The organism is Sphaerisporangium corydalis (assembly GCF_025506355.1).
Lineage (GTDB): Bacteria > Actinomycetota > Actinomycetes > Streptosporangiales > Streptosporangiaceae > Sphaerisporangium > Sphaerisporangium corydalis.
This window is the reverse complement of the sequence record NZ_JANZYP010000064.1, coordinates 1-57,671: the sequence shown is the minus strand read 5'-3', so window position 1 is coordinate 57,671 and position 57,671 is coordinate 1. Positions and strand designations below refer to the sequence as shown.

43 protein-coding genes and 3 tRNA genes are annotated in these 57,671 nt (G+C 73.0%); 30 read left to right on the top strand and 16 right to left on the bottom strand.

Annotated features, from left to right (window positions below; genetic code table 11):
- Positions 1 to 66: 66 nt before the first annotated feature.
- The 4 genes from NYZ98_RS32870 (at position 67) to NYZ98_RS32855 (ending at position 6,970) form a co-directional block, all read left to right on the top strand.
- Positions 67 to 1,458, top strand: a complete 1,392-nt coding sequence (locus NYZ98_RS32870) for a GH12 family glycosyl hydrolase domain-containing protein (RefSeq protein WP_262847497.1) — start codon at positions 67 to 69, stop codon at positions 1,456 to 1,458.
- 418 nt (positions 1,459 to 1,876) lie between these two features.
- Positions 1,877 to 2,869, top strand: coding sequence for an endonuclease domain-containing protein (locus NYZ98_RS32865; RefSeq protein WP_262847495.1), 993 nt, complete (start codon positions 1,877 to 1,879; stop codon positions 2,867 to 2,869).
- Entirely contained in the window at positions 2,862 to 3,527 is a 666-nt protein-coding gene (locus tag NYZ98_RS32860; RefSeq protein WP_262847493.1) for a hypothetical protein, read from the top strand. Before NYZ98_RS32865 ends, NYZ98_RS32860 begins: the two co-directional genes overlap by 8 nt.
- A complete protein-coding gene (locus tag NYZ98_RS32855) occupies positions 3,524 to 6,970 on the top strand; it encodes a helicase HerA domain-containing protein (RefSeq protein WP_262847491.1) in 3,447 nt (1,148 codons plus the stop codon). The genes NYZ98_RS32860 and NYZ98_RS32855 overlap by 4 nt, the downstream gene beginning before the upstream one ends.
- Positions 6,971 to 7,021: 51 nt before the next feature.
- On the opposite strand, the gene NYZ98_RS32850 is transcribed toward NYZ98_RS32855, so the two are convergent.
- Positions 7,022 to 7,636 (bottom strand): TetR/AcrR family transcriptional regulator, encoded by a 615-nt coding sequence (locus NYZ98_RS32850; protein ID WP_262847490.1) that lies wholly within the window; start codon positions 7,634 to 7,636, stop codon positions 7,022 to 7,024.
- 49 nt (positions 7,637 to 7,685) lie between these two features.
- Between NYZ98_RS32850 and NYZ98_RS32845 the strand changes: the two genes are divergently transcribed.
- From NYZ98_RS32845 to NYZ98_RS32830, 4 genes are all read left to right on the top strand, one after another.
- Positions 7,686 to 9,194: an MFS transporter gene (locus NYZ98_RS32845; protein WP_262847489.1), complete on the top strand. Its 1,509-nt coding sequence runs from the start codon at positions 7,686 to 7,688 to the stop codon at positions 9,192 to 9,194.
- 165 nt (positions 9,195 to 9,359) lie between these two features.
- Positions 9,360 to 10,403 carry a hypothetical protein gene (locus tag NYZ98_RS32840; RefSeq protein ID WP_262847488.1) on the top strand — a complete coding sequence of 348 codons (1,044 nt, stop codon included), beginning with the start codon at positions 9,360 to 9,362 and terminating at the stop codon, positions 10,401 to 10,403.
- 162 nt (positions 10,404 to 10,565) lie between these two features.
- Complete coding sequence (locus tag NYZ98_RS32835) at positions 10,566 to 13,658, top strand: discoidin domain-containing protein (protein ID WP_262847487.1); 3,093 nt, start codon at positions 10,566 to 10,568, stop codon at positions 13,656 to 13,658.
- Between the two features lie 157 nt (positions 13,659 to 13,815).
- Entirely contained in the window at positions 13,816 to 13,983 is a 168-nt protein-coding gene (locus NYZ98_RS32830) for a hypothetical protein (RefSeq protein ID WP_262847486.1), read from the top strand.
- A 25-nt stretch (positions 13,984 to 14,008) separates the two neighbouring features.
- On the opposite strand, the gene NYZ98_RS32825 is transcribed toward NYZ98_RS32830, so the two are convergent.
- Both NYZ98_RS32825 and NYZ98_RS32820 read right to left on the bottom strand, forming a co-directional pair.
- On the bottom strand, positions 14,009 to 14,914 hold the full coding sequence (locus NYZ98_RS32825; protein ID WP_262847485.1) for a MurR/RpiR family transcriptional regulator: 906 nt from the start codon (positions 14,912 to 14,914) through the stop codon (positions 14,009 to 14,011).
- A 151-nt stretch (positions 14,915 to 15,065) separates the two neighbouring features.
- Positions 15,066 to 16,718 carry a glycoside hydrolase family 3 protein gene (locus tag NYZ98_RS32820; RefSeq protein ID WP_262847484.1) on the bottom strand — a complete coding sequence of 551 codons (1,653 nt, stop codon included), beginning with the start codon at positions 16,716 to 16,718 and terminating at the stop codon, positions 15,066 to 15,068.
- A gap of 251 nt (positions 16,719 to 16,969) precedes the next feature.
- On the opposite strand from NYZ98_RS32820, the gene NYZ98_RS32815 reads away from it, so the two are divergent.
- Positions 16,970 to 18,571, top strand: a complete 1,602-nt coding sequence (locus NYZ98_RS32815) for a glycoside hydrolase family 10 protein (protein ID WP_262847483.1) — start codon at positions 16,970 to 16,972, stop codon at positions 18,569 to 18,571.
- A 136-nt stretch (positions 18,572 to 18,707) separates the two neighbouring features.
- On the opposite strand, the gene NYZ98_RS32810 is transcribed toward NYZ98_RS32815, so the two are convergent.
- Positions 18,708 to 19,742, bottom strand: a complete 1,035-nt coding sequence (locus NYZ98_RS32810) for an N-acetylglucosamine kinase (protein WP_262847482.1) — start codon at positions 19,740 to 19,742, stop codon at positions 18,708 to 18,710.
- Positions 19,743 to 19,983: 241 nt separating this feature from the next.
- On the opposite strand from NYZ98_RS32810, the gene NYZ98_RS32805 reads away from it, so the two are divergent.
- Positions 19,984 to 20,607 carry a hypothetical protein gene (locus NYZ98_RS32805; protein ID WP_262847481.1) on the top strand — a complete coding sequence of 208 codons (624 nt, stop codon included), beginning with the start codon at positions 19,984 to 19,986 and terminating at the stop codon, positions 20,605 to 20,607.
- Between the two features lie 99 nt (positions 20,608 to 20,706).
- Here the strand turns inward: NYZ98_RS32805 and NYZ98_RS32800 are convergent, their stop codons facing one another.
- The gene (locus NYZ98_RS32800) at positions 20,707 to 21,540 is read right to left on the bottom strand and encodes an NAD-dependent epimerase/dehydratase family protein (RefSeq protein ID WP_262847480.1); all 834 of its coding nucleotides are present in this window, start codon (positions 21,538 to 21,540) and stop codon (positions 20,707 to 20,709) included.
- A 161-nt stretch (positions 21,541 to 21,701) separates the two neighbouring features.
- On the opposite strand from NYZ98_RS32800, the gene NYZ98_RS32795 reads away from it, so the two are divergent.
- The 8 genes from NYZ98_RS32795 (at position 21,702) to ptsP (ending at position 28,551) form a co-directional block, all read left to right on the top strand.
- Positions 21,702 to 22,463, top strand: coding sequence for a DeoR/GlpR family DNA-binding transcription regulator (locus NYZ98_RS32795; RefSeq protein WP_262847479.1), 762 nt, complete (start codon positions 21,702 to 21,704; stop codon positions 22,461 to 22,463).
- Positions 22,460 to 23,401, top strand: a complete 942-nt coding sequence (gene pfkB / locus NYZ98_RS32790; RefSeq protein WP_262847478.1) for a 1-phosphofructokinase — start codon at positions 22,460 to 22,462, stop codon at positions 23,399 to 23,401. The genes NYZ98_RS32795 and pfkB overlap by 4 nt, the downstream gene beginning before the upstream one ends.
- 60 nt (positions 23,402 to 23,461) lie before the next feature.
- A complete protein-coding gene (gene mtlA / locus NYZ98_RS32785; protein ID WP_262847477.1) occupies positions 23,462 to 24,649 on the top strand; it encodes a PTS mannitol transporter subunit IICB in 1,188 nt (395 codons plus the stop codon).
- A gap of 6 nt (positions 24,650 to 24,655) precedes the next feature.
- Entirely contained in the window at positions 24,656 to 24,964 is a 309-nt protein-coding gene (locus tag NYZ98_RS32780) for a PTS lactose transporter subunit IIB (RefSeq protein WP_262847476.1), read from the top strand.
- On the top strand, positions 24,957 to 25,457 hold the full coding sequence (locus NYZ98_RS32775; protein ID WP_262847475.1) for a PTS sugar transporter subunit IIA: 501 nt from the start codon (positions 24,957 to 24,959) through the stop codon (positions 25,455 to 25,457). Before NYZ98_RS32780 ends, NYZ98_RS32775 begins: the two co-directional genes overlap by 8 nt.
- Positions 25,454 to 26,494: a zinc-dependent dehydrogenase gene (locus NYZ98_RS32770; RefSeq protein WP_262847474.1), complete on the top strand. Its 1,041-nt coding sequence runs from the start codon at positions 25,454 to 25,456 to the stop codon at positions 26,492 to 26,494. Before NYZ98_RS32775 ends, NYZ98_RS32770 begins: the two co-directional genes overlap by 4 nt.
- A gap of 12 nt (positions 26,495 to 26,506) precedes the next feature.
- The gene (locus tag NYZ98_RS32765; protein ID WP_262847473.1) at positions 26,507 to 26,788 is read left to right on the top strand and encodes an HPr family phosphocarrier protein; all 282 of its coding nucleotides are present in this window, start codon (positions 26,507 to 26,509) and stop codon (positions 26,786 to 26,788) included.
- A 116-nt stretch (positions 26,789 to 26,904) separates the two neighbouring features.
- A complete protein-coding gene (gene ptsP, locus NYZ98_RS32760) occupies positions 26,905 to 28,551 on the top strand; it encodes a phosphoenolpyruvate--protein phosphotransferase (RefSeq protein ID WP_262847472.1) in 1,647 nt (548 codons plus the stop codon).
- Between the two features lie 163 nt (positions 28,552 to 28,714).
- Here the strand turns inward: ptsP and NYZ98_RS32755 are convergent, their stop codons facing one another.
- On the bottom strand, positions 28,715 to 29,275 hold the full coding sequence (locus NYZ98_RS32755; RefSeq protein ID WP_262847471.1) for a hypothetical protein: 561 nt from the start codon (positions 29,273 to 29,275) through the stop codon (positions 28,715 to 28,717).
- Positions 29,276 to 29,474: 199 nt separating this feature from the next.
- Here NYZ98_RS32755 and NYZ98_RS32750 point away from each other — a divergent pair, with 199 nt between their 5' ends.
- From NYZ98_RS32750 to NYZ98_RS32740, 3 genes are all read left to right on the top strand, one after another.
- Positions 29,475 to 30,890, top strand: a complete 1,416-nt coding sequence (locus tag NYZ98_RS32750; RefSeq protein ID WP_262847470.1) for an L-fucose/L-arabinose isomerase family protein — start codon at positions 29,475 to 29,477, stop codon at positions 30,888 to 30,890.
- Positions 30,891 to 30,968: 78 nt separating this feature from the next.
- Positions 30,969 to 32,627, top strand: a complete 1,659-nt coding sequence (locus NYZ98_RS32745) for an FAD-dependent oxidoreductase (protein WP_262847469.1) — start codon at positions 30,969 to 30,971, stop codon at positions 32,625 to 32,627.
- The gene (locus NYZ98_RS32740) at positions 32,624 to 34,084 is read left to right on the top strand and encodes an ATP-binding protein (RefSeq protein ID WP_262847468.1); all 1,461 of its coding nucleotides are present in this window, start codon (positions 32,624 to 32,626) and stop codon (positions 34,082 to 34,084) included. The genes NYZ98_RS32745 and NYZ98_RS32740 overlap by 4 nt, the downstream gene beginning before the upstream one ends.
- Positions 34,085 to 34,184: 100 nt before the next feature.
- On the opposite strand, the gene NYZ98_RS32735 is transcribed toward NYZ98_RS32740, so the two are convergent.
- Positions 34,185 to 34,793, bottom strand: coding sequence for a TetR/AcrR family transcriptional regulator (locus tag NYZ98_RS32735; RefSeq protein WP_262847467.1), 609 nt, complete (start codon positions 34,791 to 34,793; stop codon positions 34,185 to 34,187).
- Between the two features lie 133 nt (positions 34,794 to 34,926).
- Here NYZ98_RS32735 and NYZ98_RS32730 point away from each other — a divergent pair, with 133 nt between their 5' ends.
- Entirely contained in the window at positions 34,927 to 35,904 is a 978-nt protein-coding gene (locus NYZ98_RS32730) for an NADP-dependent oxidoreductase (protein ID WP_262847466.1), read from the top strand.
- A gap of 85 nt (positions 35,905 to 35,989) precedes the next feature.
- Here the strand turns inward: NYZ98_RS32730 and NYZ98_RS32725 are convergent, their stop codons facing one another.
- On the bottom strand, positions 35,990 to 36,541 hold the full coding sequence (locus NYZ98_RS32725) for a hypothetical protein (protein WP_262847465.1): 552 nt from the start codon (positions 36,539 to 36,541) through the stop codon (positions 35,990 to 35,992).
- 265 nt (positions 36,542 to 36,806) lie between these two features.
- Here NYZ98_RS32725 and NYZ98_RS32720 point away from each other — a divergent pair, with 265 nt between their 5' ends.
- On the top strand, positions 36,807 to 38,888 hold the full coding sequence (locus NYZ98_RS32720; protein WP_316249624.1) for a family 20 glycosylhydrolase: 2,082 nt from the start codon (positions 36,807 to 36,809) through the stop codon (positions 38,886 to 38,888).
- Positions 38,889 to 38,934: 46 nt separating this feature from the next.
- Here NYZ98_RS32720 and NYZ98_RS32710 read toward each other — a convergent pair whose 3' ends face one another.
- Both NYZ98_RS32710 and NYZ98_RS32705 read right to left on the bottom strand, forming a co-directional pair.
- Positions 38,935 to 40,158: a YeiH family protein gene (locus NYZ98_RS32710; protein WP_262847464.1), complete on the bottom strand. Its 1,224-nt coding sequence runs from the start codon at positions 40,156 to 40,158 to the stop codon at positions 38,935 to 38,937.
- Positions 40,158 to 40,289, bottom strand: a complete 132-nt coding sequence (locus NYZ98_RS32705; protein WP_262847463.1) for a hypothetical protein — start codon at positions 40,287 to 40,289, stop codon at positions 40,158 to 40,160. The genes NYZ98_RS32710 and NYZ98_RS32705 overlap by 1 nt, the downstream gene beginning before the upstream one ends.
- A gap of 360 nt (positions 40,290 to 40,649) precedes the next feature.
- Here NYZ98_RS32705 and NYZ98_RS32700 point away from each other — a divergent pair, with 360 nt between their 5' ends.
- On the top strand, positions 40,650 to 41,546 hold the full coding sequence (locus NYZ98_RS32700; protein ID WP_262847462.1) for a LysR family transcriptional regulator: 897 nt from the start codon (positions 40,650 to 40,652) through the stop codon (positions 41,544 to 41,546).
- A gap of 45 nt (positions 41,547 to 41,591) precedes the next feature.
- On the opposite strand, the gene NYZ98_RS32695 is transcribed toward NYZ98_RS32700, so the two are convergent.
- Positions 41,592 to 42,908: a M1 family metallopeptidase gene (locus tag NYZ98_RS32695; protein ID WP_262847461.1), complete on the bottom strand. Its 1,317-nt coding sequence runs from the start codon at positions 42,906 to 42,908 to the stop codon at positions 41,592 to 41,594.
- Between the two features lie 20 nt (positions 42,909 to 42,928).
- Complete coding sequence (locus NYZ98_RS32690) at positions 42,929 to 47,071, bottom strand: Pls/PosA family non-ribosomal peptide synthetase (protein ID WP_262847460.1); 4,143 nt, start codon at positions 47,069 to 47,071, stop codon at positions 42,929 to 42,931.
- A gap of 330 nt (positions 47,072 to 47,401) precedes the next feature.
- Here NYZ98_RS32690 and NYZ98_RS32685 point away from each other — a divergent pair, with 330 nt between their 5' ends.
- The 3 genes from NYZ98_RS32685 to NYZ98_RS32675 all read left to right on the top strand — a co-directional run bounded on the left by NYZ98_RS32685 (position 47,402) and on the right by NYZ98_RS32675 (position 52,046).
- Positions 47,402 to 47,956, top strand: a complete 555-nt coding sequence (locus tag NYZ98_RS32685) for a TetR/AcrR family transcriptional regulator (RefSeq protein ID WP_262847459.1) — start codon at positions 47,402 to 47,404, stop codon at positions 47,954 to 47,956.
- 71 nt (positions 47,957 to 48,027) lie between these two features.
- Entirely contained in the window at positions 48,028 to 51,399 is a 3,372-nt protein-coding gene (locus NYZ98_RS32680) for a glycosyl hydrolase family 95 catalytic domain-containing protein (RefSeq protein ID WP_262847458.1), read from the top strand.
- A 335-nt stretch (positions 51,400 to 51,734) separates the two neighbouring features.
- Entirely contained in the window at positions 51,735 to 52,046 is a 312-nt protein-coding gene (locus NYZ98_RS32675; protein WP_262847457.1) for a hypothetical protein, read from the top strand.
- A gap of 178 nt (positions 52,047 to 52,224) precedes the next feature.
- Here the strand turns inward: NYZ98_RS32675 and NYZ98_RS32670 are convergent.
- The 3 genes from NYZ98_RS32670 to NYZ98_RS32660 all read right to left on the bottom strand — a co-directional run bounded on the left by NYZ98_RS32670 (position 52,225) and on the right by NYZ98_RS32660 (position 52,516).
- Positions 52,225 to 52,296: transfer RNA gene (locus tag NYZ98_RS32670), tRNA-Val, on the bottom strand.
- A 45-nt stretch (positions 52,297 to 52,341) separates the two neighbouring features.
- A tRNA-Cys gene (locus NYZ98_RS32665) sits at positions 52,342 to 52,412 on the bottom strand.
- Between the two features lie 32 nt (positions 52,413 to 52,444).
- Positions 52,445 to 52,516: transfer RNA gene (locus tag NYZ98_RS32660), tRNA-Gly, on the bottom strand.
- A gap of 286 nt (positions 52,517 to 52,802) precedes the next feature.
- Here NYZ98_RS32660 and NYZ98_RS32655 point away from each other — a divergent pair.
- Both NYZ98_RS32655 and hutH read left to right on the top strand, forming a co-directional pair.
- On the top strand, positions 52,803 to 53,537 hold the full coding sequence (locus tag NYZ98_RS32655; RefSeq protein ID WP_262847456.1) for an ArsR/SmtB family transcription factor: 735 nt from the start codon (positions 52,803 to 52,805) through the stop codon (positions 53,535 to 53,537).
- 4 nt (positions 53,538 to 53,541) lie between these two features.
- Complete coding sequence (hutH, locus tag NYZ98_RS32650) at positions 53,542 to 55,089, top strand: histidine ammonia-lyase (RefSeq protein ID WP_262847455.1); 1,548 nt, start codon at positions 53,542 to 53,544, stop codon at positions 55,087 to 55,089.
- Between the two features lie 56 nt (positions 55,090 to 55,145).
- Here hutH and NYZ98_RS32645 read toward each other — a convergent pair whose 3' ends face one another.
- A complete protein-coding gene (locus NYZ98_RS32645) occupies positions 55,146 to 56,618 on the bottom strand; it encodes an NAD(P)-binding domain-containing protein (protein ID WP_262847454.1) in 1,473 nt (490 codons plus the stop codon).
- Between the two features lie 75 nt (positions 56,619 to 56,693).
- Between NYZ98_RS32645 and NYZ98_RS32640 the strand changes: the two genes are divergently transcribed.
- Positions 56,694 to 57,629, top strand: a complete 936-nt coding sequence (locus NYZ98_RS32640) for a LysR family transcriptional regulator (RefSeq protein ID WP_262847453.1) — start codon at positions 56,694 to 56,696, stop codon at positions 57,627 to 57,629.
- Positions 57,630 to 57,671 lie beyond the last annotated feature (42 nt).

Below are 57,671 nucleotides of genomic sequence, written 5' to 3'. Positions count from 1 at the left end.
AAGGGCCCGGCCTAGTGTCACGAGCAAATGGGAGCGCTCCCACCACCTTCATTCCCCGGAGTCAAGATGAAACGCCGAGCACTGCGAGCCCTGACGGCCGTGTTGGCCGCCGCCGGCTCCCTCCTCATGACGGTGGTGGTCACCGGCCCGGCCCGCGCGGACACGCTGATCTGCGAGAAGTACGGCGCCACCACGATCGCGGGCGGCAAGTACGCGGTACAGAACAACAACTGGGGCGACGACACCCAGCAGTGCATCAACGTCACCTCCACCGGGTTCACCGTCACCCAGGCCAGCCACAACAAGCCGCAGAACGGCGCCCCCGGCTCCTACCCCTCGGTCTTCGCCGGCTGCCACTACGCGAACTGCACCGCCGGGAGCGGCCTGCCCCTGCGCGTCACCGACAGCCGGTTCTCCGGCATCCAGACCAGCGTCAGCATGACCTACCCCTCCTCCGCCGGGGTGTACGACGCGTCGTACGACATCTGGTTCGACCCGACGTCGCGCACCGACGGGCAGAACACCGGCGCCGAGCTGATGATCTGGCTCAACCACACCGGGTCGGTCCAGCCGGTCGGGTCGCGCGTCGCCACCGTCTCCCTCGCGGGCGGCACCTGGGACGTCTGGTACGGCAACAGCGGCTGGAACGTCGTGTCGTACGTCCGCACCTCGTCGGCCACCTCGATCAGCTTCCCGGTGAGCACGTTCTACAACGACATGCTGAGCCGGGGGTACGCGCAGAGCTCGTGGTACATGACCAGCGTGCAGGTGGGGTTCGAGCCGTGGGTCGGCGGCACCGGCCTGGCCGTGAACAGCTTCTCGTACAGCATCGGCGGCAGCGGCGGCGGGGACGTCACCCCGCCGAGCGCGCCCGCCAACCTGACCGCCTCCAACGTCACCTCCAGCGGTGTCGGCCTGGCGTGGAGCGCGTCCAGCGACGCCGTCGGGGTGACCGGTTACGACGTCTACCGGGGGTCCACCGTCGTGGGCACGACGTCCGGGACGACATACAACGTCACCGGCCTGGCCGCCTCCACGTCGTACACCTTCTCGGTCCGGGCGCGTGACGCCGCCGGCAACGCCTCCTCGGCGTCCAACTCCGTCACGGTCACCACGTCCTCGGGCGGGGGCGGCGGCGGAGGGGCCTGCCGGGTCGCCTACGTCAAGAACGAGTGGCAGGGCGGTTTCACCGCCAACGTGACCGTCTCCAACACCGGAAGCAGCGCGGTGAACGGCTGGACGCTCGCCTTCGCCTTCCCCGGCGACCAGCGGGTGACGAGCTTCTGGAACGCCGCCGTCACGCAGAGTGGCACCGCCGTGACCGCCAAGAACGTCGCGCACAACGGATCCATCCCGGCCGGAGGCAACACCACGTTCGGATTCCAGGGCACCTGGGCGAACAGTGACGCCTCTCCGACCGCGTACACGCTGAACGGTTCCGCCTGCACGCTGGGCTGATCCCTCACCGGCTCCGTCCGGCCCGGCCGGGCACGGTTCGCCGTGCCCGGCCTTCGCGTTAATGGGCGGGATCCGAATCCGGCTCGAAGTGCGGGCGGAATGGTGTTACGGTCGGTCACGGCTTTCCGATAATGGCGGGACCTGCTCCGGGCCCGAATGAATCGCCGGGTTCCGCAGGTAAACCGAATACCCCTTTGAAACGTCCGGCCACGCTCCCATCTGCGTACTCGGGAAAAGCAGGGGAAATTCGCGGGTCTTGGGAAAAGTGATGCGCATGAGGGCTTCTTCCGTATAACCTCGGCACGCTGACGGGGTCGGAAAAGCCAGAGGGAAAAGCGTGCCGCGTTCTTGGGTGGACCTGCCGATAGGCCGTCTCGTACGGCTTTCCGGAGCGAATGCCGACGCCACGGCATTGTCCGTGGCACCGCCTCCGCCGGGCGCGCCGGCGATTCTCACGTACTTCGCCGAGCCCGCGCGCTCGGTGGCGGAAATGGTGTCCACGGTCCTGGCCGAGCTGGAAAGGGCCGCGATCGAGTTGTTCCCCGCCTGGCTGCCGGGCGCGGAGAACATCGCCGGTCCCGGCGGCGCGGGCGCGGACGCCGTGCGCTTCCTCGCCCTGCGCCTGGCGTCCTCCACCCACCACTTCGGCCCGTTCCTGGCCCACCTCGCCGAACGCGCACTCACCGGCGCCCCCACCGGCCCTTCCGGCAGGCCCGCTCCGTCCGCCAGGGCCGTCCGGTTCGCGGCCGAGGTGCGGGCGGCGGGTCTCGCCCGCGTGCTCGCCGCCGGTTTCGGCCGCCCCCACACCGCGCTCCTGGTCCACGTCCCCGAAGGCCTTTCCCCCGCAGGGGAGGAGATCCTCGTCGCCGCATGCGAGTGGCTGGCCGAACGGGCCGACCTCGGCGTCTGGCTCACCGGCGCGGGCCTGTCCCACGTCGACCGCGTGGAGACGGTGACCCTGAGCCCCGCCGGCCACCTCACCCCCGACCCGGTACGGGGAGCACGCCCGCCTTCGACCGGCGCCATCCGCTACCCGGCGGTCGCGGGCATACCCCACCCGGCGAGCAAGGTCGAGAAAGCCCTGGAAGCCGCCCTGGCCACCTGCCACTGGGCCCACGGCCGAGCCTGGAATCAGACTTATCAGTCACATCCCCTTATAAACCCTATCCGGGTAGATCTCCTATGGCGCCAGGAACGCTGCGTCATAGAAATCGACGGCCCGGAACACCGCCATCAGCACCGACACGCGGCCGATCGCGAGCGGGACCTCCGGCTCGCGAAGGACGGATATGCGGTGCTGCGCATTACCAATGCCGAAGTTCTCACGGATATACGAGGCGTGGTCGGGCGGCTCGAGAGGTTCGTCCGCAGCCGTAGCGCCGACACACTGGAAGGATCACGACATGCCTGACGAGAAGCTGTCACTCCCCCAAATGGCGGCCTTGCTGGTGCTCATGCGCGAGGTGGGAGAGGTCTCGAATACCCAGCTCAAAGAGCGCTATGGCCTCACCTTGACGGGTAAGCCCCGCACTAAACTGAACGACGCGAAGCTGGTGGAAAGCTGGAAGCAGGGGCAGACATTCGTCCACCGGCTCACCGATGACGGTTGGGCGAGGCTGGGCCGGGAAATCGGCCACGGCGTCGAAAGGCCCGCGGGATCGGCGGGGTCCGCGCTGGTCGCGGTGCTGGGCGGCCTTCATGTCTTCATGGAGCGCACCGGCAACAAGCTCGCCGACATCTTCGCCCCCGTGGAGACCGCCGCGTCGCTCGACGACCAGCCATCGCCGGTGGCGCCCGTGTCGTCCGCCGATCCCGAAGTCGAGGCGCGCATCCGTGCCGCCTACGCGCGGCTGGGCCGGCCCGGTTCCTATGTCGGTCTGGCCGAGCTCCGGGCGGCCCTCCAGGACCTGCCGAGGACGGAGGTGGACGCCGCGCTCAGGGCGATGAACCGCCTGCCGGACGTGAACCTCGTTCCCGAGTCCAACCAGAAGGCTCTGAAGCGGGAAGACCGCGAGGCGGCGGTGACCATCGGGGACCAGGACAAGCACGTCCTGTGGATCGGAGCATGATGAGGGACGACGAGCGGCGGGCACTTCGGGCGCTCAGGTTCAACTACGTCGAGGGTCCTGGCGACGTGTGGCGTCCCTCGCGGTTCCACGTGGACGGTCTGCACCGCCGGACGACGCAGACGCTCCTCGACGGGCTGGAGGAGGCCAACCACAGCGTGGAGTCGAGCCCCGTCGGGGTGATCCTCCAGGGCCAGCGGGGGAGCGGGAAGACCCACCTTCTGGGGTGGCTGAGGGAGAAGGCACAGGCGGACGGCGGCTACTTCTTCCTGATCGGCCTGTTCGACGCGAGAGAGTTCTGGGAGAGCGTCGTCATCTCGATCCTGGACAGCCTGGCGCGGGAGATCGACGGGGAGAGCCAGCTCAGGGCGTTCATCAGGCGCCTGTCGTCGCTGGTGGGGGTGTCGTTCGCCGAACGCCAGGGGCTCATCGGCAGGGCGCCGCTGACCAGGCCGGTCCTGAACGACTTCGTGGACGGGCTGCGCCGGTTCGACTCCCGGGTGGGCGCCGACGCCCAGGACACGCTTCGCGCCCTGGTGCTGCGCGCCTCGGAGGATCTGCGCGCGCAGGACGTGGGAAGCAGTTTTCTGTCCTCGCAGCCTGAGGGGGAGCCGGGCGAGCGCGCTCCGTGGGGGATGCGCGGGGGCCGCAAGTCGCCCCAGGAGATCGTCCGGGACATCTCCCGGCTCCTGGCGTTCACCGGCCCCTCCGTCTTCGCCGTGGACCAGATCGACCCCCTTCTCGTCCAGGCGTCCATCGTCACCAAGGACGTCGCCGAGCAGGACTGGCGCCAGACGGTGGCGGTCGAGCAGATCGTGGGCGGCCTGATGTCGCTCAGGGAGTACACGCACCGCACGCTCACCGTGGTCTCGTGCCTTCCCCTGACCTGGGTCCTCATTCAGCAGGCCGGGACCGACACGATCAAGGACCGGTTCCGGGCGGCGAATCCGCTCATGGCGATCCCCGACGCCAGGCTCGGCCGTGACCTGGTCGAGAAGCGGTTCGCGGCGCGGTTCCGGGATGTGCGCTTCCGGCCGCCGTACCCCACGTGGCCGGTCAAGGCATCGGCGTTCGAGGAGGCCCCCGACTTCACCGCACGCCAGCTCCTGATCAAGATCGAGGCCCATGTCCAGGCCTGCCTGGCGAACGACGAGGTCAGGGAAATGGAGCGTCTGCCCGATCCGATCGTGATCGACCCGCACCGCGTGCCGCTCCCGGTCGACCTGACCCCGATCGACACGCGCTTCGAGGAGTTGCGGCTCAAGGCGGAGGTCTCCGCGGCCCTCGACTTCCCCGGCGAGGACGCGCTCGTCCCGCCCCTCCTGTCGGCGGGTCTCACCGCCTGGATCGCCGCGAAGGGCGACGCCGGGCGGGAGTACAGCCAGGACGCCCCGCCCAGCTCGAAGCCGTCCCTGCACGCGCGCCTTCGCCGCAGCCTGGACGAGGCCACCGAGCACGAGGAGCACTGGTCGTTCCGGGCCATCGCCGCCGACCACCCGATCGCCGCGCTCAGCCGGCTGCGCACCGCGTGCTTGGCCTCCGGACTGGACGCCGATGGGCCTCCCCGGCGGTTGTTCGTGCTGCGGAACGAGGACTGGTCTCGGGGGCCGGCCACCCAGGAGGCCCTCGCGGCGTTCGAGAGGGCGGGCGGGCGCACGCTTCGCCTGGAGTCCGAGGACCTGACCACCCTCGCCGCGCTTCGCGGGTTGCTGGAGGAGAATCCCCTGAACCTGGGGTCGTGGCTGGCCGAGCGGAATCCGGTCGGCACGGTCAAGGTCCTGCGGGAGGCCCTTGAGGAGGGCGGAGACGTCCCTGGCGGCGGGGGAGGCGATTCCAGCGGGCCGCCGGACCAGACGTGGAGCGTTCCCGGTATGCGCACCGACCCCGGCGCGGGGCCGGGGGACGCCACGAAGACCGGCGGTGCGTCCGGACGGCGACGCGGGCTCTCCGCGACGGCCACCCTCACCGGCCTGGGGCCGGGCACGGGTGCGCTGCCAGGCACGGGTCCGACCCAGGGCACGGGTGCGCTGCCGAGCGCAGGTCCGGCCCCGAGCGCAGGTCAGAGCCCGAGTTCGGGTCCGACCCCGATCACGGGTGCGTTACCGATCACGGGCCCGGCTCCGATCGCGGGTTCGGCTCCGGTCACCGGTCCGGCGCCGGCCGTGGGTTCAGGGCCGGGCGCGGGCCCGTCGCCGGCCAGGGGTCCGGCGCCGGTCGTCCCCATCGGTGAGACGGTCGCGGCCGGCGCACGGGTCACCGTGGCCCTGGAGGCCCTTCGCAAGCACACCGCGATCTTCGCAGGATCGGGCTCGGGCAAGACCGTGCTCATCCGCCGCCTGGTCGAGGAGTGCGCGCTGCAAGGGGTCTCGTCCATCGTGCTCGACCCCAACAACGACCTCGCCCGGCTCGGCGACCGATGGCCGGAGGCGCCGGCGCAGTGGGGTGCCGGCGACGCCCGGAAGGCGGGCGACTACCTGGCGAACACCGACGTCGTCGTCTGGACGCCGTTACGCGACGCCGGGCGCCCCCTGAGCTTCCAGCCGCTGCCCGATTTCAGCGGTGTCGTCGACGACCCCGACGAGTTCCGCGAGGCGGTGGACTCGGCCGTCGCGTCGCTCGCACCACGGGCCAAACTCGTCGGCAACACGAACAAGGTCCACCAGGGGCTGGCCGTGCTCAGGGAGACCCTGCAGTTCTACGGACGCCGGGGCACGACCAGTCTCCAAGGCCTGATCGAGGTGCTGGCGGAGCTGCCGGACGGGGTGAGCGAGCTGCTCAACGCGGAGCGGCTCGCGGCGGACATCGCGCAGAATCTCACCGCGGCCAAGGTGATCGATCCGCTGTTCGGTGGGGCCGGCCTGCCGATGGATCCGGGCGTGCTGCTGACCCCGCCCGAGGGGAAGCGGGCGCGGGTGTCGGTGATCAGCCTCGTCGGCCTGCCCTCCGACCATCAGCGGCAGAGTTTCGTCAACCAGCTGCAGATGGCGCTCTTCGCCTGGATCAAGAAGAACCCGGCCGGTGACCGGCCGCTCGGGGGCCTGTTCGTGATGGACGAGGCGCAGACGTTCGCACCGTCGGGAGCGATGACCGCGTGCACGCACAGCACGCTGGCGCTCGCGTCCCAGGCCCGGAAGTACGGGCTCGGCCTGGTGTTCGCGACGCAGGCACCGAGAGGGCTGCACAATCGCATTCCGGGCAACTCCGCGACGCAGTTCTTCGGCCTGCTGAACAGCCCGACGCAGATCGACGCCGCGAGGGAGATGGCCCAGGCCAAGGGCAGCCGCATCACCGACATCGGCCACCTGAGCACGGGGCAGTTCTACGCGGCGGTCGAGGGGGCGCGGTTCGAGAAGATGCAGGCGCCGCTGTGCCTGAGCCATCACCCCAAGAGCCCGCTGACGACCGAGGAGGTCATCGGGAGGGCCAGGGGAGGGGTGGAGGGCTAGCGGAGGAGAGGTGGGTTGGGGGAGGGGTGGCGGTCGGGTCGGGGGTGGATGTCAGGGGTGGGGGGTGAGGCCGTGGCGGAGGGCGGTGAAGAGGTGTTCCAGGCGGGCGCGGTGGTCGGGTACCGCGGTGGCCGGGGGTTCGCCGGCGATGAGGCGGCGTGCGGTCTCCACCAGCACGGTGGCGTAGCCGGCGATGAAGAAGGCGGCGAGCAGCGGACCGTCGCCCTCGAACGCTGGGTCGCGTTCCAGTTCCTCGGCGAGGGTCCGCTGGAGGTCGGAGGCGATCTCCCTGGCGCGGGCGACCAGGGCGGGTGACGCCGCGACGGTACGGAAGAAGGGGATGGACCGGTCGTCGACGCCGGAGAGCGGGTGGCGGGCGTCGACGAGACCGAGGGTCACCTCGCGCAGGGACGCCGACACGTCGACGCCCGGAGCGCGGTCGCGCACCGCCGAGCGCAGGAGGTCGACGGCGTCGACCGCGCGGTCCAGGAGAAGGTCCTCCTTGCGCGGGAAGTGCTTGAAGACCGTCACGCTGGAGACCCCGGCCTCCCGCGCGACCTCGGCGACCGTGACCGTGTCGAACCCGTGTTCGAGGAACAGTCGGGTCGCGACCTCCGAGATCCGCGCACGCGTCAGCGGCCCGCCCCGCTCTCCGGTCCTGGGCATCCGGCCCCACTCCCTTGTGTGAATAAACTTAGTGACATAACTTAGTGGCATGTCCTCCGAACAGACCACTGACATTGTCATGGGACCGGGCCCCGCCGGGCCGTCCTCACCCCGATCGTTGCGGGAGGCGTGGGTGGCCCTGGCCGGGCTGTCCGCGGTGTTCCTGTTCGAGATGCTCGACAACTCGATCCTGAACGTCGCGCTGCCCACGATCGGCCGCGAACTGCACGCCTCGACGACCGCGCTGCAGTGGGTGACGGGCGCGTACGCGGTCGTGTTCGGCGGGTCGATGCTGGCGTTCGGCGCGGTCGCCGACCGGTTCGGCCGGCGACGGATCATGCTCATCGGGCTGGTCCTGCTCGGCGTGGCGAGCCTGGCGACCGCTTTCGTCCTCACCGCAGCGCAACTGATCGCCGTCCGGGCGGCGATGGGGGTCGCCGCCGCGATGACGACTCCGGGATCGATGGCGCTGGCCTTCCGGCTGTTCGACGAGGACAACCTGCGCGTCCGTGCGGCGACCCTCATCTCGACCGTCGGCCTGGTCGGGCTCGCGATCGGCCCGACGGCGGGCGGCCTCGTGCTCGCGGTCGCGCCGTGGCAGGTCCTGCTGCTGGTGAACGTGCCGATCGCCGTGCTCGCGATCATCGGCGTGCGGTTCGGCGTCGCCGCGGACGCCCCGGCCGGGCTGCACCGCGATCCGGTGGACGTCGCGGGTGCGGTGACCGCGACCGCGACGATCGTGCTCGCGCTCGTCGCGCCGACGCTGTTCGTGAACGAGGGCGCCGGTTCGTGGGTCCCGTGGGCGGCCACGGCGGCGGCCGTCGTGGGGGCGATCCTCTTCGTCCTGCGCGAGCGCCGGGCGCGCCACCCACTCCTCGCCCTCGGCCTCGTCGCGCACCCTCTGGTCTCCAGCGGCCTGGCGTTCAAGGCCGCGGCCGGGCTGGCGACCGCGGGCCTCGGCTACATGGTGACGCTGCAACTGCAGCTCGACTGGGGGTGGCCGCCCGCGCTCGCCGCCATCGGGATGCTGCCGCAGGTCGTCGTCCTGGTCGCGGGCGGCGCGTTCGTCGGCCCGTTCGTGCGACGCGCCGGTCTGGACCGGGCCGCGTGGCTCAGCGCCGCGGTGGTCGTGCTCGGGCTCGCGGTCTACGCCCTGCTGGGCGGGTTCGGGTACGTGTGGGTCGCGATCGCCCTGGTGCTCGTGGCGGCAGGGATGCGCGTGGTCGGCGTCGTCGCCGGGGTCAACGTGCTCCGCGGCCTGCCGGAGAACCGGACCACGATCGGCGCGGCGCTCACCGACACCGCCACCGAGGTCACCTCCGGCGCCGGCATCGCCGTCACCGGCACCATCCTCGCGGCGCTGTTCACCGGCGACATCGCCACATCGGGCTGGAGCGCGCGGCAGACGGCGGAGTTCCGCGCGTCGGTCACGATCGCGGGCCTCGTGCTCACGGTCGTGGCCGCGGCGCTCGTCGGCTGGGGGATCGCCCGTTCGCGGCGCGCCGCGAACGGCCAGGCGACCACCTCCGGCGACGACGCGATGCCCGATGGGGTCTGACGCCCGGCCGGCGATGCCCATTCGGTCATTACGTAGACGGATATATCGGTCCTGCGGCAGACTGTCGGGGTTGATCATCGGTTGGGTGGGGCCGCGGGCTGGTGTCGTGGTGACGCGTTCCCGCTCCTGACGTACGACGGGGGCACCCGCATGGGCCCGAGCCTCATGACCGCGACGGATCCTGGGCCGTTCCAGCTCCGGCACGACACCCGCGGCCTTCCGCAGGCGGTCGAGACGCTGGCCAAGGCGCTGCCCGCCCGCGACCTGAAGAACGTGCTCGCGCAGGCGAACCGCTCGTCGGTCCACAAGGGGAGCACGACGGCGTTCGGCTCGATGTCGCCCAAGCCGGCCGACTGGTACTGCTTCGACACCGGTGACAACGACACCACCGACTGGTACCCGCAGGGGATGGCCGCCAGCTCCGAGGCGGGGCGCACGGACGTCAAGGCGCTCGCCGTCACCTGGTACTGGAAGCCCGCGGGGACCGCGACCGAGCGGGGGATCCGGATCTCGTTCCTGGACCTGGCGACCGGGAAGTACCGGCACGTCCTGCTCGTCGAGCCCAAGGGCACCTCCTACAGCGCGATCAACATCCACGCGGGCGGCGTCGCGTGGTACGGCGACCTGATCTACGTCGTCGACACCGCGCACGGGATGCGGGTGTTCGACACCCGGCACATCTACGAGGTCAAGGGCGACGACGACAAGATCGGGCTGAAGGGCGGGAAGTACCACGCGTTCGGGTACCGGTACGTGATGCCGCAGGTGGACGGGTGGACGGCCGCCGGTGCCGCGCGGTACTCCTTCGCGGCGATCGACCGGAGCACCAGCCCGCACCTGTTCGTCTCGGGCGAGTACGTCGACCCCGCCGACGAGCCCGGCAAGACGGGGCGGGTGGCCCGCTGGGCGCTGGACCCGGACGACACGCTGGTCTCCGGCGCCGGCGGGCTGGCGGCGGCGGTGGACGCGTTCACGCTCCCGGCCGCCAAGATCCAGGGCGCGCTGTCGTACAAAGGGCGCTGGTACCTCAGCCAGGCGGCGTCGTCCACCAAGAACGGCTCGCTGCTCGTCGTCCCGGCCGGGAAGCCGGCCGAGGTCAGGAAGATGCCGATCGGCCCGGAGGACCTCACCTGCTGGGGCGAGAAGAACCAGCTCTGGAGCGTCACCGAGTTCAAGGGCCGCCGCGTCATGTACGCCGTCCCCGTCTGACACCCCGCTCCCACCTCCGGATCACCACCTCCCCGCGACCTTTCACGCCGGTCGTGTGGTGTGGCGTGGATTGTCGCCGAGCCTTGACTGATCTTCTTGGTGCGGTCAAAATCCACTCATAGTTAGGGAGGCTCCTTAACTAAACGCCCCCCGGAGATACCGATGGTCACTTTTGACAGGCGTACCTGGGTAAGAGCGCGGCTGGTCGCCGCGTTCGTGCTGCTGACGACCGCAGGGGGCGGGATCCCCGCGCTGGCGGCGTCCTCGTCCTCCCCCGCAGGCGGAGGCGTCGCGGTGGCGGCCGTCGCCCCCTCGGCCCTCGACGGATACAAGATCCAGTCCTCGTCCAAGGTCACCGACTCCGCCGCCGCCATCTCCACTCCGGGCTACGCGGCGTCCGGCTGGTACCCGGTGGGACCGCGTTCCACGGTCATGGCCGGCCTGCTCAAGAACGGGAAGTACCCCGACCCGTTCTACTCGACCAACATGCGGGACGTCCCCGCCGCCGACTTCACCGTGCCCTGGTGGTACCGATCGGACTTCACCCTGGGCGGCGAGACCGGTCTGAAGACCTTCCTCGACGTCACCGGCGTCATCTCCAGCGCGGACGTGTGGGTGAACGGGACGCAGGTCGCGACCAGCGTCCAGGTGGCCGGGGCTTACCCCCGCCACGAGCTGGACGTCACCGCGCTCGTGCGCCCCGGCGTCAACTCGGTCGCGTTCAAGGTGAACCCGAACGACCCGAGCAAGCACCTGACCACCGGCTGGATCGACTGGGTGCAGAATCCACCCGACCGAAATATGGGCATATTCCGGGATATCTTCGTCCGGCGCAGCGGGGCCGTGGCCCTGCGCGACGCCCACGTGGTGACCAGCCTGACCTCGGCGCTCGACCGCGCCGACCTCACGGTCAAGGTCAACGCCAGGAACGACACCGGCGCCGCCGTCCACGCCACCGTCTCAGGGACCGTCGGCTCGGCCGCCCTCACGCAGGAGGTCGACCTCGCGGCGAACCAGACCAAGACGCTGACGTTCACTCAGTCCATCACCAACCCCCAGGTGTGGTGGCCGTACGGCATGGGCGGGCAGCCGCTCTACGACCTCGACCTGACCGCGACCGTCGCGGGCGCGGCCAGTGACACCGCGCACTCCCGCTTCGGGATCCGCGGTGTCACCTCCTCGCTGGACGGCAGCGGCCACCGGCTGTACAAGGTCAACGGCCGGTCGCTGCTCATCCGGGGCGGCGGGTGGTCGCCGGACCTGTTCCTGCGCTGGGACCCCACCTACGCGCAGGACAAGCTCCGCTACGTCCGCGACCTCGGCCTGAACACCATCCGGCTGGAAGGTCACCTGGAGACCGACGAGCTCTTCGACCTGACCGACCAGATGGGCATCCTGGTCATGGCCGGGTGGGAGTGCTGCGACAAGTGGGAGGGCCAGACCAACGGCGGCGAGCCGGGGGACACCTGGTCCGCCGCCGACTACGTGATCGCCAAGGACTCGATGGCGGCGGAGGCCGCGCGGCTGCGCGACCACCCGAGCGTCTTCACCTTCCTCATCGGCAGCGACTTCGCGCCCAACGCGCAGCAGGAGACCGGCTACCTGGCCGCGCTCAACGCCGCCGACTGGAAGACCCCGATCGTCGCCGCGGCCTCGGCCAACTCCTCGCCCACGCTCGGCTCCTCCGGGATGAAGATGACCGGGCCCTACGACTGGGTGCCGCCGAACTACTGGTTCACCAAGCAGGAGGGCGGCGCGTACGGCTTCAACTCCGAGACCAGCGCCGGCCCGGACGTCCCCACCATCGACTCGCTGAAGCGCATGATGTCCGCCGCGGAGCTGAACACGCTGTGGCAGACCGCGACCGCGACGCAGTACCACCGCTCGCCGTCCGGCACGTTCAACAACCTCAAGCTCTTCAACAACGCGCTCATCGGCAGGTACGGCACCTCCACCAGCCTGGACGACTACGTGCGGAAGGCGCAGCTCCAGCAGTACGAGAACATCAGGGCACAGTTCGAGGCCTACCGCCGCAACTTCAGCGACACCTCCAACCCCTCGACCGGCGTCATCTACTGGATGCTGAACAGCGGGTGGAGCTCGCTGCACTGGCAGCTCTTCGACACCTACCTCGACCAGGGCGGGTCCTACTACGGCGCCCGTGAGGCCGGCAAGCCGCTGCACGTCCAGTACTCCTACGACACCAGAAGCGTCGTGGTGGTCAACCAGAACCACGCGGCGGCCACCGGGCTGACCGTGCGGACCGACGTGTACAACCTGGACGGGACCAGCAAGTACACCAACACCGCGACGGTCACCGCGCCCGGCGACGGCGGCAAGGTCACGGCCGTCACCATTCCCGCGATCAGCGGCCTGTCCACCGCCTACCTGGTCCGGCTCACGCTCAGCGGCGCGGGCGGCGAGGTCGACCGGAACGTGTACTGGCTGTCCACCAAGGCCGACGTGATCGACTGGGCGAACAACGACTGGTACTACGTGCCGACCACCGCCTACGCCGACCTGACCGGGCTGGCGGGCATGGCGCAGGCCCCGCTGAGCGCCACGGCGTCCTCGTCGGCCTCAGGCGGCACCACCACGACGACCGTGACGCTCAGGAACACCGGGACCGGCAAGATCCCCGCGTTCTACGTCGACGCCCACGTGGTCGACGCGGCGGGCAGGCCCGTGCTGCCGGTCCAGTGGACCGACAACGCGACAAGCCTGTGGCCCGGGGAGTCCCGGACGCTGACGGCGACCTACCGCACCACCGGCCTCGGCGGGTCCGCGCCGTCGGTCCGCGTCACCGGCTGGAACGTCGCCACCCAGACGGTGCCCGCCGGCGGCACCGGCGGGCCCGGCGAGACGCTGCTCTCGCAGGGCGGGCCCGCCACGGCCTCCTCCACCGAGAGCTCGTCGTACGGCGCGGCGAACGCCTTCGACGGCGACACCACCGCGACCCGGTGGGCGTCGGCGGAGGGCCACGACCCCGAATGGCTGCGCGTCGACCTCGGCGGCACGCGGTCGATCACCCGCGTCAAGCTGTCGTGGGAGGCGGCGTACGGCAGGTCGTACCAGGTCCAGGTCTCACCCGACGGCGCCGCCTGGACGAACGTGTACACGACGACGACCGGCGACGGCGCCACCGACGACCTGACCGGTCTGTCCGGATCGGGGCGCTACGTGCGCGTCAACGGCACCGCCCGTGGCACGGCCTACGGCTACTCCCTGTACGAGATGCAGGTGTACGGCTCGTGACCCCGCCCATCTGACCGGTCCCGCCACCGGCCGTGGCGGCCCCCCAGGGTCGTCCGGGGGGCCACCCCCGGGCGACCCTGAGTGCGGACCCTGACTCGTCCCTGAACTCGGCCTCCACCTGTATCGCCGCGCCTCCCGGCCGCCTAGCGTTCAAGCCATGGGACGCATTCTTCTTCTCGTCGTAGCGGTCATCGTCGGCTTCTTCCTCATCGGCACCGTGCTGAGCCTGGTCGCCGGCCTCGTCAAGTGGGCACTGATCATCGGGGTTGTCGTCCTCGGTGTCGCGGCACTCTCCAAGATCCTCGGCTCGCGGGACGCCGGATGACCTGAGCCCGCGGGACCCGGATGATCTACGAGGGGCGCCGGGCGCGGGGGCGGGACTCCGAGACGAAGTCGGCGAGGGCGTCGCGGGTGGCGCGCAGGGCCTCGTTGGACACCTCGGAGGTCCGCTGGGCCACGCCGACGAACACGTAGTCCACGATCAGGAGCTGGCTGATCCGGCTGGCCAGCGCCCCCGGGCGGAAGGCGGTCTCCCGGCCCGCGGAGATCAGCACATGGCCGGACACCTCGGCGAGCGCCGAGCGGGGGTTGTTGGTGATCGCAACGGTCGTCGCCCCCGCCTTGGCCGCCCTGCGCATCGGCTCAAGGACGTCGGGGGTCTCGCCCGTGCAGCTCACGCCGACCGCGACGTCACCGGGGCGGAGCAGGACGGCGCTCGTGAGCGCCAGGTGCGCGTCGGTGAACGCGTGCGCCGACAGGCCGATGCGCAGGAGCTTCTGGGACATGTCCGCCGCCACGAGGCCGGACGCGGAGACGCCGTACACGTCGATCCGGCGGGCGGCGGTGATGGCGTCGACCACCTCGCCGAGACGCTCGGGGGAGAGCTGCGCCGCGGTGTCCTCTATGGCCTCGGCCTCGGCCCGGGTGACCTTGGCGATCACGTCAGAGAGCGGGTCGTCGGGCGCCAGGTCGCCGGGGACCAGCCGGTCGGGCCCCTGACGGGTCGCGGCGGCGGCGGCCAGCGCCAGCCTGAGCTGGGCGTACCCGGAGAAGCCGAGCACGCGCGCGGTGCGCACGATGGTGGCCTCGCTGGTCGCGGACGCGGCGCTGAGCTCGGTGATCGTGCTGCGGGCGACCGTGGCCGGGTCGTCGAGGATGAGCCGGGCGATGATCTGCGCGGAGGGCGTGAGCGAGGGGAGCACGGCCCGCACCCGGGCGACCAGGTTCTCGGGGGTCGAGCGTTGCGGGTCGATCATGGGGTTCCTTGTCTGTTACCGACAGATTACTCAATCCTGGTCGTAACGAACCCGCCGAGCCCGCCGGAACACTCTCCCGTCACCCGCCGTTCGCAGGCCGGGCACCTGCCCGGTTCCTCGTCCGGCCCGCCGTGGCCGGGGGTCACGGCGGTCAGGGCCGGGTGAGCCACTCGGCGACGGCCAGGGACGAGGCGCGGGACTCGCCGTGGGTGGTGAGGTGCAGCGCGCCCGCCGGGGGGCCGGGCAGGCCCATCTCCACCACGATCGCGTCCGGGCGGCGCAGGAGGATCTCCGCCAGGACCCGGCGCATCCACGCGTGCCGGTGCGCGTCGTGCGTGACCACCACCAGCGGCGCCCCGGCGGGCCCCCGGCGACCGGCCGGGCCGCGTGAGGCCGGCAGGTCGTGGGACGGCGCCGGGTCGCCGAGGGCGGGCAGGTCGTGGTGGGACGGGGTCAGGGTCGTCAGGACGGTGCCGGGGAGGCGCGCCGCCAGGGCGTCGCCCGGCCCGTAGCGCGCGGCGGCGGCCGCCTGGTGGGGGCGGGCGGTCATCTCGACCACCACGGGCGGCCCGGTGAGGACGGGCCGGGCGGTGCGGCCGGTCACGCGCAGCGCCCGGCGGGCGGTCTCCAGCCCGAGCAGGGAGACCCGGTGCCCAGGGTCGAGGACGACGCCCGCGCGGTCCACCATCGGCGGCTCACGCCCGGGGCCGGCTGACAGGGATTCGCGGGCCGGACCGGCCGCCAGGGACTCGCGGGCCGGACCGGCCGTCAGGGGCGCGGGGCCGGGGCCCGTGCGGTCTTCCGGCGCGGGGGGCGTGCCGTGGGCTCCCAGGGCGCGGACGCGGGACGCCGCCTCGGCCAGGCGCGTCTCCTCCAGGGTCCCGTCGTGGACGGCCCGGACGATCGCCTCCCGCAGGGCGGCGAGGGTGTCGCCCTCGGGGTCGGAGGCGCCCAGGCACAGCGCGTCCGCCCCGGCGGCCAGCGCCCGTACGGCGATCTCCGGCTGGGGCAGGCGCGCGGAGACCGCCTTCATGTCGATCGCGTCCGTCACCACCAGGCCCTGGAACCCCAGCTCCTCGCGCAGCAGGCCGGTGAGGACGCGGCGGCTGAGCGTGGCGGGCAGGACGGGGTCCAGGGCGGGCACCATGAGGTGCCCGCACATGATCGCCCGCACCCCGGCCGCGATGGCGGCGCGGAACGGCGGCAGGTCCCGCCGGTCCAGCAGCTCGCGCGAGGCGTGAACGGCGGGCAGCGCGAGGTGGGAGTCGGTCACGGTGTCGCCGTGACCCGGGAAGTGCTTGGCGCACGCGGCGACGCCCGTGCCCTGCAGCCCGGTGATCCAGGCGGCGGCGTGCCGGGCCACCAGGGCGGCGTCCGCGCCGAAGGACCGGACGCCGATCACCGGGTTGCGCGGGTCGGCGTTGACGTCCACGTCGGGGGCGTAGTCCATGGTGATCCCCGCCGCGCCGAGCAGCAGGCCGATCTCCTCGCCGGTGCGCTCGGTGACCCCGGTGTCGTCGACCACGCCCAGGGCGGCGTTGCCCGGCCAGGAGCTGCCGGTCGCGGCCTCCAGGCGGGTGACGGTGCCGCCCTCCTCGTCCACCGCGACGATGACCTCGGGATTCTCCTCGCGCAGCCGCCGTACGAGCCCGGCGGTGTCCTCCGAGATGTTCCGCGCGAACAGCACCACCCCGCCGAGGCCGCCGGCGAGCCGCCGCAGCAGCCAGCCCGGGGCCGAGGTCCCGGCGAACCCCGGCTGGAGCACCGTGGCGGCGAGGCGGTCGAGATCGGGGCTGTGCGGCATGTGCGGGGCTCCGGTGGTGGGTGTCGGTCCGGTGGTGTCCGGCTCCTGTGTGTCGGTCCTGTGGTGTCGGGTTCTGTGGTGTCGGTCCGATGGTGTCTCCCTACCCGTTCGATCACGCGGGGGAGTGCCGGGCGGGGTGCCGGTGTGGCGTCGCGCGCCTTTGCGCATATCTTTTATGAAGGAATCCTTCACCCGCCGCCCACGCCGTCCGCCCGAGTCGTCAGGAGACCGGAACGCCGTCTGGAGGCCGCATGAACCACCGTCCGCTGACCCGCAGGGCCCTGCTGGGTGGCCTGGCCGCGTCCGCGCTGGCCCCGATCGGCCGCCGCCGGACGACGGCCGCCCGCGTCCCGGCCGCCGCCGGCGGCTCCCCGCTCCGCCAGATGCGCGGCATGTGGATCGCGTCGGTGGAGAACATCAACTGGCCGTCGGCACCGGGCCTGCCCGCGGCCCGGCAGCGGGCCGAGTTCGCCTCCTGGCTCGACCTGGCGGAGGCCCGCCGCATGAACGCCGTGTTCGTGCAGGTCAGGCCGACCGCCGACGCCTTCTGGCCGTCGCGGTACGAGCCGTGGTCGCAGTACCTCACGGGCGTCCAGGGCAGGGACCCGGGGTACGACCCGCTCGGCTTCATGATCGAGGCAACCCACGAGCGCGGGCTTGCCTTCCACGCGTGGTTCAACCCCTACCGCGTCTCCATGCAGCCCGACCCGGCGCGGCTGGTGCCCGAGCACCCCGTGCGCCGCAACCCGGGCTGGGGCGTCGCCTACGCGGGCAAGCTCTACTACAACCCCGGGCTGCCGGAGGTGCGCGCCTTCGTCCAGGACGCGATCATGGACGCGGTCACCCGGTACGACATCGACGGCGCGCACTTCGACGACTACTTCTACCCCTATCCGATCGCCGGCCAGGTGTTCGACGACTCCGCCGCCTACGCCCGGCACGGGGCGGGGTTCCCCGACCTGGCGGCGTGGCGCCGGAACAACGTCGACCTGCTGATCCAGGAGATGAGCGGGCGGATCCGCAAGGTGAAGCCCGAGGCGCAGTGGGGGGTGAGCCCGTTCGGGATCTGGCGCAACGCGACCAGCGACCCGCTGGGCTCGGCCACCTCGGGCTCCCAGTCCTACGACCAGCAGTACGCCGACACGCGGGGCTGGGTGCGTAAGGGGTGGCTGGACTACGTGGCCCCGCAGATCTACTGGAACATCGGCCTGCCCGAGGCCGACTACGCGGTGCTCACCCCCTGGTGGGCGGGGGTGGTGGCAGGCACCGGCACCCAGCTGTGGATCGGGCAGGCGGCCTACAAGACCGGCGCCGCCGCCGAGCCCCCCGCCTGGCGGGACCCGGCGGAGCTCTCCAGGCACCTGACCTTCAACGCCGGGCAGCCGCTGGTCGGCGGGGACATCTACTACAACTCGGGGGACGTGCGCGCCGACCGGCTCGGGTCGATCACCCTGCTGCAGAAGGAGCACTACACGCGCCCGGCGCTGTCCCCGGTGCTGCCGCGCCTGTCCTCGGGGGCCCCGCCCCGGCGGCCCGACATCGTCCGCGCGCGCCTGACCGGGCAGGGCGTCGAGCTCGCCTTCCAGGCCGCCGGGCAGGGCGAGCCGAGGCTGTACGCGGTCTACCGGTTCGACGACGCGGGCGCGGCCGGCGACGGGCGGTCCCCGGGTGTGACGGACTCCGGGGGCGAGGGGTCCGAGATCGACGCGAGCCGGCTGGTGGCGGTGGTCCCCGGCGGGAGGCGCGGCGAGTTCACCGACCCCGCCGGGCGGCGCGGCGCGCGCTACCGCGTGACCGCGCTGGACCGCGTCAACCGCCAGAGCGCCCCCAGCGCCCCCCACGAGGTGCGGTAACACCCTTTCAGGCGCTTCGCGCGGGCGTCGGCGGCCTTTCAAGCACCCTGCGCGGCGTCGGCGGGTGTTTCAGGCACCCTGCGCGGCGTCGGCGGCCGTTTCAGGTGCTTCGCACAGGGGTTGGTGGGGGGCCGATTCAGGCGTTTTGCGTGGGGGTCAGGAGGCGTCGGTGGGCGGTCTCGGCCTCGGCGGCGGGTCTCGGGTGGGACGCGCCCTCGGCCGTGGCGGCGCGCAGGGCCAGGGCGGCGGCGCCGGCCGCGCCGTCGTGCGCCAGGACGACCGGGCGGCCGAGCAGGGCCCTGCCGACCCGCTCGCCCACCATGGTGGGCCGGGTCAGCAGCGACCCGGCGAGCACCACGGGCAGCCCGGGATCGCCGGGATCCACGGTCGCCAGCGTGCGCAGGAGCAGGCGGGCGGCGTCGTCCAGGATGGTGAGCGCCACCCGGTCGCCCTCCCGGGCGGCGGCCTCCACGACCGGGCTGAGCAGGCCAAGGCGCGCGGGCTCCCTGTCGTACACCGCCGCGATGACGGCCTGCGCGAGCGCCTCCCCCACCGGCTCCCCACCGTCGGAGGTGGCCGGAGGGGGGTCCTGGGTCAGGGTGGGCAGGACGCGGGCGGTCAGCACGGTCGGGGGGCCGCGGCCGTCCAGGGCGGCGAGCGCCGACTGGACCGCGCGCCTGCCGATCCACACCCCCGAGCCCTCGTCCCCGAGCAGCCACCCGTAGCCGTCGCACCGCCGCGCGATCTCGCGGTCCACGACCAGGGCGGCCACCGCCCCCGTGCCCGCGATCATCACGCTGCCCGTGGGGCGGGGGGTCGCGCCGGCGAAGGCGACCAGGACGTCGGTGACCACGGCGGGCAGGCCCGGGAGCCCGGCGGCCCCCCACGCGGCGGCGGCCAGGGCGTGCGCCTGCCTGAGGCCCGCCTCGCTCGCGCCGGCGAGCCCGAACACCCCGCCCGCGACGTCGGCGGGGCCGGAACCGGCCGGGAGCAGGGAGAGCGCCTCGGTGAGGGCGCGGGCGAGGTTGCCTCCGGGGTCGCGCGCGGAGCGGGGGTTGGCCCCTCCGGCCCGGCCCCGGGCGACGATCTCCCCGCCGAGCGTGGCCAGCAGGCAGCGCGTGCTCGTGCCGCCGCCGTCCACTCCGACGACCAGGGGTCCGGCGTCTCCCATGCCCCTCCCATGACACTGATCTCCCTGGGATTATAGGCGTCCGAAGGTTTTCGCCACCGGCCGTGACCTGGTCCGGCCTCGGCCGGTTCCGGCCGGTCGCCGGCACGCTCGGCGCGTCGCGGGAATCCGGCCGGGCGCCGACATGATCGGAGCGGTCGTCGCGTCGTGGGGGTGCGGCCGCCGAGGTGTGGCAGTCTGCGTAGCTCCGGGGAAACTCGACGGGGAGCACGGGGGAGCGCCGATGAGTGGCCAGCGCGTGGCGAGTGCCGAGGAGGGGGCCGGCGTCTCCGACCGTGTCGCCCGGTGGATCACCGAGATCTTCGCCCCCCAGGTCCTCGTCATCGGGCTCCCGCCCGTCGTGGGCCTGGTCTCCGACGGGTGGCCGGGATTCCGCTGGGGGCTGCTGGCCTCCGGCCTGTGCGGGGGCGTCCCGGCGCTGGTGATCGCCCTCGGGGTCCGGTCAGGGCGCCTGGACTCGCGGCACATCGTGGACCGCTCGCGCAGGACGGCGCCGCTGCTGGTGGCGGTCGCGGCCGTGGTGGCGGCGCTCGCGCTGCTGGCGGGGCTCGGCGCGCCCCGGCTCCTGGTCGCCACGGTGGCCGCGATGCTGGCCGGCCTGGCGGTGACGGTCCCGGTGACGCTGAAGTGGAAGATCTCCTTCCACGCGGCGGTGTCGGCGGGCACTGTGCTGGTGCTGGCGCGCGTCCTGCCGGTGGCGCCGACGCTCGCGGGCGGCGCGGTGGTGGTCGCCGTCGTGTGCTGGGCGCGCGTACGCCTGGCCCACCACACGGCCGCCCAGGTGGTCGCCGGGGCCGCGGCCGGGGGAGGCACGGCCCTGCTGACCCTCGTGCTGTCCGGCGTCTGACCACACCGCCCGGGCGCCCGCGCGGGCCAGGCGACCGCGAGGCCCCCCACGGGTGAGGCGCCCGATGGCGACCGCGAGCGTCCCCACCGGATGGGCGCGTCAGAGGTGGTCGCGCCAGGAGTGGCGGGGGACGAAGCCGAGGGCGTCGCGGGCGGCGTCGATGGCCAGCAGGGTCTCGAACTCGCCGAGGTCGCGCCGGATCTCCACCCCGGGGAAGACCTCCTTCATCAGCTCGGCCGAGGGCCGGTTCATGACGGTGTCGGCGGCGGCGATGACCAGGGCGCGCGCCCCCTCGGCGGGGGCGTCCAGGGCCAGGCGGCAGGCCGCGGCGGCGTCACGCTCGTCGATGTACCCCCACAGGTTCCACCTGCGCAGCGTCGCGTCCCGCCAGTAGCCGGGGAAGTCCTCGTAGTCGGCAGGGCCGAGGATGTTGGAGAACCGCAGGCCCACGAACGGGATGCCCGACCACTGCGAGATGTGCTGGGCCAGGGTCTCGGTGACCACCTTGGACAGTGAGTACGTCGAGGTCGGGAACGGGTAGTGGTCCTCGTCCACGGGGGCGTAGCGCGGGGGGACGTCGAACGGCAGGCCGAGGGTGGTCTCGCTGGAGGCCCAGACCACGCGGCCGGCGCCCGCCCGCGCGGCGGCCAGGAAGACGTTCGAGTTCATCGTGGTGTTGCGGTTGAAGGTCTCCGACGGCGTGTGGATCCCGGGCGCCGGGATGTTGGCGAGGTGGACCACGGCCCCGGCGCCGTCGAGCACCTCGGCCGCCTGGCCGTACTCGGTGAGGTCGGCGAGCAGCACCTGCGTTCCGAGGTCCTGTGGCCCTGGCCTGGCGTCGGTGGCCACGACCTCGTGGCCGTGGTCCAGCAGGTCGCGCACGACGGCCCGTCCGAGCCGGCCGGCGGCCCCCGTCACGCAGATCTTCGCCATGGTTCCTCCTGCGGTGGGCGTCACCGGGCTCATGCTGCCCCATGTCCCCTTTCTCCACACAACCGGGCGTCCACGAAGAATGCCCTGGAAACCTTGACGACCCAACATGTACGGGTATAAACAAAGACGAAACCAACTGGAAACGGCGGTGAATCAACACGATGTACGCCGAGGAGCGGCAACAGGAGATCCTGCGGCGCGCACGGGCCATCGGCAGGGTGGACGTCGTGACGCTGGGCGAGGAGTTCTCGGTCACCACCGAGACCATTCGCCGCGACCTGACCGTCCTTGAGCGTGCGGGCGTGCTGCGCCGGGTGCACGGCGGGGCCATCCCGGTCGAGCGCCTGGGCTTCGAGCCCGCGCTCGCCGCGAGGGACGAGGTGATGACGGCCGAGAAGGAGCGCATCGCCAAGGCCGCGGTCGCCGAGATCCCCGACGACGGCGCCATCATCATCGACGCGGGCTCCACGACGGGCCGCCTGGTGCAGATCCTGCCCCCCGACCGGGAGCTCACGGTGATCGTCAACTCCCCGCCGCTGGCCACGGCGCTGGCGGCGCGCGCCAACCTCAACGTCATCATGCTCGGCGGCCGGGTACGCGGGCGCACGCTCGCCACCGTGGACGACTGGGCGCTGCGCCCGCTCGCCCGGCTGAACGTCGACGTCGCGTTCATGGCGGCGAACGGCTGCTCGGTGGCCAAGGGCCTGACCACGCCCGACCCCGCCGAGGCGGCGATCAAGCGGGCGATGATCAAGGCGGCCAAGCGCAGCGTGCTGCTCGCCGACCACACCAAGTTCGCCGACACCTACCTCGCGTGCTTCGCCTCCCTGTCGGAGATCGACATGGTCGTCACCGACACCGGGCTCGACCCCGCGACGGCGGCCGAGGTCGCGGCGGCCGGGCCGGAGGTGGTCCGGGCGTGATCCTCACCCTGACGCTCAACCCCAGCCTGGACCGCACGATCGAGATCGCGACCCTGGCGCGGGGCACCGTCATCCGCGCCGCCACCGCCCACCTCGACCCGGGCGGCAAGGGCGTCAACGTGTGCCGGGCGCTGCTGGCCAACCAGATCAGGTCGTGCGCGGTCGTCCCCTACGGGGGCGCCGAGGGCGGCCAGCTCATCAGCCTGCTCGCCCAAGAAGGCATCCAGATGATCACCGTGCCGGTCGCCGGCCCCACGCGCTCCAACGTCACGCTGGCCGAGCCCGACGGCACCGTCACCAAGATCAACGAGCCCGGCACGGCGCTCTCGGCCGCCGAGCTGGACGCCGTCGCCGACGCGGTGCTCAGCGCCGCCGAGTCCGCCGACTGGGTGGTCGCCTCCGGCAGCCTCCCGCCCGGCGTCCCCGCCGACATGTACGCCCGCCTGTGCCGGCGGTTCACCAAGGCGGGCATCAACGTCGCCGTCGACACCAGCGGGCCCGCGCTCGTCCCCGCCGTCGCCTCGGCCCCGGCGCTGCTCAAGCCCAACCGCGAGGAGCTCGCCGAGGCCACCGGCGCCTCGATCGCGTCGCTGGGGGACGCGCTCGACGCCGCGGGCAAGCTGCGGGCCATGGGCGCGAGGTCCGTCCTCGCGAGCCTCGGCCCCGACGGCGCGCTGCTGGTCGAGGACGGCCAGGCCTGGTACGGCGAGTGCCCGGTGAGCGAGCCGCGCAGCACCGTCGGCGCGGGCGACGCCATGCTCGCCGGGTTCCTGGCCGCCGGAGCGCGCGGGCCCGAGGCGCTCGTCGAGGCGCTCGCCTGGGCCTCGGCCGCCGTGGCGCTGCCGGGCAGCCGGATGCCCTCGCCCGGGGACATCCACCGAGACCACGTCCGCATCCTCAATCCCGACCCCAACAAGCCGCTGACGCCCGGGGACTGAAAGCGGCACGTCACCACCCCGGCCGGCGCCACGCCGGCCACCCCGGAAGGAGCGACCCACATGGCCGATGCCTACACCCCCACGGTCCACGGAACCGGCGTCAAGGCGACGATCCAGCGTTTCGGCGGACACCTGGCCGGCATGATCATGCCCAACATCGGCGCGTTCATCGCCTGGGGCCTGGTGACCGCGCTGTTCATCCCCACGGGATGGCTGCCCAACAAGACGCTCGAAGCCCTGGTCAGCCCGATGATCAGCGTCCTGCTGCCCATCCTCATCGGGTACACCGGCGGGCGCATGGTCCACGGGCAGCGCGGGGCCGTGGTCGGCGCCGTCGCCACCATGGGCGTCGTCGTCGGGGCCGACGTCCCGATGTTCCTCGGCGCGATGATCGTCGGCCCGCTCGCGGCCTACGTGATCAAGCAGGTGGACGGGTTCATCCAGGAACGGACCAAAGCCGGGTTCGAGATGCTGGTGGACAACTTCTCCGCCGGCATCGTCGGCGCGGGGATGGCGATCCTCGGCGTGCTGGGCATCGGGCCCGTCGTCCAGGCGATCACCCGGGTGGCCGGCGACGGCGTCTCGTGGCTGATCGGCCACGACCTGCTCCCGTTCGCCTCGGTGCTCATCGAGCCGGCCAAGGTGCTGTTCCTCAACAACGCGATCAACCACGGCGTCCTCGGCCCGCTTGGCGTCGCCGAGGCCGTGAAGAACGGCAAGTCGATCCTGTTCATGCTGGAGTCCAACCCCGGTCCCGGGCTCGGCCTGCTGCTCGCGTACTTCTTCTTCGGCCCCCGGCTGCTGCGCCCCAGCGCCCCCGCCGCGATCATCATCCAGTTCCTCGGCGGCATCCACGAGATCTACTTCCCGTACGTGCTCATGAAGCCCCGCCTGATCCTCGCGGTGATCGCGGGCGGCGCGTCGGGCGTCCTGGTCTTCCTGATCACCGGTGCCGGCCTGGTCGCCACCCCCTCGCCCGGCAGCATCTTCGCCTACCTCGCGGTCACCCCCAGGGGCGGCTGGTTCGGCGTCATCGCCGGCATCGCGGTGGCCGCCGGGGTGTCGTTCCTCGTGGCCTCGGCGCTGCTGGGCTTCGGCCGCGCCAACGGCGACGAACCCGAGGGCGAGGCCCCCGACGCCGCCGCCGTCGGCCTTCCCGAGGGCGAGGCGGCGGCCGTGGGTACGGGTGCCGAGACGGCCGCGCAGCGGGACGAGAAGGAAATCCAGCCCGTCAACAGAGAGGGATGACCGCGGATGCCGAGCATCGACAGCAAGGACGTCAAGAAGATCGTGGTCGCCTGCGACGCCGGGATGGGCAGCAGCGTCATGCTGGCCAGCCAGTTGCGCAAGGCCCTGTCCGGCCTCTCCATCGAGGTCAAGCACACCCCGGTCAACGCCATCCCGGCCGACGCCGACATCGTGGTGTGCCACGCAGGGCTCGCCGCCCGGGCCAAGGCGACCGCGCCGGACAAGGTGCTGGTGCCGTTCCAGGTGTTCATCGGCGACCCCGCGGTGACCAGGCTCATCGCCACGATGAAGAACGGCGGCACCGTCGATGCCTGACACGGCGCCGCTGCCCCTGGACCCGAGGGCCGTCCGGCTCCGGGCCGAGGCCGGGTCGCGCGACGACGCGATCCGGCAGTGCGGCCAGGCGCTGCTCGCCGTGGGGGCCGTCGACGAGTCCTACATCGACACGATGATCGACCGCGAGCGGTCCATCTCGACCTACGTCGGCGAGGGCGTCGCGATCCCGCACGGCACGCTCGCCGGCAAGGACGCCGTCCACCACGACGCGATCAGCGTCCTGCGCTTCCCCGCCGGGGTCGACTGGGACGGCTTCCCGGTGACGCTGTGCATCGGCATCGCCGCGCGCGGCGACGGCCACGTGCGGCTGCTGTCGGAGCTGGCCCAGATCCTGCTCGACCCCGAGCGCGCCGAGGCCCTGCGCGAGGCCGACGACGTCGGGCTCGTGGTCCGGCTCCTGCAACCGGAGACCGGCCAAGACGCGGAACCGCCCGAGGGCGGGCCGTCCACAAGAGAGGAAACGCCCGAGTGAAGGTCGCCCGCTTCCACGCCCCAGGTGACATCCGCGTGGAGGACGCGCCGGAGCCCTCGCCGGGCCCCGGCGAGATCAAGATCCGCGTACGCAACTGCTCCACCTGCGGCACCGACGTCAAGATCTTCAAGCACGGTCACCACCACATCCGCCCGCCCCGCGTCATGGGGCACGAGATCGCCGGCGAGATCGCCGAGGTCGGCGCGGGGGTCACCGGCTGGGCGCCGGGCGACCGGGTGCAGGTGATCGCCGCGATCCCGTGCGGGCAGTGCGAGGAGTGCCGGCGCGGCCGGATGACCGTGTGCCCGAACCAAGAGTCCATGGGGTACCACTACGACGGCGGGTTCGCCGAGTACACGATCGTGCCGGCCAAGGTCATGGCCGTCGGCGGCCTGAACAGGATCCCCGAGGGGGTCGGCTTCGCCGAGGCCTCGGTCGCCGAACCGCTCGCCTGCGTGCTCAACGGCCAGGAACTGGCCCGCGTCGGCGACGGGGACGACGTGGTCATCGTCGGGTCGGGCCCGATCGGCTGCCTGCACGTGCGGCTGGCCCGCTCGCGCGGGGCCGGGCGCGTCTTCCTCGCCGACATCAACCCCGAACGCCTCACGATGGCCGCCGACCTCGTCCGGCCCGACGAGGCGATCAGCGGCAGGGACGTCGACGTCGTGGACGAGGTGCTCAAGCTGACCGGCGGCCGGGGCGCCGACGTGGTCATCACGGCCGCCGCGTCCGGGGCCGCCCAGCAGCAGGCGGTGCAGATGGCCGCCCGCCAGGGCAGGATCAGCTTCTTCGGCGGCCTGCCCAAGGACGACCCCTTCATCGCGCTGGACTCCAACCTCGTGCACTACCGCGAGCTGACCATCGTCGGCGCCAACGGGTCCAGCCCCCGGCACAACGCGCGGGCGCTGGAGCTGATCGCCACCGGCGCGGTGCCGGTCGGCGATCTCATCACCCACCGGATCCCGCTCGGCGAGGTCCTCGCGGGCATCGACATCGTGAGCCGGGGAACCGCGATCAAGGTCACCGTCGAACCCTAAGGAAACCCCGCCATGCCAGAGAAGACCGTCACCATCGCCTCACGCAGCGGTCTGCACGCCAGGCCCGCGAAGATCTTCGTCCAGGCCGCCGCCAAGCAGGGTGTGCCCGTACGCCTGCGGGTCGGCGACAAGCCGTCCGTGCCGGCCACCAGCATGCTGGGCGTGCTCGCCCTCGGCGCCGAGCAGGGCACGGCGGTGACCCTGCAGGCCGAGGGGCCGGGCGCGGAGGAGGCGCTGGACGCCCTCGCCGAGCTCCTGGCGCGCGACCTGGACGCGGAGGACCCCAATGCCTGAGCGCCACGCGACGCCTAGGTGCCACGCGATGCCTGGGCGCCACGCGACGCCTGAGCGCCGCGCGATGCCTGGGCGCCGCGCGATCCGGCGCGGGCGGGCCGGGAGGGCGGGCACCGATGGCTGACGTCGTGCGCGGACTCGGGGTCAGCCCCGGGCGCGCCGCGGGCCAGGCGCACCGGATGGCCCGGCCGCCGGTGCTGCCGCCGCGGGGCACGGTCACCGACCCCGCCAGGGAGATCGGCCTCGCGGTCGCGGCGCTGGCGGCCGTCGCCGGCCACCTCGAACAGCACGCGGCCAAGGCCGCCGGCGCCGACGCGCGGGCGATCCTGGAGGCGCAGAGCCTCATGGCGGCCGACCCCGCCCTGCGCGAGTCCGTCGAGGAGGCGGTCGGCGCGGGCCTCACCGCTGCGCACGCCGTCGACGCCGCCTGCGCCCACCACCGCGAGGCGCTCCTGGCGGCCGGCGGCTACTTCGCCGACCGCGCGGGCGACCTGGACGACATCCGCAACCGGGCCGTCGCGGCCGTGCTCGGCCTGCCGATGCCCGGCGTGCCCGACCCCGGCCACCCGTACATCCTCATCGCCGACGACCTGGCGCCCGCCGACACCGCCGGCCTCGACACCGGGACCGTCCTCGCGCTCGTCACCGAGAAGGGCGGCCCGACCAGCCACACCGCGATCCTCGCCCGGACCTTCGGCATGCCCGCGATCGTGGCGTGCCCCGGAGCCGCCGGCATCGGCGACGGGACGTGGATCACCGTCGACGGCGCCAGCGGCGAGGTCGCGATCGGCGTGGGGGAGGACACCGCCGCCGCCGTCCAGAGCGAGGCGCGGGCCGCGCGGGAGAGCCGGTCCGCCGGCCGGGGACCCGGGCGCACCGCCGACGGGCACCCGGTGCCGCTGCTGCTCAACATCGGCTCGGCGCGCGACCTCGGGACCGGGGACGCCGAGGGGGTCGGGTTGTTCCGCACCGAGTTCCTGTTCCTCGGCCGGGGTGACGCGCCCAGTTTCGACGAGCAGGTCGCCGCGTACACGGCCGTGCTCCAGGCGCTGCCGGGCCGGCGGGTGGTGATCCGCACCCTGGACGCGGGGTCGGACAAGCCCCTGCCGTTCCTCGGCCTGCCCGAGGAGGCCAACCCCGCACTCGGCGTCCGCGGGCTGCGCACCGCGCGGAACCGGCCGGAGGTCCTGGACACCCAGCTCGACGCGATCGCCGAGGCGGCGCGCGCGAGCGACGCCGAGACCTGGGTGATGGCGCCGATGGTCAGCACCGTCGCCGAGGCGGCCGGCTTCGCCCGGCGCGCCCGCGCGCGGGGGCTGCGCCACGTCGGGGTGATGGTCGAGGTGCCGGCGGCGGCGTTGCACGCGCGGCGCCTGCTGGCGGAGGTCGACTTCCTCAGCATCGGCACCAACGACCTCGGGCAGTACGCCTTCGCCGCCGACCGGCAGCACGGCGAGCTGGCCGACCTGCTCGACCCCTGGCAGCCGGGGCTGCTCGGGCTGATCGCCATGTGCGGCGAGGCCGGGCGGGAGGCGGGCAAGCCCGTCGGCGTCTGCGGGGAGGCGGCGGCCGACCCGCTGCTCGCCACCGTGCTGGTGGGGCTCGGCGTCGGCAGCCTGTCCATGGCCGCCCCGAGCGTCCCCGGCGTGCGGGAGGCGCTGGGCCGGCACTCGATGCAGGAGTGCCGGGAGCACGCCCGGCTCGCCCTGGCGGCCGGTGACCCCGCCGAGGCCAGGGCCGCGATGACCGGCGCCGGTCACTGACCAGGCGCCCGCCGGGCCGCCCACTCGCCCCGGGCGGTCCGGCACCCGCTCCTCGCACGGCCGTCGCACGGCCGGGCCGCTCACTCGCCCCGGGCGGTCCGGCACCCGCTCCTCGCGCGGCCGTCCCACGGCCGGGCCGCCGGGAGGCGCGTGCCCGGCGCGGCTAGGGGGAGGGTTCGGGGACCCGCTGCCACTGCGGGTCCCGGTACAGCACCACCGACGGGCCGCGCAGCAGCTCGTCGGGCGCCGACAGCATGACCAGCTCGCCGGCCGCCTCCAGCTCGCGCAGCAGGTCGCGCACGCGGGGCCCGACCGGCAGGCGGCCGACCGGCAGGCCGAGGGCCGAGCGGGTCGCGTCGGCGACCTCCGAGAGCCGGAACGGGCCGGGGAAGGCGTCGATGATGCCGCGGACGAGCTTGATCGTGATCACCTGTTCGGCCTCGCCTCGGGCGACCTCCCACACGAGCTGGACGTTGCGCCGGCCGGTGGCCGCGCAGGCCGAGCAGCGCCGGACGAACCCGGGGACCACCTCCTCGTCGGCGGACCCGAGGCAGGCGGTGCACTGGTTGGTCTCCGCGGCGTGCAGCTCGGCGGTCACCCTGGTCGGCAGGGGCGTCCCGCAGTCGCAGCGGAACGTGCGGAACGCGCCGCCCTGGACCAGGGCGAGATCGTCGGCGTTCTCGGGGATCTCGTCCCACTGCATGGTGATCGTGTGGTTGGCCATCGCCGGTGACTCTACCGATTCCGGCTGGTTCGGCCGGCCGAAAGCCCGCAAAGCATCCGGCGGCCGGCCCGCGTCCAGGGCCAGGCGGAGTCCATTGACAAGGCTCGATCGGCGGGTCTAGCGTCCGGGGAACAGTCTAGTAAAACGTTTTTACCCCCCCGTGTGGCGTTCCCGCGCCCCCGCGCGAGAGGAGATCGTCATGACCACGCAGCCGACCCCCGGTGCCAAGGTGGGGCTGGTCGCCGGGGGCCTCGGGGCCTACTGGCCCCAGTTCCCCGAGCTGCTGCCCCTGCTCACGCGCTCGGCCGAGCGCGTGAGCGAGCGCATGCGCGCGCTCGGCTGCGAGGTGGTGGACGCCGGGTTCGTCTCCGACGCCCAGGAGGGCGCGGCGGCGGCCGAACGCCTGCGCGAGGCCGGGTGCGACATCATCGTCGGCTTCCTCACCACCTACATGACCGCGACCATGCTCCTGCCGGTCGCGCAGCGCAGCGGGGCGCCGGTGCTGCTGATCAACCTCCAGCCGTCGGAGTCGATGGACCACGCGAGCTTCGACACCGGCCAGTGGCTCGCCTACTGCGGGGCGTGCCCGCTGCCGGAGATGGCCAACACCTTCATCAGGGCCGGCATCCCGTTCCGCTCGGTCTCGGGGTACCTGGAGGACGAGCGCGCCTGGGCCAAGATCGGGCGCTGGGTGCGGGCCGCCGGGATCCGGGGGGCGCTGCGGCGCGGCCGCCACGGCCTCATGGGCCACCTGTACCCCGGCATGCTCGACGTCGCCACCGACCTCACCCTGATCCCGGTCAACTTCGGCGGCCACGTCGAGGTCCTGGAGTTCGACGACCTGCGGGTCCGGGTCGAGAAGGTCACCGAGCCCGAGGTCAAGGAACGCATGTCCGACGCCAGGGACGTGTTCGACCTGGCCGATTCGGTGGACGAGGACGACTTCGCCTGGGCCGCCCGCGTGTCGGTCGGGCTCGACAGGCTGGTCGCCGACTTCGCCCTGGACAGCCTGGCCTACTACCACCGCGGCCTGGACGGGGAGGTCCACGAGCGGCTCGGCGCCGGCATGATCCTCGGCGCCTCGCTGCTCACCGCGCGCGGCGTCCCGGCCGCCGGGGAGTACGAGCTGCGCACCTCGCTCGCCATGCTGATCATGGACCGCCTGGGCGGCGGGGGGTCGTTCACCGAGTTCCAGGCGCTGGACTTCGAGCGCGGCCACGTCGAGATGGGCCACGACGGCCCCGCGCACCTCGCCATCAGCGCGACCCGCCCGCTGCTGCGCGGCCTCGGCGTCTACCACGGCAAGCGCGGGTACGGGGTGTCGGTGGAGTTCGACGTCGCCCACGGCCCGGTCACCGCCTTCGGGCTGCGCCAGGGGCGCGACGGGCGGTTCGCGTTCGTCGTCTCCGAGGGCGAGGTCGTCGGCGGGCCGCTCCTGCGGATCGGCAACACCACCTCGCGGGTGGACTTCGGCTGCGACCCGGGCGAGTGGACCGACGCCTGGAGCGCCACCGGCATCTCCCACCACTGGGCCCTCGGCACCGGCCACCGCGCCGCCGACCTGCGCGCCCTGGCCGACCTGATGGACGCCGAGCTGGTCGAGGTGCGGTCGTGAGGCGCCGAGGATCTCGCCACGGCAGGGTTACGGCTGCTCCTGGTCGCCTTTGTCCCCAGGCATGATTTCATTGAATACATGGCGAACCCGGCGATTCTGACCGTTGACGACGACCCGGCCGTCTCGCGGTCGGTGGCGAGGGACGTCCGGCGCCGTTACGGCGACCGGTACCGCATCGTCCGCGCCGACTCCGGGCAGGCGGCGCTGGAGGCCCTCCGCGAGATCAAACTGCGAGGCGAGCAGTGCGCCGTCCTGCTCGCGGACTACCGCATGCCCCAGATGAACGGCATCCAGTTCCTCGAGGCCGCGATGGACATCTTCCCGAGGGCCCGCCGCGTCCTGCTCACCGCCTACGCCGACACCGACGCGGCCATCGACGCGATCAACATCGTCGACCTGGACCACTACCTGCTCAAGCCGTGGAACCCGCCGGAGGAGAAGCTCTACCCGGTGGTCGACGCGATGCTCGACGCCTGGATCGCCGCGCCCGACGAGTCGATCAGCGAGACCCGCGTCGTCGGGCACCGGTGGTCGGCCCCCTCGTTCGCGGTCCGCGACTTCCTGGCCCGCAACCTGGTCCCGTACCGGTGGCTGCTGGCCGACGAGGCCGAGGGCGGGCGGCTGCTGTCGGCGGCCGGGCTGGGCGTCGACGACGTCCCGCTGGTCGTCACGCCCGACGGCACCTCCATGGTCAAACCGACCGAGTCCGACCTGGCCGCGCACGTGGGGCTGACCACCACCCCGGCCGAGGACTTCTACGACCTGGTCGTCGTCGGCGCCGGCCCCGCCGGTCTCGGCGCGGCGGTGTACGGCGCCTCCGAGGGGCTGCGCACGGTGCTGCTGGAGCAGCGCGCGACCGGCGGGCAGGCCGGGCAGAGCAGCCGCATCGAGAACTACCTCGGCTTCCCCGACGGGGTGTCGGGGGCCCAGCTCACCGACAGGGCCCGCCGCCAGGCGCTCCGGTTCGGCGCCGAGATCCTCACCACCCGCGAGGTCGTCGCCCTGGAGTCCGGCGGGTCGACCCGGCTGCTGCGCTTCGGCGACGGCAGCGTGATCGCCGCCCACACCGTCGTGCTCGCCACCGGCGTCTCCTACCGGATGCTGGAGGCGCCGGGGCTGGCCGCGCTGACCGGCAGGGGCGTCTTCTACGGGTCGGCGTCCACCGAGGCCCCGAGCTGCGCGGGCGAGGAGGTCTACATCGTCGGCGGCGCGAACTCCGCCGGGCAGGCCGCCATGCACTTCGCCAGGTACGCCCGCCGTGTCCACATCCTCATCCGGGCCGGCGACCTGCGGCGGTCCATGTCGCAGTACCTGATCGACCAGATCGAGGACATGGACAACATCGAGGTCCACCCGCACACCCAGGTGGTGGCCGCCGAGGGCGACGAGCACCTGCAGCGGCTGTCGCTGTGCGACCCGCGCTCCGGGCAGGCCCGCATGGTGGACACCTCGTGGCTGTTCATCTTCATCGGCGCCGAGCCGCGCACCGACTGGCTCGACAAGGCGGTGGTCCGCGACGGGCGGGGGTTCGTGCTCACCGGGCCCGACCTGCTCGCCGACGGCCAGCGCCCGCCGGGGTGGTCGCTGCCCCGCGACCCCTACCACCTGGAGTCCAGCATGCCCGGAGTCTTCGCCGCCGGCGACGTCCGGGCGGACTCCGTCAAGCGCGTCGCCTCCGCCGTGGGCGAGGGCGCCATGGCGGTATCGCTGATCCACCGTTATCTGGAGGCCCAATGACCGAGCCGGCAGAGACCGCCGCGCCGGACGACGCGGGCGCCGTCCGCCTGACCGCCGAAGATCTGCGGACCCTGTTCCTGTTCGAGTCGCTCAACGACGAGCAGCTCGCCAGGTTCGTCGAGAGCGGCCGCGTGGAGTGCCACAAGGGCGGTACCACGGTCTACCGGGAAGGCGAGCCCGCCACCTGCTTCTACGTGCTGCTGCACGGCACCATCGCGATGACCCGGCGCATCCAGGGCGACGAGGTCGAGGTCACCCGCACCGAGCAGCGCGGGGTCTACTCGGGCGCCATGCAGGCTTATGTGGGCGACCGCATCGGGCAGAACTACTCCAGCACCCTGCACGCGGTCACCGACTCCGAGCTGTTCACCCTGCCGGCCACGGTACTGGCCGCGTCGCTGCGCGAGTGGTTCCCGATGGCGACCCACCTGCTGGAGGGCATGTTCTTCGGCATGCGGGCCAACCAGACGATCATCGGGGAGCGTGAGCGGCTGCTCGCGCTCGGCTCGCTGTCGGCCGGGCTGACCCACGAGCTCAACAACCCGGCCGCGGCGGCCGTGCGGGCCACCGCCGTGCTGCGCGAGCGGGTCACCGGCATGCGCCACAAGCTGGCCATGATCGCCGACGGGCGGCTGGACGGCAGCAGGCTGCACGACCTGGTCGAGCTGCAGGAGGACGCGGTCAAGCGCGCCGCGAGCGCGCCGCCCCTGTCCGCGCTGGCCACCGCCGACGCCGAGGACGAGCTGGGCGACTGGCTCGACGACCACGACGTCACCGGCGGCTGGGAGCTCGCCGCCACGCTGGTGGCGGGCGGCATCGACATCGAGTGGCTGGAGCAGATCACCGGCGCGGTCGGCGGGGAGAACCTCGAGGCGGCCGTGCGCTGGCTCACCTACACCATCGAGACCGAGCTGCTGATGGGGGAGATCGACGACGCGGTCACCCGCGTCTCGACGCTGGTCGCCGCCGCCAAGCAGTACTCCCAGCTCGACCGGGCCCCGTACCAGACCGTCAACGTGCACGACCTGCTCGACGCCACGCTGACCATGATGCAGGCCAAGACCCCCGAGGGGGTGCGCACCGTCAAGGAGTACGACCGCACGGTGCCGCCCATCCCCGCCTACGCCGCCGAGCTCAACCAGGTGTGGACCAACCTGATCGACAACGCCTTCGGGGCCATGAGCCCGCAGGGCGGCACCCTGACGCTGCGCACCGGCCACGACGCCGACCGGGTGTTCGTCGAGATCGCCGACACCGGGCCGGGCATCCCCGCCGAGATCCGGCCGCGCATCTTCGAGCCGTTCTTCACCACCAAGGCGGTCGGCGAGGGCACCGGACTCGGCCTGGACATCTCCTACCGGATAGTCGTGAACAAGCACCACGGGGACATCCGGGTGGAGTCCTCGCCGGGGGACACCCGCTTCCGGGTCCTCCTGCCCATCGTCCCTCCCGTCTAGCCCGTCCCTCCCGTCTAGCCCGTCTGGTCCGCTCTGCTTCCGGGGTCCGCTGGGGGTGTTCCGTCCGGTCCGGGTTCGCCCCCGGTCACGCCCGGCGCCGTCAGCCGGCTCCCGGCTCCGGCGTGTCCCTGCGGGTGAGGCCGTCCATGACGAGCGACAGCAGGTGCTCGCGCCGCGCGGTGAGGGACGGGGCCTGGTCGCTGACCCAGCCGACCGCGCTGACCAGCGCGAACAGGTCGGTCCCGTCGATGTCGGCCCGAACCTCCCCGGCCTCCTGGGCGCGCGCGAGCAGGCGCGCGCCGGACCGGCGCATGGCCGCGCACGACGCGTGCAGCGGTGAGTTCTCGTCGTCGATCGTGGCCATCATGGAGGCGGCCAGGCCCCGGTAGACGGCGGCGCCCGCGGTGAACTCGCCCAGCCACTCCTTCAGCGCCTCGACGGGCGCCCGCGTGCCGGCCAGCGCGTCCGCCCGCTCGGCGAGCAGGTCGAACCGCCGCCCGAGCAGCGTCTCCAGCAGCGCGTCACGCGTCGGGAAGTGCCGGTACAGCGTCCCGAGGCCGACTCCGGCGCGGCGGGCGATGTCGCGCAGCGACGCCTGGGTGCCCTGCTCGGCGACCACGGTCCTGGCGACCGCGAGGATGCGCTCGAAGTTGCGCTGCGCGTCGGCGCGCTGGGCGCGCGGCGGGCCGGGGGCGGGCGGCGTCGTCATTTTCCGATCCTTGGGCCTAGTCAAACGGAGCACTGCTCCGTATATGATTCGGAACAGTGCTCCGGATACTACCGGAGGTCCGCTCCCGTGACCGGCGGGAGGGGCGTGCCGAGCCCTGGAACGAGGAGAGACGATGGCGAAGGCGACGATGATGGCCGTGCGCGTGCACGAGTTCGGCGGCCCCGAGGTGCTGACGTACGAGGAGGTGCCACGCCCCGAACCGGGTCCTGGCGACGTGCTGGTCCGGGTGCGCGCGGCCTGCCTGAACCCGCCCGACTGGTACGCGCGCACGGGCTTCGCCACCATCCCCGAGTCGATGCGCCCGGTGATGCCGCTGCCGTTCACGCCGGGATCGGACGTCTCCGGCGTCGTCGCCGGCGTGGGCCCGGGGGTCACCGGGCTGCGCGAGGGGGACGAGGTGTTCGGGCTGGTGCGCTTCCCCGAGCTCGGCAACGGCGGCAAGGGGTACGCCGAGTACACGACCTCGCCGGTGTCCCACCTGGCGCGCAAGCCGGCCGCGCTGGACCACGTCCAGGCCGCGGGCGTGCCGATGGCCGGGCTCACCGCCTACCAGTTCCTGTTCGACCACGTGCGGCTGGAACCGGGCAGGACCGTGCTGGTCAACGGCGCGGCGGGCGGCGTCGGCCATTTCCTGGTCCAGCTCGCCAAGACCCGGGACGCGCGCGTCGTCGCCGTCGCCTCGGGCCGCCACGAGGGCTTCCTGCGCGGGCTGGGCGCCGACGAGTTCGTCGACTACACCACCACCCGCGTGCAGGAGGTGGTCCGCGACGTCGACCACGTCTTCGACACGGTCGGCGGCCCCGACGGGCACCGGTTCCTGCCGGTGGTCCGGCGCGGCGGCACGATCAGCCCGGTGTTCTTCGGCGACTACCACACCGAGCGGGCGGCCGAGCTGGGGATCACGTTCCCGGGGGGTCAGGTCCGCTCCGACGGCGCCCAGATGGCCGAGCTGGCGCGCCTGGCCGACGCCGGTTCGCTCCGCGTCGGCGTGGACGGTGTGTACGCCCTGGCCGACGCGGCGAAGGCCCACGACCGGGCCGAGCGCGGGCACATCCAGGGCAAGATCGTCCTACGGGTCGCCGAGGACTGAGTCCCGCGCCGGAGCGGGGTGCTGAGCCGGAGCGGGTTTCGGGCCGCAGTGGGGTCCCGCGCCCGAGGTCACGGCGGGCCGGAGGCTACGAGCTCCCGGTGCCGGGTCCGATCTTCGCGGCGTCCAGGTAGCCGGTCAGGTAGCCGAGGCGGAACAGCTCATCGCCCGACGGTCCCTCGCCGGGCGGCGGGTCCTCCACGGGGCGCACGGCGGGCCGTTCCACCAGCCGCACCACCGGGACCGCGCGCCTGGCCCGGCTCGCGTCGCCCACCTGCGGCAGCAGGTGGGCCGCGGCGCGGCGCAGGGCGACCCCGTAGGCGCGTCCCGAGCCGTGCGGGCTCAGCGCGATGATGGAGGAGCCCATCGCGTCCGCCGCGCCGGGCGCGAGGTCGGAGACGGTGCCCTCCTGGTCCTCGTCCGCGCAGGTGAACAGGCGCACCACCTGCTCGCCGGCCCGGCCGGGCTCCACGTGCTGGACGATGGTGATCTGCACGGTGAACCCGCCGGCCGTCCGCAGCTCGGCGATGTCGGCCATGTGGGTGGTGTAGCTGCTGGGGTGCTCGCGCTCGCACCACCAGGGGCAGGTCGAAGCGGCGCGCACAGGGAGGGCCCTGACGGCGGCCATGGCGTTGCTCATGGGTTCTTCTCCTGCCGTAGATCGGAGCACGCGCGCGGTCGGCGATCGCGCGCGCGGACCGGGCGGCTCGTACGAGCGTCGACCGACTCGCAACCCGGCTTAGTCACGAATACGCACACCCGGCTCCGACAGTTCAGCGAAAGAAGAAACCGATTCGGATTATCCGGGCCAGGTCAGGGCGGAGGGCGGTCCCGTCGCTTGACGGTCCCTCTTCTGTAAGTAAGGCTTACTAATAATTTTCCCCATTTCGCCTGTAGGGGACGCCATGCGCAGTTCCGTCCCGTCCGGTCCCGCCCTCCGCCGCCTCGGCGCCCGCCTCCGTTCCGAAGGTGTCCGCCTCCGCCCGGACGCCGCCCGCCTCCGCCTCCGCTCGACGGCCGCCCGCCTCGCCGGGGCCGCGCTGCTCGTGGCGGGCAGCGCCCTGGTCGCGGTGGCCGGGGCGGCACCGGTGGCCGCCGCCGCCTCGCTGTCCGACCTGGTCCCTGCGCCCGTCTCGGCGCAGCCCGCCGCCGGCACGACGTACACCCTGCCGTCCGGGGCGGGCGTCTTCACCGAGCCCGGCTCGGCCCCGGCCGCCGGCGTGGGCGCCTACCTGGCCGGGATCCTGCGGCGGTCCACCGGGTACGCCCTGCCGGTGTCGGCCGCGCCGGCGGGCACCCCCGCCTCCGGCATCTCGCTCCTGCTGACCGGCGCCGACCCCACTGTGGGCGCGCAGGGGTACCAGCTCGACGTCACCGCGGGCGCCGTGGTGATCCGGGCGCAGACCCCCGGCGGGCTGTTCAACGGGGTGCAGACGCTGCGCCAGCTCCTGCCCGCGGAGATCGAGAGCGCGACGGTACGTCCCGGCCCCTGGACGGTGCCCGGCGGGCGCGTCGTCGACTACCCGAGGTTCGCCTACCGGGGCGCCATGCTCGACGTCGCGCGGCACTTCCACCCGCCCGCCACGGTCAAGCAGTACATCGACCGGATCGCGCTGTACAAGGTGAACTACCTGCACCTGCACCTGTCGGACGACCAGGGGTGGCGGATCGTCGTGGACGCCTACCCGAGGCTGGCCACCTACGGGGGAAGCACCCAGGTCGGCGGCGGCGCGGGCGGCTACTACACCAAGGCGCAGTACCAGGACATCGTCGCCTACGCGGCGCAGCGGTACGTCACCATCGTGCCCGAGATCGACATGCCCGGCCACACCAACGCCGCGCTCGCCTCCTACGCCGACCTGAACTGCGACGGGGTGGCGCCGTCCCTCTACACCGGGACCGCCGTCGGGTTCAGCTCGCTGTGCACGTCCAAGGAGGCCACCTACACGTTCGTCGCCGGCGTGCTGTCGGAGCTCGCGGCGATGACCCCCGGGCCCTACCTGCACGTCGGCGGCGACGAGGCGAGCGCCACCTCGGCCTCGCAGTACGCCACGTTCATGAACCGCGTCCAGCCGCTGGTCACCGCCACCGGCAAGAGCGTCATGGGCTGGCACCAGATCGGCGCCTCGGCGGTGCAGCACTCCGCCGGTCGCGTGGTGCAGTACTGGGGCCTGACCACCTCGGACTCGCTGGTCACCTCGGCGGTGTCGCGGGGCGCGAAGGTGGTGATGTCCCCGGCCAACAAGGCCTACATCGACATGAAGTACAACGCGCAGACCCCGATCGGCCTGAGCTGGGCGGGTTACATCGAGGTGCAGACCGCGTACGAGTGGAATCCCGGCACGTACCTGAGCGGCGTGCCCGCCTCGGCGGTGCTGGGCGTCGAGGCGCCCATGTGGACCGAGACGATCGTCACCGAGGACGACATCGAGTACATGGCGTTCCCCCGGCTGCCGGCCATCGCCGAGCTGGGCTGGTCGCCGTGGACGACGCACTCGTGGGACGCCTTCCGCGCGCGGCTCGGCGCCCAGGGCCCCCGCTGGACGATCATGGGCATCGGCTTCTACCGTTCCCCGCAGGTGCCGTGGAGCAGTGGCACCTCCGGCGGCAGGTTCGAGGCGGAGAACGCGTCGATCTCCCAGGGCGTGGTGGAGTCCAACCACGCCGGGTACTCCGGCACCGGGTTCGTCAACTACGACAGCGCGAGCGGCGCCTACGTCCAGTGGACGGTCAGCGCCGCAGCCGCCGGCCCGGTGACGCTGGCGCTGGGGTACGCCAACGGCACCTCCGCCGACCGGCCGATGGACGTCCGGGTCAACGGCGCCCTGGTGGCGGGCGGGATGTCCTTCGCCGGGACGGGCGCCTGGACCACCTGGCAGACCAGGACCCTGACCGTGAACCTGCCCGCGGGGACCAGCACCGTCCGCGCCACCGCCACCACGGCCGCGGGCGGTCCCAACGTGGACTACCTGGAGGTGCGGCCCTAACGGGACGGCCCTCCCGGCGGCGTACGCGCCGGGAGGGCCGCTCCGGTCAGGCGACGGTGAACCCGCTGAACAGCAGCACCGCCAGCCCGAGCGCCACCACCACGTTGACCACCGTCGCGCTGGCGAACACGACCACCGGCCGCCACCCGGCCTCCCGCAGCGCCGAGACCCGGAACTCCAGCCCGATGCTCACGAACGCCAGGATCAGGAACCACACCCGCAGGTCGTTGGCGACGCCGATGACCGCCTTGCCCTCGGCGGCGGCGACCGTGGTGAGGTACCACGTCGCGATCACCGACGCGGCGACGAACCCGAGGACGAACTTCGGGAAGCGCCGCCACAGCTCGCCGAGTCCCGGGCGGGCGGCGTCAGGACGGCGCTCGACGCGGAAGGCGAACCAGGCGGTGAGCAGCACCACGACGACGCCGATGAGGGCGTTCTGGGTGACCTTCACGATCGTCGCCACCGCCAGGGCATGCTCGCCCACGATCGTCCCCGCGGCGGTCACGGCGGCGGTGGTGTCGATGTTGCCGCCGATCCAGGCGCCCGCCACCTCAGGGCTCAGCCCGAGCGCCGACGCGGCGGCCGGCAGGATGAAGATGGACGGCAGGGCGAAGGCGATCACCAGGCTGGCGCTGTAGGCGAGCTGCTCGCGCTTGGCCTGGACGGCCCCGGCGGCGGCGATCGCCGCGCTGACCCCGCAGATGGACACGGCGGCCGACAGCAGCGCGCGCAGCTTGTCGTCCAGCCCGAACCGGCCGCCGAGCCACCAGGTGAACAGGAACACCGTGGTGATCAGGACGATGCCCTGGACGATCGCCGGCCCGGCGGCGGTGACGATCACCTTGAGGTTGATCGAGGCGCCGAGCAGGACCAGGCCGGTCTTGATGAAGAACTCGGTGCGGAACCCCCCGGCGAGGCGATCCCTGAGCCCGGTGGCGGTGAGCACGGCGTTGCCGAGCAGGCCGAGGACCACGGCGTAGATCGGGTACTCGATGGCCTTGGCGAGGTCGGACCCCTCGAACCAGCCGGAGACGTTCTTGTCCAGGAAGCGGGTGGCCGCGCCGAGGACGAGCACGACGACGACACCGAGGACGGCCCACCCCACGGACGAGGGCGGGGCGGCGGGTCCGTCGGGCCCGCCGGGCTCGGGGGCCTCGGCCCGCTCGGGGGTCACGGCGCCCTCGGGGGCCTCGGCGCGATCGGCGTGCCCGGCGCGTTCGGCGCGGTCGGGCGCCTCGGGGGGTGAGGTGGTCTCTTCGGCGGTCATCAGGGCACCAGCCCGGTGGGGATGACGCCGGTGATGACCAGTGCGAGGAGGACGAGCCCGAGGATCGTGGCCGCCCAGTCCTCGTTGAACGCACGGCTGCCGCCACTCGCGGGCGGTTCTGGCTCACTCATGGGAGTGCCTTTCCATGGCCGGTGACGGCCATCCCAGGCGGGCGGGAACACCCCCGGGCTCCCGCCCGCTCCGATGGAGGAGGTCGGCGAGGCGGCGGCCGGCTGCGGGGCCCGCCGCTCCGCCCGCCCTTGATCCTGCGGCAAATTCCCTATAAATACAATAGGGAATACATGAAATTTTCGACAGGCCGCCCGGCCATGCCGCCCGTGCTGCTCACGGGTGCCCCGCCCGCCCCCGTACCGCCCGCTCGCGGGGGAGGCGCGGCCGGCGGTAGGCTCCGAGCGCCATCGGCGCCGGTGAGGTCACCGGCCACCACCCATAGGAATCCCGATGGCGTTCTTCGACACGGGGGAGCCCGCGTGGACCTATCCCATATACGGACGTTCCTCGCCGTCTACCGGGCGGGCTCGCTGACCGCCGCGGCGCCGCTGCTCGGGCTGTCCCAGCCGACCGTCACCGCGCAGATCCAGGCGCTGGAGGGCGAGATGGGGCAGCGGCTCTTCCAGCGGCTCGCCCGGGGCGTCGCGCCCACGCCGGTCGCCGACGAGCTGGCACGCCAGGTGGCCGCGCCCATCGACGCCCTCGCCGCCGTCACCGGACGGGGCCTGCCCGGCCACCGGACCCCGGCCCCTCCGGTCCACCTCGCCGGTCCCCCCGAGCTCACCACCATGCGCGCGCTCCCCGCCCTGGCCGGCCTGGTGGACCAGGGCCTGAGGCTGCGGGTCACCACCGGCCAGGACGCCGTCCTGCTCGCGGGGCTCGGCACCGGGCGGTTCGACATCGTGATCTCCGCCGTCCGGCCCAGGGGCAAGGCCCTCACCGCCACCCCGCTCATGGACGAGGAGTTCGTCCTGGTCGCGGCGCCGGCCTGGGCGGACCGCGTCGACCGGGCCCGGCTCGGCGCCGACCCGGTGGCCGCGCTGCGCGGCGTCCCGCTCGTCGCCTGCGCCGAGGACCTGCCCGTCATCCGCGGCTACTGGCGCACGGTGTTCGGCGCGCGCCCCGCAGGCGGCGCCGCCGTCGTCGTGCCCGACCTGCGGGCCGTGCTGTCCGCCACCCTCGCCGGCGCCGGCGTCACGGTGCTGCCGCACCACGTCTGCGCCGCCGAACTGGCCGCCGGCGACCTGGTGGCCCTGCTCCGGCCGGAGGTCCCGCCGGCCGCCACCCTGTTCCTGGTCACCCGCGCGGGCGCCGCCGCGCTTCCCCACCTCGCGGCCGTGCACGAGACGCTGCTGGCCGCGGCGCCCTCCTGGTGACCGTCCGCTCCGAGCGTCCGGCCGGGACCGGTGGCCCCGGGGGGCTCATCCGAGAGCGGCCGGCAGGGCGGGCAGCCGCTCGGTGTACAGCCACGCGGTGAAGAACCCCTCCAGCGGGGCGACCGCGTACCGGCCCGCCAGGCGGGTGAACCGGTCGGTGGTGACCGCCCCGTGCTGGTAGGTGGCCGTCCACTCGCGCAGCATCGGGAAGAACGCGGCGTCGCCGAGCGTGCGCCGCAGGGCGTGCACGGTGAGCGCGCCCCGCTTGTACACGCGGTCGTCGAACAGCCGCCGCGCCCCCGGGTCGGCTAGCGGGAAGTCCTGGGGGAGCCGCGCGAGCCTGCGGTGCCAGCGCTCGGCCAGGACGTCGGCGGTCTCGCCGCCCGACGCCTCCGACCACAGCCACTCCGCGTACGCGGCGAACCCCTCGTGCAGCCAGATCTCCCGCCAGCCCTCCAGCGTCAGGCTGTTGCCGAACCACTGGTGGGCCAGCTCGTGGGCGACGAGCCGCTCCTCGCCGCGCCGGCCGTCCATGTGGTTCCTGCCGAAGATCGACATCCCCTGGGCCTCCACCGGGATGTCCAGCTCGTCGTCCACCACCACCACGGTGTACGAGCCGAAGGGGTAGGGGCCGAACAGCTCGGTGAACAGCTCGGCCATCAGCCCCTGGCGGGCCAGGTCGTACCGCGCACGCGCGGCGAACCTCGGCGGGAACAGCAGCCGCTGGGGCACCGCGCCCGGCACCTCCACCGCCTGGTAGCGGCCGATCTGCACGCTCGCCAGGTACGTCGCGGTCGGCTCCGCCTGCTCGTACACCCACGTCGTGGTGGACGCGCCGCGGCGCCGGGCGGTCAGCCGGCCGTTCGCCACCACCTCGTACGGGGAGGCCGTGGTGACCGAGATCCGGTAGGTGGCCTTGTCGCAGGGCTGGTCGTTGCACGGGAACCACGACGGCGCCCCGGTCGGCTGGCTCGCGACGATCACCCCGTCGGTGAGCTGGTCCCAGCCCAGCCCGCCCCAGCGGCTCGGCGCCGGGCGCGGGTTGCCCCCGTACCGGATCTCCACGGTGAACAGCGTGCCCTCGTGGAGCGTGCGGATCGGGGTGACGCGCAGCTTGCCCCCGGTGTGGGCGAAGCGGGCCGGCACCCCGTCCACCAGCACCGCCGTCACCCTGAGCCGGTCCAGGTCAAGGGCGAACGAGACCAGCGACCGCGTCGCGAACGCCGAGACCGTGGCGGTCGCCCGGAGCCGGTTGGCGCCCACCCGGTAGTCCAGGGCCAGATCGTAGTGCTCGACCCAGTACCCGTCGTTGCCCCGTTCCGGAAAGTAGGAGTGGCGGGAGTCGCTCGGTGCCACGCTCACGATCGGTCAGGCCTTCCGGGTCACTTCGGCGCGGGCGGTGACCACGCCGCGATCGGGTTGCCGAACCAGCGGCTCCGCGCGGGCACGGACTCTCCGCGCATCACCAGGGACGCCGGCCCGATCGTGGTGTGCTCCCCGATCGACGCCGCGGGCAGGACGACCCCATGCGGGCCGACACTGGCACCGTCCCCCAGAACGACACTGTCGATGCTCATCACCCGATCATGGAACAGATGGGTCTGCAGGACGCAGCCCCGGTTGACGCTGCACCCGTCGCCCACGGTCACCAGGTCCGCCTCCGGCAGCCAGTAGGTGTCGCACCAGACCCCCCTGCCGATCCGCGCCCCGAGCGAGCGCAGCCACACGTTCAGCGGGACGGTGCCCAGCCACGCCTCGGCGAACCACGGAGCGGCCAGCACCTCGACGAAGTTGTCCGCCAGCTCGTTGCGCCAGACGAACGAGCTCCACAGCGGCCGGTTCCCCGCCGCGATCCTGCCGAGCAGCGCCCACTTGGCCGCCGTCGCGGTCGCGGCGGCCAGCACGCCTGCACCGGTCAGCACCACCCCGGTCAGCAGGGCCGCGACCGCGAAGCCGTAGGACCCGGCCAGGTACTCCAGCGTCGCCGCCACGAGCACGGCCAGCGCGACGGTGCACATCGCCGGGACGATCCGGCAGATCTCCACGGCGGCGCGGGCCGCCTTGAGCCGCCGCGGGGGGTCGTAGGTGCGGCGCCGGTCGCCGCCCTCGGCCGTCCTGCGCAGCTCCACCGGGGGCATCCCGAGGTAGGACGAGCCCGCCTTGGCCTTCTTCGGCGCGGCCGACAGCACCCCCACCAGGCCGTCCCTCGGCACCTTGCGGCCCGGGGCGGTCATGCCGGAGTTGCCGAGGAACGCGCGCTTGCCGATGCGCACCTGGTCGACGCGCAGGCTGCCGTTCACCAGCTCGTACGGGGCCACCATCGTGTCGTCGGCGAGGAACGCGCCGTCGCCGACGGTCGTCATCGTGGGCAGCGCCAGCACCGTCGACAGCTCCACGTCGCGGCCCACCTTCATCCCGAGGGCGCGCAGCCACACCGGGGTGAGGATGCTGGCGTACAGCGGGAACAGCCACACGCGGGCCGCCGCCATCAGCCGGCCGGTCGCCCACGCCTGCCACGCCGGGCGGCTGTGCACCGGATGCTGCCCGGGGTGCAGGCAGACGCCCAGCAGGCGCACGCACACAAGGACGATCAGCGCGAAGGCGGCCAGCGAGGTCACCGTGGCCGGGGCGACCCCGGAAAGGGCCGCGGGCAGCGCCTCGCCCAGCGTGGCGGCATCGCGGACGAACACCTCCAGCACGATGAGGCCGCACAGCGCCGCCACCACCGGGATCAGGCTCAGGAACATCGCCGACAGCCCGTAGGCCACCTCCCAGCCCCGGGTGCGCGCGGGCCGGGCGGAGGGGCGGAACCGCCGCGCCTTGCCCTGCCGCACCGCGGGCGCGCCTCCCCAGCGCTCACCCGCCGGAACCGCGCCCGCCACCACCGCGCCCGGGGCGACGTGCGCGTTCTTGCCGATCCGCGTCCCCGGGAGCAGGGTCGCGCGGGCGCCGACCGTCGCCGAGGCGCCGATGCGGATCTCACCGACGTGCAGCACGTCGCCGTCCAGCCAGTACCCGTGCAGGTCGACCTCGGGCTCCACCGCCGCGTTCTTCCCCAGCCGCAGCATCCCGGTCACCGGCGGCAGCGTGTGCAGGTCGGTGTCCTCGCCGATCTGCGCCCCGAGGGCCCTGGCGTACCGGGCGATCCACGGCGCGCCGGACAGCTGGCCCACCCCGAGCTGGGTGGCGAACTGCTCGGCGAACCACAGCCGCAGGTGCGTGCGCCCGCCGCGAGGATAGGAGCCGGGGGTCAGGCCGCGCAGCAGCAGCAGCCGCGCGGCGCCGGCCGCGATGCCGATGCGCCCCCACGGGGAGACGAACAGCAGCCAGCCGGCCAGCACCCACCACCACGACAGGGTGGGCGCCCACGGGAACGCCACGAGGTTGTTCAAGGTGGCCAGGCCGATGATCCAGCGCAGGCCGCCGACGGTGAGCAGCGGCACCATGAGCGCCGTCTGCGCCAGCGAGGAGCGGCGCGGCACCGGGCCGACGGTGCGGTCCACCGTCGCGGTCTGCGGGGTGTCCAGCGCCGACAGCCGCTCGGCGAGCGCCCCGAGCGTGGGGTGCTCGTAGACGTCGCTGACCGAGGCGGCCGGGTACCGGGTGCGCAGGGCCGACACCAGCCTCGCGACGGCCAGGCTCGTGCCGCCCTGGGCGAAGAAGTCCGCGTCGCGGCCGCCGGCGTCCGCGCCGAGGATGTCGGCCCACTGCCGGGCCACCCACCCCTCGGTGCCGGACAGCCCGGCCGTGCCCGCGCCCTCGGCGGGGGCGCCGCCGGTCAGCGGCCACGGCAGGGCGGCACGGTCGATCTTCCCGGAGGTGCGCGTCGGCAGGGAGTCGACCAGCGCGATCCTCGGGACCAGCGCGGCCGGCAGCGCCTCGCCGAGCCGGTCCCTGGCGGTGGTCTGGTCGAAGTCCTCGCCGGGGACGACGTAGGCGACCAGGAGCTGGTGCCCCGAGCCGGTCGTGCGCACCGCCGCCGCTGCCCCGACGACGCCGGGCAGCGCCTGGACGGCGGCGTCGACCTCGCCGAGCTCGATGCGCCGGCCGCCCAGCTTGACCTGCTCGTCCGCCCGCCCGGTGAAGACCAGGCCCTCGGGCTCGGCCCGCACCAGGTCACCGCTGCGGTAGGCGCGCTCCCAGCCGAGTGAGGGGAGCGGGGCGTACTTCTCCAGGTCCTTGACCGGGTCGAGGTAGCGGGCCAGGCCCACGCCGCCGATGACGAGCTGGCCCGTCCCGCCCATGGGGACGACCTCGCCGTCCTGGTCCACGACCGCCAGGTCCCAGCCGTCCAGCGGCAGGCCGATCCGTACCGGGCCCTGGCCGTCCAGCGGCGCCGCGCACGCGACGACGGTGGCCTCGGTCGGGCCGTAGGTGTTCCACACCTCGCGCCCCGGCACGGCCAGCCGCTCGGCCAGCTCGGGCGGGCACGCCTCCCCGCCGAAGATCAGCAGGCGCACGTCGTCCAGGGTCTCCACCGGCCACAGCGCCGCCAGCGTCGGCACGGTCGACACGATGGTGATGCCCCGGTCGGTCAGCCACGGGCCGAGGTCCATGCCGGTGCGCACGAGCGCCCTGGGCGCCGCGACCAGGCAGGCGCCGTGCCGCCACGCCAGCCACATCTCCTCGCAGGAGGCGTCGAAGGCCACCGAGAGGCCGGCCAGGACGCGGTCCCCGGGGGCGATCGGCTCCTCGGGCAGGAACAGGCGGGCCTCGGCGTCGACGAACGCGGCCGCGCCGCGGTGGGTGACGGCGACCCCCTTCGGACGGCCGGTGGACCCGGACGTGAAGATGATCCACGCGTCGTCCTCGGGCCCGGGCCGCTCATCTGGCGTGTCGTGCGGGGTGGTCGCGCGGTCCTGGGGGCCGTCGTGCGGGGTGGTCGCGTTGTCGTGCGGGGGGATCGGGTCCTTCGGCCCGCCGTCCCGCCAGGGGGTGATCGCGCGGTGCTCTCCGACGACCGCGACGACGCCCGCCTCCGACAGGACCAGTCCGGCCCGCTCCTCGGGATCGTCGGCGTCGACCGGGACGTACGCCGCGCCGGCGGTCAGCACGCCGAGGATCGCCACGTACAGGTCCACGGTGCCCGAGGGGACGCGCACCCCGACCCGGTCGCCGGGGCGCACGCCCGCCCGGCGCAGCTCGTCCGCCACGCGCCCGGCCTCGGCGGTCAGGCCCAGGTAGTCGAGGACGGTCCTGCCGTCGTCGAGGGCGGCGGCGCGGGGGTGACGGCGGGTGGTCTCGGCGAGGATGTCCAGCAGAGTCCGGGGCGGAGCCGCCGCCTCACCGGACAGGAACACGGCGAGCCCGGCACCAGCGGGCGCCACGGGGACGCGGGCCTCGTACGCCTCGCCGGGGACGCGGGTCGCGCCCTGGACGCGGGCCTCGTGCGTCTCGTTCGGGAGGACCGCCTCGCGGTTCTGGCCTGGAACGAAGGTCTCGTGCGTCTCGCCTGGGATGACGGTCTCGTCGGTGGTGCCGAGCGGTGCGTGGTTCAGCTCGATATCGGCTGGAAATCGGCGCAACTTCACTCCCCTGGGTGCCCGGGTCTCCGGGTCTTCTACGCGGGCATCGGGAGATCCCACCATCACGCTGATCACTGGCGTGGGTCCCGAACCGGCCCGACGTGATGCCGTGGGCATCCTAGATCTTAACTCTTTGGGCGATCTGCCCTATTCCTAGGCACAGAGAGTGACACCCCGTGCCGGGCTCGGACCGGCTTGAGGGGGCCGGTGATGTCTCCTACACTGAACGGGCCGTACCGGAGAGTTCTCCGAAGTCAGGCGGCGCTCACCGGAGAGACCAGGGACGTCGCCGGGGGCCCCGCCCACGGACGTGATCACGCGAGGAGGGCCGTGGCCGAGCACCGCACCGCCGCCACGCGCGCCGACGCGCAGCTCAACCGCGAGCGCATCTTCGCCGTCGCCTACGCGGCGTTCGCCGAGGACCCGAGGGTCTCGCTCAACGCGATCGCCAAGCTCGCGGGCGTCGGCGCCGGCACGCTGTACCGCCACTTCCCGACGCGGGAGGACCTCATCCTGGCCGTGTACCGGCAGGAGGTCCGGTCGCTGGTGGCCTCCGTCCACGACGTCCTCGCGGAGAACCCGCCGATCGAGGCCCTTCGCGTGTGGTTCCTGCGGCTGGCCGACCTGCTGCGGGTCAAGCACGGCCTGGGCGACGCGCTCCAGACGGCCGCGGTGCAGGACGCGGTCAACGAGACCTACGCGCCGGTCACCGAGGCGATCGGCGTCCTGCTGCGGGCGTGCGAGGACGCCGGCGAGGTCCGCCCGGGACTCGGACCCGACGACGTCCTGGTGTTCATGGGATTCCTGTGGCGCGTCCCGCCCGGCGAGGCCGGCGAACGGCAGTCGCGGCGCCTGCTCGACCTGGCGATCCGGGGACTGCGCTAGCGCAGGCTCTTGTTACGCCGATGTTTCGATGCTAATTCCTTGGTCAAAGTCATCTTTGATCGGAGGAATCCGTGGCCCATCCCCACCGATGGCGCTTCAAGGTCGTTCTCATCGCCGCGTTGACACTGGCCGCCGGGGTGAGCGTCCCGAGCCAGGCGTACGGCGCCCCGTCCCCGGTCGCCGACACAGCCAAGACACCCGATGACTTGACCCTCTGGTACGACAAGCCGGCCACCGACTGGGAGAGCCAGGCGCTGCCGATCGGCAACGGCCCGCTCGGTGCGAAGATCTTCGGCGGCGTGGCGACCGAGCAGATCCAGTTCAACGAGAAGACCCTCTGGACCGGAGGTCCCGGCTCGCCCGGCTACGACTCCGGCAACTGGAAGACACCGAGGCCGGGCGCCATCGCGGAGGTCCAGGCGCAGATCGACCGCGACGGCAGGATGTCACCCGAGGCCGTGGCGGCCAGGCTCGGCCAGCCCAAGACCGGGTTCGGCTCCTACCAGACCTTCGGTGACCTGTATCTGGACGTCGCCGGCGCCCCGGCGAACCCCACCGGCTACCGCCGGGAGCTCAGCCTGCGCGAGGCCGTGGCCCGGGTGGGATACACCGCCGACGGCGTCACCTACTCCCGCGAGTACTTCGCCGGCCACCCCGGCAACGTGATCGCCGGCCGCCTGTCCGCCGACCAGGGCGGCAAGGTCTCCTTCACGCTGCGCCACACCTCGCCGCGCGACGACAAGACCGTCACCGCCGCCGGCGGCCGGCTCACCATCCGCGGCGCCCTGGCCGACAACAAGATGCGGTTCGAGGCCCAGGTGCAGGTGGTCAACCAGGGCGGCACCCGCACCGACGACGGCGACAAGATCACTGTCACGGGTGCCGACAGCGCGGTGTTCCTGCTGTCGGCCGGCACCGACTACTCCGGCACCTACCCCGCCTACCGGGGCGCCGACCCGCACGCCGCGGTGACCTCCGCCGTCGACGCGGCGGCGGCGCAGGGCTACGAGAAGCTCAAGCGGGCCCACCAGGCCGACTACCGGAACCTGTTCGACCGGGTCAAGCTGGACCTAGGCCAGAGCACCCCGGCGATCCCGACCGACCGGCTGCGCGCCCGCTACACCGGCGGCGACTCCCCGGACGACCGGGCGCTGGAGGCGCTCTTCTTCGCCTACGGCCGCTACCTGCTGATCTCCTCCTCCCGGGAGGATGAGGACCTGCCCGCCAACCTGCAGGGCGTGTGGAACAACTCGACCAACCCGCCGTGGTCGGCCGACTATCACGTCAACATCAACCTGCAGATGAACTACTGGCTGGCCCAGCAGACCAACCTCGACGAGACCACCAAGCCCTACGACCGGTACATCGCGAACATGGTCGCCCCCGGCCGGGCGACCGCGACCGCCATGTACGGCGCGCGCGGCTGGGTGGTCAACAACGAGACCAACCCGTTCGGCTTCACCGGCCTGCACGACTGGGCCACCTCGTTCTGGTTCCCCGAGGCCGCGGCCTGGACCACCCAGCAGCTGTACGACAACTACCGGTTCACCGGCGATGTGGACTACCTGAGGACCACCGCCTACCCGGCCATCAGGGGCGCCGCCGAGTTCTGGCTGGACTTCCTGCACACCGACCCGCGTGACGGCAAGCTGGTCGTGTCGCCGAGCTACTCGCCCGAGCACGGCGACTTCTCCGCCGGCGCCTCGATGTCCCAGCAGATCGTGCGCGAGGTGTTCACCAACGCCCTCGCCGCCGCCAAGAAGCTCGGCGTCGACAAGGGCCTGCGGGACGAGCTGGGCGCGGCCCTCGCCAAGCTCGACCCCGGCATCCGCATCGGGTCCTGGGGCCAGCTCCAGGAGTGGAAGACCGACTGGGACTCCCGCACCGACGACCACCGGCACGTCTCCCACCTGTACGCGCTGCACCCCGGCCACCAGATCGTCGCCGGCACCCCCGAGGCGGAGGCCGCCAAGATCTCGCTGACCGCGCGCGGGGACGGCGGCACCGGCTGGAGCAAGGCCTGGAAGATCAACTTCTGGGCGCGGCTGCTGGACGGCGACCACGCGCACAAGATGCTCAGTGAGCAGCTGAAGAGCTCGACGCTGGACAACCTGTGGGACACGCACCCGCCGTTCCAGATCGACGGCAACTTCGGCGCCACCTCCGGGATCGCCGAGATGCTGGCGCAGAGTCAGGACGACGTCGTCCACGTCCTGCCGGCCCTGCCCTCCACCTGGAAGAACGGCTCGGTGTCCGGCCTGCGCGCCCGTGGCGACGTGACCGTCGACGCGGTGTGGAAGGACGGGTCCGCCGACACCGTCACCGTCCACCCCGGCAGGACCGGCCAGATCAAGGTCAGGTCGCCCTTCGTCGCCGGGCGCTACCGCGTCTACGACGAGCGGGGCCACGAGGTCGGGCCGCACCGCGACGGCGACACGCTGAGCTGGAACGCCGTCGCCGGCAAGGCTTACACGATCCAGAACGAGGCCGCCGTCGCGATGACGGCCCCCGCCTCGGCGAGCCCCGGCGTGGCGTTCCCGGTCGAGGTCGCGGTGAGCGCGGTACGCAAGCGCGCCGTCCCGGCCTCCGAGGTGACCCTCACCCTGCCCCAGGGCTGGACCGCCACCCCGGCGTCGGTGCGCCTGCCGGCCGCCCCGCCCGGCGGCACGCGCACCGCGTCCTTCACCGTCACCCCCGGACCCTCGGACGGCACGCGCACGGCGTCGCTCGCCGCCACCGTGAAGGGGAGCGGCTGGACCGGCTCGGCAACTGCCGTGCTCGCCCTGTCGCCCTGCCCGTCGCCACAGGCCGGTTCGGTGCTGGTGGCCTGGGACCCCGAGGCGGGCGGCACCGTGACCGACCACTCGGGCAACGGGCGCGACGCCACCGTCACGGGCGGCACCGCCGTCTACGACGGGACGGCGCCCACCGGGAGCGGCCTGGCGCTGGACGGGAACACCTACCTGGTCACCGGGGACACCACCCTCGGGTACCTGCCCGAGGCGACGTTCGCCGCCGAGGTCAAAATCGAGGGCACCGGTTACCGCCGGCTGTTCGACTCCCAGCCGTCAGGGAATCCCGGCACCGACGGGATCATCATCGACCTGACCCCGTCGAACACCCTGCGGTTCATCGGCGCCGGGCAGAACGTGGGCGTCAACACCACGCTTCCCACCGGCCGCTGGATCGACCTCGTCGTCACCCTGGACCGCTCGGGCGCCATCACCGTCTACGTGGACGGCGTGCAGAAGGCCACCGCGCAGGCCACGAGCGACGGGATCACCGGCTGCACGGCACGCTCCCTCCGCTTCGCCGCCGACCAGGGCGGCGGCCAACGCCTCACCGGCGCCGTCGACCGCGCCGCCGTCTTCGCCGAAGTCCTCCCCTCCGACCAGATCCCCACCTGGCAATCCCGAGCCTTCCCACCCCCCACCACAACCTGACCCCCACCCCGCCACACACCGCCCGCCACGTCTTACCATCCGCTCTTCCCTGACCAGGGCCCCGGAGACGCTCGCGTCTCCGGGGCCCTGGTGTTTCTCGTACGGCGGGTCTTATGTGCGCGCCATGCCCCCTGGGAATTTCGGTTTTCCATTTATGTCCGGAAATGGACGGCATGTGGTGGCGGACGGGATATTGACGGTCCCTGGCGGCCGTATTATCTTTTCTTTTAAGAAAGTTTCCTATCCGAAAGCGCTCGGATCTGCTACGGCGATCCGCCGTCCCTTGTGTTCGCCCTGATTCGATCTGATATCGCCGAAACCCTCAGGAGTCACGCATGAACGCGAGAAGATGGACCGCGACCGCCTGTGCCACCGTGCTGGCGACGGCGGGGCTGGTGGCCGCCACGGCCTCCGGAGCCTCCGCCGCGCCCACCGGCTGCTCCTACCAGCTCAACACCCAGGAGCGCTGGGCCACCAGCTACTGCTCCGCCGGCACCGGCGAGCACCGCATCTACGTCCTGGAGAAGCACTTCCTGGCGGAGGTCGGCTACATCCCGGTCTTCGGGCCGTGGGTGCCCGCGGGAACCGTCTCCTCCACCGGCATCCCGCCGCACCAGATCATCGACATCCGGGTGGAGGTCCGCTGAGGCGGCCCACACTGGGCAAGATCCGGACCGGCCGCGCGGGAAGGCGAGACCTGATCGCCATCGCGCGGGAAAGGCGAGATCTGGACCGTCACCGTGCGGGGAGGCGGAATTGCGGCGCCGGGCCGGGAAAAGCGAAATCCCCAGGTCGATGACCTGGGGATTCGTCGTTCATCACAGGTGGGCGATACTGGGATTGAACCAGTGGCCTCTACCGTGTCAAGGTAGCGCTCTCCCACTGAGCTAATCGCCCGAGCCGAACTTCGCTGATCTTTGGTGCGATGGATCCTTGGTGCAGAGGTGGAGACGGGATTTGAACCCGTGTACGCGGCTTTGCAGGCCGCTGCCTCGCCTCTCGGCCACTCCACCGGGCGAGGCCTCGTCACCGCAAGGCCTCTCCGAGCGGACGACGGGATTCGAACCCGCGACCCTCACCTTGGCAAGGTGATGCTCTACCACTGAGCCACGTCCGCGTGGTCGGCCGGTGAACGCCCGGCCTCACGCAGAGAACTCTAGCGAATCCCGGCCCACTCCCCAAACCGAACGCCGACAGCGGCCGACCCCGGCCCCGGGACGGCTCCGGAAGGGCTCCGGACGGCTCGGCAAGGGGTCGGGAAGGGGCTCCGGGACGACTTGGGAAGGGATCGGGAAAGGCTCCGGGACGGCTTGGGAAGGGGTCGTGACCGGCTCCGAGGGAGTCAGGGGGAGGGGACCAACGCTTCGATACAGGCCCAACCGTGGTTGGGCTAGGGTCGAAACATGGTTGCGCAACACGTCGCGAGGGACGCGGACATCGCCTCGGTCGCCTCCCTGATCGCCGACCCGACCCGGGCCGCCGTGCTCACCGCCCTCCTGGACGGCCGTGCCCTGGCCGCAGGAGAACTGGCCAGGCTCGCCGGGGTGACCCCCGCCACCGCGAGCGCCCACCTGTCGCGCCTGCTCGACGGCGGCCTGGTCACCGTCGCCAGCCAGGGCCGCCACCGCTACTACCGCCTCACCGGCCCCGAGGTCGCCGAGGTGCTGGAGGTGCTCGCCCGGATCAGCCCGCGCCCCGCCGTGCGCTCGCTCCGCCAGTCCCGGCAGGCGCGGCTGCTGGAGGAGGCCCGCACCTGCTACGACCACCTCGCCGGGCGGGCCGGCGTCCGGCTCCTGGCCGCGCTGGTCGACGCCGGGTACCTGGTCGGACAGGACGCGTACGAGCTGACCGGGAGCGGCGAGACGGCGCTGTCGGAGCTCGGCGTCGACGTCGCGGCGGCGCGCGCGTCCCGGCGCAGGTTCGCGCCCGCCTGCCTCGACTGGACCGAACGCCGCCCCCACCTGGCGGGGGCGCTCGGTGCCGCGATCACCCAGGCGCTCCTTGAGCGCGACTGGTACCGGCACGGGGCGTCCAGGCGCGTGCTGGAGCCGACCGAGCTCGGGAGGAAGGGGCTGGCCGCGATGTTCTCCGGTAAGGAGCTAACATGCAGTACGCCAGTTACCCAAGCGAGAGAGTGACACCATGCGCGACAACGAGGTCGTGACCCTCGGCCCGGAACCGCTGACCTTCGCCGACGTCGTGAAGGTGGCCCGGCACGGGGCCCCCGTCCGCCTCACCGACGAGGCGGTCGCGGCCATGGCCCGATCCCGCGCCCGGGTGGAGGAGCTCGCCGAGAGCCCCACCCCTCACTACGGCATCTCGACCGGATTCGGCGCCCTCGCCACCCGGCACATCGACCCCGAACTGCGCGCCCGGCTCCAGCGGTCCCTCGTCCGCTCGCACGCCGCCGGGTCCGGCCCCGAGGTCGAGACCGAGGTCGTCCGCGCGATGATGCTCCTCCGCCTGCACACCCTGGCCACCGGGCACACCGGCGTGCGCCCCGCCACCGCCCAGACGCTCGCCGGCCTGCTCAGCGCCGGGATCACCCCGATCGTCCACGAGTACGGGAGCCTCGGCTGCTCGGGCGACCTCGCGCCGCTCTCCCATGTCGCCCTCGCCCTCACCGGGGAGGGCCCGGTGCGCGACCGCGACGGCGAGACCAAGACGGCCGCCGAGGCGATGAAGGCGGCGGGCCTGGAACCGGTCGAGCTGGCCGCCAAGGAGGGCCTCGCCCTGATCAACGGCACCGACGGCATGCTCGGCATGCTCGTGCTGGCCATCGAGGACCTGACGGCGCTGCTGCGCACCGCCGACGTCAGCGCCGCCATGAGCGTGGAGGCGCTGCTCGGCACCGACCGCGTCTTCGCCCCCGAACTGCAGGCCCTGCGCCCCCACCCCGGCCAGGCGGCGTCCGCGAGCAACCTGCGGGCCATGCTGCGCGACTCGGGCATCATGGAGTCGCACCGCGACGACACCTGCACCCGCGTCCAGGACGCCTACTCGCTGCGCTGCGCCCCCCAGGTGGCCGGCGCCGCCCGCGACACCGTCGCCCACGCGGCCACCGTGGCGGGCAGGGAACTGGCCTCGGCCGTCGACAACCCGGTGGTGCTCGACGACGGCCGGGTGGAGTCCAACGGCAACTTCCACGGCGCCCCGGTCGGCTACGTCCTCGACTTCCTGGCCATCGCCGTCGCCGACGTCGCCTCGATGGCCGAGCGGCGCACCGACCGCATGCTCGACGTGGCCCGCAGCCACGGCCTGCCGGCGTTCCTCGCCGACGACCCCGGCGTCGACTCGGGCCACATGATCGCCCAGTACACCCAGGCGGCGATCGTCTCGGAGCTGAAGCGCCTGGCCGTCCCCGCCAGCGTCGACTCCATCCCGAGCTCGGCCATGCAGGAGGACCACGTCTCCATGGGCTGGTCGGCCGCCCGCAAGCTCCGCCGCTCGATCGACGGCCTCACCCGCGTCCTCGCCATCGAGATCCTCACCGCCGCCCGCGCCATCGAACTGCGCGCCCCCCTCCGGCCCGCCCCCGCCACCGCCGCCGTCGTGGCCGCCCTCCGCCAGGAAACCCCCGGCCCCGGCCCCGACCGCTTCCTCGCCCCCGAAATAGACTCCGCCGTCCACCTCGTAACCGACCAAACCCTCCTAACCGCCGCCCAATCCCAAACCGGCCCCCTCGCCTGACCTCGGCCGCAGGAGCGCCTCGCTGTTCGAAGACGAGGTCCGGTGGATGCGCTGCCTCACGTTGTCGGGGTCGGCCCGTGGGGGTGTGGGGGGATGGTGGCGACGGCTTCGACTTCTATTAGGAGGCCGGGGCGGAAGAGGTGGGGGACTTCTACGGTGGTGCTGGATGGGGGGGTGCAAGTGATGCGGCGGCGGCGGACGGCGGCGTAGCCGGGTAGGTCGGCCATGTCGGTGAGGAAGGTCCTGATGGTCACCACGTCCTCGAACGTGCATCCCTGGTCGGCCAGGATGTGTTCCAGGTAGTCCATGACGCACTCGGACTGGCGGACGATGTCGCCCTCGCCGATGACCTCGCCGTTCTTGCCGAGTGCCGCCTGCCCGGAGACGAAGAGCAGGTCGCCGGCCCGTACGGCGTGCGAGTACGCCCCGGCGGGTGGGGGGACGGAGTCCGGGTTGAGCTTGACCGCGCCTGCCCGATTCGGGACCGCACCCTCCTGCCTGTCACCGCCCTGCCTGTCACCACCCTGCCTGTCACCGCCCGGAGAGGTCGCGGGGGCGGCCGAGGTGGGAGCGGCGGTGAGGGCAGGGGAGGTCGCATCGGTGGTGGGCACGGTACCTGCGGTGGGCGAGGGGGTGAGGGTGGGGGAGGTTGTTATGGCGGTGAGGTCGGCGGTGGCGAGGCCGGCGTGTTCGGCTTCGGTGAGGCGGGTGCGGGCGGCGGCGGCGAGGGTCTGGGCCGGGTGGGCGGCGAGGGTGAGGTCCTTGGCCGCGAGCCCGAGGGCGTAGCGGGTCTCCTGCGGGCCTTCCAGCACGGCCGGGCGCAGGCGGCCCGCCAGCGGGCCGAGCGGCGTACCGGCGAGGACGTCCAGCAGCGCGGCGCGGTCGACCCCCTGGGTGTCCGCGTACGCGAGGGTCTCGGCGATCAGCACCTGCGCGGGCACCAGGGCGCTCATCACGGCGAGCTTCATCGCGGCGCCCGCGCCCAGCGGGCCCAGTTCGCGGACCGTGCCGAAGACGGCGAGCACGTCCCGGCAGCGTGCGAGATCGGTGCCGGAGCCGCCGGCCAGGATGGTCAGCGTGCCGTCGGCGGCCGGTTGGACGCTGCCGAGCACGGGGGCGTCGACCAGGCCGACCTCCGCGGGCAGCAGCGAGCGGAGCCGGGACACCGCGTCGGGGCCGATGGTGGACATCTCCACCACCAGTGACCCGGGCCGGGGCGTCGCGGACGTCAGGACCTCCTCGACGGCGGCGGGATCGCGCAGCATCGTGATGACCAGCTCCGCCCCCGCGACGGCCTCCGCAGCCGTCCCCGCCACCCGCGCCCCCGGAACCACCCCCGGGCCTGGGGCTGGGCCCGTCGCCTCGGTTCCCGTGCCCGGAGGGGTGCCCGTGGTCGATGCCGCCCCCGTGGCGGGCATCGGGGGGTTCGGGTGGGGGGTGCGGTTCCAGACCGTCACCTGGTGGCCGGCCTGGACGAGGCGGCGGGCCATGGGTGTGCCCATGTGGCCGAGGCCGAGAAAAGCGATCATGTCCCCTCACGCTAGGCCATCTCCCAGCCATGCCGCCAGCGACTAGATTGCATGTGACCCATGCGATGGAGGAATATGTTCGAGATCGACGCGTTACGGCTGCTGGACGTGGTGGCCCGCACCGGGTCGTTCACGGCGGCGGCGGAGGAGCTCAACTACACGCAGTCCGCCGTGTCGCGGCGCATCGCCTCGCTCGAACGCGAGGCGAAGGGGCCCCTGTTCGAGCGGCTGCCACGAGGGGTGCGGCTGACGCCCGCCGGCACCGTGCTCCACCGGCACGCCCGTGAGGTGCTGGAACGGCTGGAGAGCGCCGCGGCGGAGCTGGAGGCGATCCACGACGGGACCGGCGGGCGGCTCCGGGTGGGGGCGTTCTCCACGGCCAACGCCGTCATGGTGCCCGAGGCGCTGCGCGTGTTCCGGCGCGCACGCCCCGAAGTGGAGGTCACCCTGGTCGAGGGGTTCAGCGCGCGGCTGATGGAACGGCTCCACGAGGGTTCGCTGGACCTCGCGGTCGTCAGCGACTACCCCTCGGGGCTGTCGCCGGCCGAGGACGCCACGCTCGTCCCGCTCCTCACCGACGAACTCCTCCTCGCGCTGCCCCACGATCACCGGCTGGCGGGCCGGGAGGTGGTCCGGCTCGGCGACCTCCGCGACGAGAACTGGGTCGAGGGCGCCCCGCCCGGCCACGCGACGATGCTGGCGGAGTCGTGCGCCCGCGAGGGTTTCGCGCCGAAGGTCGGCATCCGCATCGGCGAGTGGACCGGCAAGCTCGGGTACGTCGCCGCCGGGCTGGGCGTCGCGCTCGTCCCCGCGATGGCCGCGCGGGCCGTGCGGGGCGATCTCGTGCTCCGGTCGCTCGGCGCGACGGCCCCGAGGCGCCGGGTGTACGCGGCGCTTCCCCGTACGGCGCCGCTGTCCTCGGCCGGGACGCTCCTCGATCTCCTCCACGGCGTGGTGGCCGGGTGGCACGAGCCGCCCCGCCGACCGGCCGGGCACCACGAAGGCCATTGAAACCCTCGCGCGGGAGGCGGAGAGGTTCGGGAGGGTGGGGGC

Bases quoted from the DNA above. Each gene is read 5' to 3' on its own strand.
- NYZ98_RS32870 (WP_262847497.1), top strand. From the start codon at position 67: ATGAAACGCCGAGCACTGCGAGCCCTGACGGCCGTGTTGGCCGCCGCC.
- NYZ98_RS32860 (WP_262847493.1), top strand. From the start codon at position 2,862: ATGCCTGACGAGAAGCTGTCACTCCCCCAAATGGCGGCCTTGCTGGTG.
- NYZ98_RS32855 (WP_262847491.1), top strand. From the start codon at position 3,524: ATGATGAGGGACGACGAGCGGCGGGCACTTCGGGCGCTCAGGTTCAAC.
- NYZ98_RS32850 (WP_262847490.1), bottom strand. From the start codon at position 7,636: ATGCCCAGGACCGGAGAGCGGGGCGGGCCGCTGACGCGTGCGCGGATC.
- NYZ98_RS32845 (WP_262847489.1), top strand. From the start codon at position 7,686: ATGTCCTCCGAACAGACCACTGACATTGTCATGGGACCGGGCCCCGCC.
- NYZ98_RS32840 (WP_262847488.1), top strand. From the start codon at position 9,360: ATGACCGCGACGGATCCTGGGCCGTTCCAGCTCCGGCACGACACCCGC.
- NYZ98_RS32835 (WP_262847487.1), top strand. From the start codon at position 10,566: ATGGTCACTTTTGACAGGCGTACCTGGGTAAGAGCGCGGCTGGTCGCC.
- NYZ98_RS32830 (WP_262847486.1), top strand. From the start codon at position 13,816: ATGGGACGCATTCTTCTTCTCGTCGTAGCGGTCATCGTCGGCTTCTTC.
- NYZ98_RS32825 (WP_262847485.1), bottom strand. From the start codon at position 14,914: ATGATCGACCCGCAACGCTCGACCCCCGAGAACCTGGTCGCCCGGGTG.
- NYZ98_RS32820 (WP_262847484.1), bottom strand. From the start codon at position 16,718: ATGCCGCACAGCCCCGATCTCGACCGCCTCGCCGCCACGGTGCTCCAG.
- NYZ98_RS32815 (WP_262847483.1), top strand. From the start codon at position 16,970: ATGAACCACCGTCCGCTGACCCGCAGGGCCCTGCTGGGTGGCCTGGCC.
- NYZ98_RS32810 (WP_262847482.1), bottom strand. From the start codon at position 19,742: ATGGGAGACGCCGGACCCCTGGTCGTCGGAGTGGACGGCGGCGGCACG.
- NYZ98_RS32805 (WP_262847481.1), top strand. From the start codon at position 19,984: ATGAGTGGCCAGCGCGTGGCGAGTGCCGAGGAGGGGGCCGGCGTCTCC.
- NYZ98_RS32800 (WP_262847480.1), bottom strand. From the start codon at position 21,540: ATGGCGAAGATCTGCGTGACGGGGGCCGCCGGCCGGCTCGGACGGGCC.
- NYZ98_RS32795 (WP_262847479.1), top strand. From the start codon at position 21,702: ATGTACGCCGAGGAGCGGCAACAGGAGATCCTGCGGCGCGCACGGGCC.
- mtlA (WP_262847477.1), top strand. From the start codon at position 23,462: ATGGCCGATGCCTACACCCCCACGGTCCACGGAACCGGCGTCAAGGCG.
- NYZ98_RS32780 (WP_262847476.1), top strand. From the start codon at position 24,656: ATGCCGAGCATCGACAGCAAGGACGTCAAGAAGATCGTGGTCGCCTGC.
- NYZ98_RS32775 (WP_262847475.1), top strand. From the start codon at position 24,957: ATGCCTGACACGGCGCCGCTGCCCCTGGACCCGAGGGCCGTCCGGCTC.
- NYZ98_RS32765 (WP_262847473.1), top strand. From the start codon at position 26,507: ATGCCAGAGAAGACCGTCACCATCGCCTCACGCAGCGGTCTGCACGCC.
- ptsP (WP_262847472.1), top strand. From the start codon at position 26,905: ATGGCTGACGTCGTGCGCGGACTCGGGGTCAGCCCCGGGCGCGCCGCG.
- NYZ98_RS32755 (WP_262847471.1), bottom strand. From the start codon at position 29,275: ATGGCCAACCACACGATCACCATGCAGTGGGACGAGATCCCCGAGAAC.
- NYZ98_RS32750 (WP_262847470.1), top strand. From the start codon at position 29,475: ATGACCACGCAGCCGACCCCCGGTGCCAAGGTGGGGCTGGTCGCCGGG.
- NYZ98_RS32745 (WP_262847469.1), top strand. From the start codon at position 30,969: ATGGCGAACCCGGCGATTCTGACCGTTGACGACGACCCGGCCGTCTCG.
- NYZ98_RS32740 (WP_262847468.1), top strand. From the start codon at position 32,624: ATGACCGAGCCGGCAGAGACCGCCGCGCCGGACGACGCGGGCGCCGTC.
- NYZ98_RS32735 (WP_262847467.1), bottom strand. From the start codon at position 34,793: ATGACGACGCCGCCCGCCCCCGGCCCGCCGCGCGCCCAGCGCGCCGAC.
- NYZ98_RS32730 (WP_262847466.1), top strand. From the start codon at position 34,927: ATGGCGAAGGCGACGATGATGGCCGTGCGCGTGCACGAGTTCGGCGGC.
- NYZ98_RS32725 (WP_262847465.1), bottom strand. From the start codon at position 36,541: ATGAGCAACGCCATGGCCGCCGTCAGGGCCCTCCCTGTGCGCGCCGCT.
- NYZ98_RS32720 (WP_316249624.1), top strand. From the start codon at position 36,807: ATGCGCAGTTCCGTCCCGTCCGGTCCCGCCCTCCGCCGCCTCGGCGCC.
- NYZ98_RS32710 (WP_262847464.1), bottom strand. From the start codon at position 40,158: ATGACCGCCGAAGAGACCACCTCACCCCCCGAGGCGCCCGACCGCGCC.
- NYZ98_RS32705 (WP_262847463.1), bottom strand. From the start codon at position 40,289: ATGAGTGAGCCAGAACCGCCCGCGAGTGGCGGCAGCCGTGCGTTCAAC.
- NYZ98_RS32675 (WP_262847457.1), top strand. From the start codon at position 51,735: ATGAACGCGAGAAGATGGACCGCGACCGCCTGTGCCACCGTGCTGGCG.
- NYZ98_RS32655 (WP_262847456.1), top strand. From the start codon at position 52,803: ATGGTTGCGCAACACGTCGCGAGGGACGCGGACATCGCCTCGGTCGCC.
- hutH (WP_262847455.1), top strand. From the start codon at position 53,542: ATGCGCGACAACGAGGTCGTGACCCTCGGCCCGGAACCGCTGACCTTC.
- NYZ98_RS32645 (WP_262847454.1), bottom strand. From the start codon at position 56,618: ATGATCGCTTTTCTCGGCCTCGGCCACATGGGCACACCCATGGCCCGC.
- NYZ98_RS32640 (WP_262847453.1), top strand. From the start codon at position 56,694: ATGTTCGAGATCGACGCGTTACGGCTGCTGGACGTGGTGGCCCGCACC.